The following is a 57,671-nucleotide window of genomic DNA, read 5'->3' on the forward strand; positions in this document are numbered from 1 at the left end:
CGAGGAACCGTTCGAAGAGCAACCGGTGCCGGACCGCGTCGACGTTGGTGATCCGCAGCGCGTAGCAGACCGCCGAGTTGGCCGCCGAGCCCCGGCCCTGGCAGTAGATGTCCTGCCGGCGGCAGAACTCGACGATGTCGTGCACCACCAGGAAGTAGCCGGGGAAACCCAGCTCGTCGATCATCTTCAGCTCGTGGTCGAGCTGCTCGTACGCCCCCGGGTGCGCCTCGCGCGGGCCGTACCGCTCCCGGGCACCGGCCATGGTCAGCTCGCGCAGCCAGCTCATCTCGGTGTGCCCGGCCGGGACCGGCCAGTCGGGCAGCCGGGGCGCCACGAGCTGGAGGTCGAAGGCGAGTTCGGCGCCGAACTCCGCAGCCCGGGCCACCGCCCCCGGCCAGGCCGCGAACCGGGCCGCCATCTCGGCGCCGCTGCGCAGGTGGGCGGTGGCGGCGGCGGGCAGCCAGCCGTCCATCTCGTCCAGACTGCGCCGGGCCCGTACCGCGGCCAGCGCGGTGGCCAGTCGCCGCCGGCCCGGGGTGGCGTAGTGCACGTTGCCGGTGGCCACGGTGGGCAGCCCGGCGGCGGCGGCCAGCGCGGCGAGCGCGTCGTTGTGGTCGGCGTCGTCGGGGTGACCGTGGTCGGTCAGCTCCACCGCCACCGTCTCCGCGCCGAACAGTGCGGTCAACCGGTCCAGCTCCCGGGCCGCCACGTCGACCCCCTCGGTGAGCAGCGCGGCGGGCACGTGCCCCTTGCGGCAGCCGGTGAGTACCAGCACGTGGTCGCGCAGCTCGGCGGCCACCTCGGCGAGGTCACCGTAGTCGGGGCGCCCCTTCTCCCCACCGCGTAGCTGGGCCCGGGCGATGGTCCGGGCCAGCCGGGCGTACCCCTCGGGGCCGTGGGCGAGCGCCAGCAGGTGCCGGCCGGCCGGGTCCGGTTCGCCGCCCTGCGGGCCGGGCAGCCCCAGGGAGAGTTCCGCGCCGACGACGGTGGGCAGCCGCAGCGCGCGGGCCGCCTCGGCGAACCGGACCACCCCGTAGAAACCGTCGTGGTCGGTGACCGCCAGTGCGGTCAGCCCCAGCCGGGCCGCCTCCTCGGCCAGTTCCTCCGGGTGGCTGGCCCCGTCGAGGAAGCTGAAGTTGCTGTGCGCGTGCAGCTCCGCGTAGGGCACGGTCCCGTCGGGTGCCGGCAGGACCGGCGGCCGGTAGGGCTCCCGGCTGCGACTGAAGGCCGGCGCGTCCCCGCCGTCGGCGTCGACCGCTAGCGGGTCGACCACCCGCAGGTGCCCGGCGCCGCCGCGCCGCTGCCGGCCGGAGAGCGTCTCCTCCAGCTCCGACCAGGACTGCCGGGGATTGTGGAAGCTCATCGCCGCCCACCGCTACTCATAGCTGGCCTCGACCGTCCACCGTCCCCCGCCCAGGGCGAGCAGCAGGGCCGCACCGTCGGCGAGGCAGACCTGGAACCGGACCTGCCGGCGGGCCTGCGCCGGATCCCACCAACGCTCGTCCACCGGCCACGGGCCGGCCCAGCCGACGATCTCCCGGGCCGGGCCGTCGGCGATGACGAGGCGGGCCGGGGCGGCGGTGACCGCCAGGCGGGCACTGACCCCGACCACCGCGCCGGTGGCGTCGTAGACCGTCGCCGGCAGCGGGACGGGCAGCACCACCGCCGGGGCGGGGGTCGGCAGCCGGCCCGGCCACGGCGGGGCGGCCGGGCGGGGCGGACGGCGCTCGTCCCCCCAGGGCACCAGGTGGACCTGGTCGGCCGGGGACCGCCCGCCACCGAGCACCGGGGTGAGGACCGCCTCGGGACCGAGGATCCCCTGCACCCGGCTGAACGCCCGGTGCGCCCGGTCCCGCTCGTCGCCGGCCTCCCCCCACAGCCCGGGTTGCAGCCCGACCTGGGCGAGCACCCCGTCGGGGACCAGTCGCAGCCGGATGATCCCGGAGGTCGGCCGGGCCACGGCCGGAGCGGTCGCACCCGGCCGGCTGGCACCACCGCGCAGCCAGCCGTCGAGCTGCCAGCGGACCCGGTCGGCGATGGCCGCCGGGGTGAGCAGCCCGTCGTGCCGCCAGACACGGTGCAGTTCCTGACCGTGCGCGGTCACCGCCTCGATGCCCAGTCGGGTGCAGGCCAGCCCGTGCCCGGCCAGCCCTTCGTGCAGCCGCTCGGCCAGGGACCGGGCGGCGAAGGCGGCCACGTCGACCCGGTCCAGCGGCTCGTCGTAGGTCTCGGTCACCGCCAGGTCCGGTGGTGGGCGGCGGACCGCGAGCGGCCGGTGATCCCGGCCGGCGGCCAACCGGTGGGCGAGCGCCGCGTCGAACCCGAACCGGGCCAGCACGTCCCCGCCGGGCAGGGCCGCGAACTCGCCGAGGGTACGGATGCCGAGCCGGCGCAGCAGATCGGTCAGGGCCGGCCGACCGAGCGCGGTGACCGGCAGCCCGGCCAGGAAACGTGGGGTGTCCCCGGGCGGCACGATCCGGCCGGTGCGGGCGGCCAGCCCGGCGGCGAACACCCCGTCGGCGATGCCGACCTGACTCTCCACCGCGCAGCTCTGGGCCACCTGCTCGACGATCCGTTCGGCCGCCGCCGCCTCCCCGCCGAAGTAGCGGGCCGGGCCCCGGACCGGCAGCGCGCAGGCACCCGGTCGGAGCACCTCCACCCCGGCGGCCACCTCCTCGACGGCGGCGAGCACCGGCTCGAACGCCCGGGCGTCCCGACCAGGATCGTGATCGACCACCCGCAGCCCGGGGCAGCGGCTCTGCGCCTCCCGTTTACGGAGGCCACGACGGATCCCGTCGGCACGGGCCGAGATGGAGCAGGCAACCACCCGGTTGGCGTGCAGCACGGCGACCGGTCCGGTGGCCGGCACCCCGTCGACGATCTCGGCGGCCACCACCGGCCAGTCCGGGCACCAGAGCAGCAGGGTGCGGACAGCCCTGGTCACCGCGCCCCCTTCCTGGTGCCGCGTCGGCTCCCCCGCCAACGACCGGACCAGAATAGAACACACGTTCGATCACGTGCGCAGCGGAAACCGGTATTGACCTGTGGAAACCGTCGCCGCCGTGATCCGCCCTTGATCGTTTGCAGCTCAGCTGCACTTCGGTCGGCGTGTCACACCACTCAACGACAAACGATCAAGATTTCCCCGATCACGGACACTCCGCCACAGCATCAGGCGACTCGGCAGCCCGCGCAGTGCCCGGCATCGGCTGCGTGGAACTGCGCGACGCCCCCAGACCGGAGCAGGACCTACGGGCCTGGCAGGACCAACTCCTCGCGGACTACGACTACTAGGCAAGCCGAGGCATCCCCATGAACCACCACCCCTCGCTGGAGCAGGGGTGCGTCGTCATCGGGATCAGCGAACCCGACCGCGACGGGCCGATCATCAAGGCCAAGTATCCGAACGCGATCTTCTGCATCGAATGGGCCGAGGCTCCCGGAGTGATCGACCTGGCAGGGGCACCCACTCCGTAGATCGACCGGCGCCACCGGTACGCGATCCGCCCACGGCGACACCGGCCGCCGCGCCCGATGTCACGCCGCGCTGACCACCGGCGCGGCCTCCCGGGCCCCACCGTCCTCCGCCGGCAGCCACAGGTCCACCCTGACCCGGGGCCGGTGCGAGGCGACCACGGTCACCCGGCACCGGCGCAGCCGACCGCCCCCCTGGGCCAGCCCGTACCACTGCCGCCGGACCACGGAGATACGCAGGTCACTGCCCTCCCAGGCGGGGCCGAGGGTGAGCACGGTACAGCCCGACCGGCGGGCCCGGGCGGTCAACTGCCGGGCCAGCCCGCCCGGCACCTGCTCGGGCCGGTGCACCAGTACCGCGTCCATCCCGGTGGTCAGCGCCGACACCACGTCGGTCCAGGCGGCGCCGGGCTGCGGCACCAGCCCCAGGGTCTCCGGACGCACCCCGTACGCGGCGGCGGCGACACAGCCGAACGCCGGCACCCCGACCACCGCGCACCAGCCACCGGCCGAGGAGACCCCGGCGAGCAGGACCATGGAGAGCGAGTACCGCGCGGCCTCCCCCTCGATGGCCACCAGCGCGCCACGCCGGACCCGGGAACCAAGCAGCCGGCGGATCGGCGGGATCATCGGCAACTGGTCACCGACCGCCTCCCGGGGATCGGTGTCGCCCAGCATGGCGCGCAGCCGAGCGAAATCAGCCACGGGGGCGCAACCTCCGCACGGTGACTCAGGCGGCGGCGAGACCGCCCAGGGTCGGCTGGTACGCCTTCCCGAGCGCGGTCTCCACCACCGTCACGAACTCCTCGGCCGCGCGGAGCAGGTCGTCGGCCTCCCGGGTGGTGACCACCCGGGGGATGCCGGCCTCGGCGGCGGCCCGTTTGCCCGCGCTGGCCGCGAAGAAGGTGGCCCACTCGTCCAACTCGGGCGCGACGACCACGAGCAGGGCCCAGACACTGGTGATCCGGTTACGGCGGGTCGGCGCGGGACGGGCCCGGGCGGCAAGCACCGCAGCGGCGGCACGGAGCGCGGCGAGGTGGGCGGCGGCGTACCGCAGGCCGTCGGGGCGGGTACGCGCGGCCTCGGTCAGCCCCTGCCGGGCCACCGCGAGGAGCTGGGCGGGGGTGCGGTGCGGCAGCACGTGCGCCGGCACCGTGGGTGGCTGGGCCGGGTTGGTCGGCATGACTGTCTCCTCCGCGTCACCGGGTCGACCGCGTCGCACCCACCTGTGGGGCGGTGCCGACGCGTGGCGGGTGCGGAGGAAGGCGCACCACTGTGGGGGGCCGGCCGGGTGTGGACGCTTCCCCACACCACACCCGGCCGGCCGTGCCGGCGGGTTCGTCGTCCGCTGCCCGGGGGTCGTGGGCAGCGGACGACGACCTGCCTGATGGCCCCGGACTCGCGACTGTCCGGAACCCTGTGCGGCCCGCGGAGCCGCACTCCGGGAGCCGGCGCCGCGAAACACCTCTCCCGGTAGTGGAACGGGCGTTCGATTAAATCGAACATCCGTTCTAACTGCCTTCGACAGTACACCCTGCCCCCGACGAAAATGCAACGCACGCCGCGCAGGTCGCGGAAACTGGTCGGCCCAGCAGCGGAAAGGCACCCGGACGGGCGACGGGACGGATCCGGTGGGTAACGACCGTACCGCTGGTCAGTCCTGACCGGGGCAGCGGTAGCCTCGTGCCGTGACAACGCCCCGCCCTGCCCTCGGTGTCGCCATGGTGGTCGGTTCGGGCGCGCTCTTCGCCATCAACGGCACGGTGTCCAAACTGGTACTCCGGGCCGGGATCAGCGCACCGCAACTCACCCTGCTCCGGGCGGTCGGAGCCGTCGTCGGCCTGCTCGCGCTGAGCCTGCTGCTGCACCCCGGTGCCCGCCGGCTCCGGGTCACCGCCGGCCAGCTCCCGCTGCTGATCGGGTACGGGCTGACCGGCTTCTTCCTGGTACCGATGCTCTACTTCGTGGCCATCTCCCGGCTGCCGGTCGGCATCGCCCTGCTGTTCGAGTACACCGCCCCACTGCTGGTCGCCCTCTGGGCCCGGTTCGGCCAGCAGCAGCGGGTCCGACCCCGGCTCTGGGGCGGTCTGCTGCTCAGCCTGGTCGGGCTCGGTTGCGTCGCCGAGGTCTGGGGCGACCTCAAGCTCAACGGCACGGGCGTGCTGGCCGGGCTGGGCGCGGCGGTCTTCCTGGCCCTGTACTACGTACTCGGCGCCCGGGGCGTCGAGCGCCGGGACACCCTCTCGCTCTGCACCTGGGCGTTCGGCGCGTCGGCCGTGGCCGGCCTGCTCACCCGGGCGGTCACCGCCGGTACCGGGGGCTGGGCACCGCTCGGTGACACCAGTGGCGGGGTACCGGTCGTCCTGCTCTGCGGCTACGTCGTCGTACTCGGCTCGATCGTGCCGTACCTGCTGGTCGCCGCCGCCCTGCGGCACCTGCCGGCGACCAGTGTCGGCATCATCGGCATGATCGAGCCGGTGATCGCGGCGGCGGTCGCCTGGGCCACGCTCGGCGCCGGTGAGGCGCTCAACCCCGCCCAACTGACCGGTGGCGCCCTGGTGCTGGTCGGGGTGGCACTGGCCGAGACCGCCCGGACCGCGACCCGGACGGCCGAAGCCGCCCCCGCCCCACCGGACGTGGTGGCCGCCAACGACCTGCCCCGCTGACCCGGCCCCGGTCAGGCCCCGCCGGGCATCCGGCCCCCGCCGGACAACCGCCGGGCACCCGGCCTCCACCGGACAACCGCCGGGCATCCGGTCCCCGCCGGACAATCGGCGGGCCGACTGAACACCACGGCGGTGGACCAGGAAAGATGGGCACATGCAGCCACACCCCAATGTACGGGCGGTGCAGGCCGCCCTGGACGACGCGGGCGCCCGGGACTCCTCCGGCGCGGCGAGCACGGTACGGCTCCTGCCCGAGGCGGTACACACCGCCGCTGCGGCGGCCGAGGCGCTCGGTGTCGGAATCGGTCAGATCGCCAACTCGCTGATCTTCGAGGCGGACGGGGCCCCACTGCTGGTCCTCACCTCCGGCGCGCACCGGGTGGACACCGCCGGCCTGGCCGCCCGGCTCGGCGTCAGCCGGCTGCGCCGGGCCACCCCGGAGTTCGTCCGGGAGCACACCGGGCAGCCCATCGGCGGGGTCGCCCCGCTCGGGCACCCGGCCCCGGTCCGCACCGTCGTCGACACCGCGCTGGCCGGGTACCCCGAGATCTGGGCCGCCGGCGGGGTACCCCGGGCGGTCTTCCCGATCACGTACGGCGAGCTGCTGCGGGTCACCGCCGGCACCCCGGCCGACGTGGCGTGACCGCCGTCCCCGAACTGGTCACCCTGCACGTCTGGCGGGTCACCCGGACCGCCCTGCCCCGGGCACTGGTCCGGATGGCCCTCGACCCGCGCCGGTTGCGCACCACCCCCGGCGTCCGGTTCGGCAAGCTGCTCGGCACCGGTACCGGTACCGGCTTCGGCCCCTCCGACGCCGACCCGACCCGCTGGGCCGCGCTCACCGTCTGGGACTCCGCCGGGGCGGCGGCGGGCTTCGACGACACCCCGGTGGCCCGGTCCTGGGCCCGGATCGCCCGCGCCACGGTCCGGCTGGACCTGCGGCCGGTGACCAGCCGGGGCGAATGGTCCGGGGTGCGCCCGTTCGGCGATCCGCCCGGTGGGCGGGGCGACGGTCCGGTGCTGGCCCTGACCCGGGCCCGGCTGCGGGCCCGCCGGGCGGCGACGTTCTGGCGGGCGGTACCCCCGGTGGCCGCCGCGCTACACCAGGCTCCCGGGCTGCTGGTCCGGTTCGGCGTCGGCGAGGCGCCGCTGGGTTGGCAGGGCACGGTCAGCGTGTGGCGTGACCCGGCGGACCTGGTCGACTTCGCGTACCGTCACCCCGAGCACCGCGCCGCGATCACCCGCACCCCCACCGAGCGGTGGTACGCCGAGGAACTCTTCGCGCGGTTCGAGGTGCACGGGGTGCACGGCGACCGGACGGTGCTCGGCTGGGCCACGGACGATCCGGATCGACAGTGAGGAACGACAGGTGGGGATGAGGCTGGTGCCATGGTCGCCGGACGATCTGGTCCGGCGACTGGACGACGTGGTGGCCGTCTACGGGGAGGCCATGGGCTACCGCGCCGACCTGCTGGAGGCCCGGCGCGGCTACATCGCCACCCACGTACGCCGTCCCGGTTTCCGCGCGGTCGCCACCCTGACCACCGCCGGGCACCTGGCCGGTTTCGGTTACGGCTACCACTCCGAACCGGGCCAGTGGTGGCACGACCAGGTGCACCGCGCCCTGGAGCCGGCCACCCGCCGGGCCTGGCTCACCGACTGCTTCGAGGTGGTGGAGCTGCACGTCCGGCCCCCCATGCAGGGGCACCGCCTGGGTGCCCGGCAACTACGGGCCCTGCTGACCATGGCCGAGGGGCAACGTACCCTGCTCTCCACACCGGAGGCCGACGAACAGCGCTCCCGGGCCTGGCGGCTCTACCGCCGCTTCGGCTTCGTCGACGTGCTGCGGCACTTCCGGTTCCCCGGGGACGAACGGGACTTCGCCGTCCTCGGCCGGGACCTGCCGCTGCCCCCGCCGACACCTCCGGCATGACCCCCCGGCGCCTGCTGCCCTGGCTGCTGCTCGGGGTACTCGTCCTGGCGCAGATCGGTTACCCGCTGACCACCGGCACCACCCGGGCCCGGTTGACGGTGGCCACCGTCATCCTCGGCTACCTGCTGTCGGTCAGCCACGCGCTGCTCAGCCGGGGTCCCCGGGCCGCGGCGGCACTGGTCGCCGTGGCCACCGGCGGCGGGCTGGCGATCGAGGCGCTCGGGGTGGCGACCGGCTTCCCGTTCGGCAGCTACGACTACTCCGGCGAACTGGGGCCGAAGCTGTTCGGTGTACCCCTGGTGATCCCGCTGGCCTGGACCTGGATGGCCTGGCCGGCCTGGCTGGCCGCAGTCCGGCTGGCTCCGCGCACGAGCGCGAGGAGCGAGCCGGGTTTGCGAGCCCCGCAGTCGCGGGCCAGCCAGCACAGCGTGGGGCGGATCACGCTGGCCGCCACCGGACTGGCCGCCTGGGACCTCTTCCTCGACCCGCAGATGGTCGCCGAGGGGTACTGGGTGTGGCTGCGGCAGACCCCGGCGCTGCCCGGCCTGACCGGCATCCCGGTCAGCAACTACCTCGGCTGGCTGCTCTTCGCGGTCCTGCTGATGACGCTGCTGCGCCCGCTCGGCGGTCCGACCGTCGGCGACCCCGACCCCGCCGACCCCCCGATGTACACGCTCTACCTGTGGACGTACTTCTCCAGCATCCTGGCGCACGCGGTCTTCCTCCGGCTGCCTGCCTCGGCGCTGTGGGGCGCCGTGGCGATGTCGGTGGCCGCGGTGCCGCTGGCGGTCACCCTGCTGCGGGGGCGGCAGCAGCGGCTCCGGGTGAGCACCCCACGGTGACCTGGCTGCTCGCGCTCGCCGTCGCGGCGCTCACCGCGCACACGTACGTCAACGCGGGCTGGTGGCTGCGCCGGCCGCCGGCCGCCCCGGCACCGGTCACCGAACCGGTCGCGGTGCTGCTGCCGCTGCGCGACGAGGCCACCCGGGTCACGCCGTGCCTGCGGTCGCTGCTGGCCCAGCAGGGCGTACCAGGGCTGCGCATCGTGGTGCTCGACGACGATTCCACCGACGGCACCGCCGAGGTGGTCCGCGCCGTGGTGGCCGGTGACCCCCGGGTCACCCTGCACGCCGGGGTCCCGCTGGCCGACGGCTGGCTCGGCAAGCCGCACGCCTGTCGGCAACTGGCCCGGCACGCCGACCCGGCCGCCCGGGTGCTGGTCTTCGTCGACGCGGACGTGGTGCTCGCCCCGCACGCGGTGGCCGCCGCAGTGGCCACGTTGCGCACCTCCGGGGCGACCCTGCTCTCGGCGTACCCGGAGATCCTGGTCTCCTCGGTGGCCGACCGGCTGGTCCAGCCGCTGTTGCAGTGGCTCTGGCTGACCTTCCTGCCGCTACGGGCGATGGAACGCTCGCCCCGGCCGCCGCTGGCCGCCGCCGGTGGGCAGTTCCTCCTCGTCGACCGGGCCGGCTACGAAGCCGCCGGTGGGCACGGCGCGGTCCGCGACAAGGTTCTGGAGGACATCGAACTGGCCCGGGCGGTGAAACGCTCCGGTCGGCGGATCGCCCTGGCCGACGGCTCCCGGCTGGCCCGGTGCCGGATGTACGACTCGTGGCCGGAGTTGCGCGACGGCTACACCAAGTCGCTCTGGGCCTCGTTCGGCTCGCCGGTGGCCGCAGCCGCCGTACTCACCCTGCTGCTGCTCCTCTACGTCGTTCCGCTGCCGCTGGCGGTGGCCGCCACGCTGGCCGGTACCCCGACGGTGGCGGCTGCCGCGCTGGCGGCGTACCTGCTCGGGGTGGCCGGCCGGGTGGTCAGCGCCCGCGCCACCGGGGGCCGCTGGTGGCCCGACGCGCTGGCCCACCCGGTGTCGGTCGTGGTCCTGGGTTGGCTGACCGTACGGTCGTACCATCTGCGGAAGCGGCACCGCCTGTCCTGGCGTGGTCGCCCGGTCGGCTGACCCCCCGACTTGAGGTAACACCGGCTAGGGAGGCTCGCATGGCTCGCGTCGTGGTCGTCGGCGCCGGGGTGGGTGGCCTGGCCACCGCCGCCCGGCTGGCCGTGACGGGGCATGAGGTCACCGTCTTCGAACGTGCCGAGGTGGTCGGCGGCAAACTGGGCCGGTACACCCGGGAGACCCCGGCCGGGGCGTTCCACTTCGACACCGGCCCCGGTCTGCTCACCCTGCCGGAGGTCTTCGCCGACCTGTTCGAGGCCACCGGCGCCAAAATCGACGAGTATCTGGACCTGGTGCCGCTGGACCCGATCGTCCGGCACGTCTTCCCCGGCGACGGCCCGGTCCTCGACTCCTGCGCCGACCCGGTGGCGTTCGCCGACCGGATCGGCACGGCGTTCGGCGCCGAGGCGGCGGCCGACTGGGGGCGGCTGTGGCGCCGGGCCGGCCGGGTCTGGGACGCCTCGTGGCGGGACATCTTACGGACCGGCATCGACTCCCCCCGCGAGCTGGCGAAACTGGCCTGGCGGCTGGGTGACCTGGCCGCCATCGGGCCCGGCCAGACCCTGCGCGGGCTGGGGCGGCGTACCCTGCGCGACCCCCGGCTGCGGATGCTGCTCGACCGGTACGCCACCTACACCGGGGCCGATCCCCGGCGGGCGCCGGCCGCCCTGGTCGCGATTCCCTACGCCGAGCTGACCTTCGGCGGCTGGTACCTGCGCGGCGGGCTGGGCACCCTGGCCGACGCACTGCTGTCCCGCTGCCTCGACCTGGGTGTGGTGGTGCAGACCGGCACCACGGTCACCCGGATCGACGCCGCCGGTGGCCGGGTGCACGGGGTGCGTCTCGCCGGGGCCGCCGCGCCCGTCCCGGCCGACGTGGTGGTGGCGAACGTCGACGCGCTGACCGTCTACCGGGATCTGCTGCCCAGCCCGCGCCGGCTGGCCGGGCTGGCCGACCGGAGCCTGGCCGGGTTCGTGCTGCTGCTCGGGGTGGCCGGGGACTCCGGGCTGGCCCACCACAACGTCTTCTTCCCCGGCGACCACGACGCCGAGTTCGACGCGGTGTTCGGCGCTCCGGGCCGGGGGGTACCGGCCCGGCCGGCGCCCGACCCGACCGTCTTCGTCACCGTGGCCGACGACCCGATGGTCCGTCCGGCCGGGCACGAGGCGTGGTTCGTGCTGGTCAACGCCGCCCGCCAGGGACGTTCGATGTCGGCGGTCGACTGGCGGCGCCCCGGTCTGGCCGACGCGTACGCCGACCGGATCCTGGACGTACTCGCCGAGCGGGGCGTCGATGTCCGGGACCGGCTGGTGTTCCGCGAGGTCCGTACCCCGGCCGACCTGGCCGACGGCACCGCCGCACCGGGTGGCGCGATCTACGGCACCGCCGGTGGTCTGCTCCGGCCGGCGAACCGCGCCCCCGCACACGGGGTGTTCCTGGTCGGCGGTTCGACCCACCCCGGTGGCGGCCTGCCGATGGTCACCCTGTCCGCGCAGATCGTCGCCGACCGGATCGGCCCCGCCTGGTAGTGGTACCGGCCGGCATCGTCGACTGTTGTCCGGGCCCGGGGCCCGGACCGCCGCCGGCCGGCCCGGCCGGCGTCAGCCGGCGTCGACGAGTACCCGCCGCACCGCGGCGAGCAGTTGCCCCAGACCGAACCCGGCCAGCAGTACCCACACCGCCGTCGCCATCGTGATGGTGCCGGCCGCCAGATCCGTCCGGATGAACCCGGTCAGCCCGGCGAGCAGCAGCCCGACCAGGGCGACCACCACCCGGGTCGGCCGCTCCCCGACGGTGACCGCGCCGATCTCCCGCATCCCCGCCGACACCGACCGGGCCCGCACGTACTCGTGCAGCCAGGAGAGCGCGCCGGCCGCGACCACCAGTGCCCCGGGCGCCCCCAGCAGCCAGAACGCGGCCAGCCAGGCCGCCTCACCGACCCGGTCGGCGACCGAGTCGTAGACGTACCCGAGCCGGCTGGTACGCCCAGTCACCACCGCCACCGCGCCGTCCACGCTGTCCGCGACGGCGGCCAGCAGCACGATCCCGGCGGCGAGGAGCGGGCCGTCCTGCCCCCGTGGCGCGACCACCGGTACCGCGATGCAGATCAGCATCCCGGCCACGGTGACCGCGGTCGGGCTGACCCGGAGCCGACCGAGCAGGTAGCCCAGGTGGTAGGCCAGCCGGAGCCAGCCACGGACCACCGGGGTGGCCGCGCGCGGGTCGAACCCGCCGTGCAGCCGCGCCCAGACGGTGGCGTACTCGTCCCATTTCAGCTGTGTGCCCACCACGGCTCAACCGTAGGAGGGCGGCAGGGGTGTCGCGTACCGACCCGTCACACCCGCGCGCCGGCCTGGAGGTGCTGCCAGACCTCCCGGGTGGCGGTGGAACGGTTGAGGGTGATGAAGTGGATCCCCGGAACCCCTTCGTCGAGCAGCCGCCGGCACATCTCGCTGGCCTGCTCGATGCCGAGCTGACGGACCGCCTCCGGGTCGTCGGCGACCCGGGCGAACCGCTCGGCCAGCCGGGGCGGGAACGGCGCGCCGGAGAGCTGCGCGGACCGTTCGATGGTGCGCATCTGGGTCACCGGCATCACCCCGGCCAGGATCGGGGTGTCACCGCCGGCAGCGGCCACCCGGTCCCGCAGCCGCAGGTAGTCGTCGGCGTCGAAGAACATCTGGGTGATGGCGAAGTCCGCACCCGCCCGGCACTTCCGGACGAAGTGGGCGGTGTCCGTGGCGATGTCCGCCGAGCGGGGATGCTTGTAGGGGAAGGCGGCCACCCCGACGCTGAAGTCACCCGACTCCCGGACCAGCCGGACCAGTTCCTCCGCGTAGAGCACACCCTCCGGGTGCCGTACCCACTCCCCCATCGGGTTGCCCGGCGGGTCACCCCGGACCACCAGCACGTTGCGTACCCCCACCCCGGCGAGCCGGCCGATCACGTTGCGCAGCTCGGCGACCGAGTGGTTGACGGCGGTGAGGTGCGCCATCGGCAGCAGGGTGGTCTCGGTGGCGACCCGCTCGGTCACCGCGACGGTGGTGTCCCGGGTCGACCCACCCGCGCCGTAGGTGATCGAGACGAACGAGGGCCGCAGCGACTCCAGCTCCCGGATGGCCTGCCAGAGCAGCCGCTCCCCCTGCTCGGTCTTTGGCGGGAAGAACTCGAAGGAGAAGGTGGGGGCGGACGACCGGATCACCTCGCCGATCGACGGCTGCTGGTTGGGAAGGACCGAGGGAAGACCGAGCGCCACTCCGCGACTCTACCGGCCCGGACCGGCCGTTTCCGACAGCTTCCCACCCAGTGACCGGCAGCGCGCGGACTGTCGTACCCCCAGGGTTCACTGATGGCGGCACGGGTGGGCCGGACGGCGGGCCCCGGGGTCACCGTGCGGGGGCATGTCCGCGAACTGGCCGAGAAGACCGGCATCGCGGATCCACCCACGTCGGCGGTCCCGCGCGGACCGTCGGCCCCGTCCGCCCGGAGGCACCATGACGTCCCCCACTCCGCCCGCCCTCGGCGCACTGCTGGCCGGGCTGCGGCAGGCCCGGGGCTGGAGTCAGCTCCGGCTCGCCGCCGAGCTCTGCACCGCGTCCGGAGTGCCCACGTTGACCCGGCACGAGGTCTCCCGCTGGGAACGGCAGCGCCGGACCCCGGGGGACTTCTGGCTCGGCTGGCTCGCGGTGGTGCTCGGCGTCCCGGTGGCGCACCTGGCCGGCGCCCGGGCCGGCGCGGGCCCGGATCCGGGACGCCGGCACGGCGGCTCCCGCCGGCCGCCGGCCCCGCCGCACCGTCCGCTCCCCGTCGGGTACGCCGCCCGCCCCACCGCCCGGCGCCGGAGCCGACCGGGCCCGGTACCGCGTCGGCTCCGCCAGCCGGTCCGGCGGCCATAATCAGGCATGCCTGCGCCGAGACCCGACGGACCGCTCCGCGTCGCGGTCGCCCAGCCGCCCTGCGTGCCGTACGACCTCGCGGCGAACGCCGCGACCCATGCGGCGACGGTCCGCACCGCCGGTGCCCGGGTGGTGGTCTTCCCGGAGCTCTCCCTCACCGGGTACGAGCTGGACGCCCCGACGGTCGACCCGGGCGATCCCCGGTTGGCGCCCCTCGTCGCCGCCTGCGCCGAAACCGGCTCGGTGGCGCTGGCCGGGCACACATCGCCATGCTGGCCGTCACCGGTGCGGGGGTCACCGTCGCCTACCGCAAGCTGTGGTTGGGCAGCAGCGAGGCGGGCCGGTTCAGTCCGGGTGACCGGCCGGCCGTGCTCGACGTGGACGGCTGGCGGCTCGGGCTGGCCATCTGCCGGGACACGGGAATCGCGCAGCACGTCGCCGACACCACCGCCCTCGGTATCCATGTCTACGTCGCCGGCACCCTGATGTTCCCCGAGGAGGCGGGGATCCAGGACGAGCGCGCCCGGGGTACCGCCACCGGCCACCGGATCTGGGTCGCCGTGGCAAGCTTCGCCGGACCGACCGGGGACGGGTACACCCGCAGCGCAGGCCGGTCGGGCATCTGGGCGCCGGACGGCAGGGAGCTCGCCCAGGCCGGCCCGGGTGCCGGGGAGGTCGTCAGCGCCGTCCTCGATCACGTGACGGCCGAATGACCGGCGGTGACACCCCGGGACGACCCCGGTGTCCCGGGCGGGGCCGACCCGGCGGCCGGCCACCGACCCGCTAGCGTCTTAGCGGTGACCCAAGCTGCTCCCGTCTCCCCGGTCGACCGTGCCGGGCTGCGCCACCGTGTCGACACCGCGCTGACCGAATTCCTGGCCGCCCGGCGCCGCTGGCTGGCTGACGTGGACGACACCCTGATACCGGTCGCCGAGGCGGTGGAGGCGTTCGTGCTGCGCGGCGGCAAACGGCTGCGGCCCGCGTTCGGGTACTGGGGTTACCGGGGTGCCGGGGGCGTCGACTCGGACCGGGTGGTGGCTGCCCTGGCCGCGCTGGAGCTGGTCCAGGCCAGCGCGTTGATCCACGACGACCTGATGGACCGGTCGGAGACCCGCCGGGGTGAGCCGGCGGTGCACCGGCGTTTCGCCGAGCAGCACCGTGACGCCGGCTGGCACGGGAGTGCGCAGGGCTTCGGCGACGCCGCCGCGGTGCTCCTCGGTGACCTCTGCCTGGTCTGGTCGGACGAGTTGCTGCACTCCGCCGGCCTGGATCCGGTCACGGTGGCCCGGGCCCGGCCGGTCTTCGACGAGATGCGGGCCGAGGTGACCGTCGGCCAGTACCTGGACGTGGTGACCCAGGCCACCGGGCACACCTCGGTGGAGCAGGCCAGCAAGGTGGCCCGCTACAAGTCGGCCAAGTACACCGTCGAACGGCCGCTGCTGCTCGGCGCCGCGCTCGCCGGGGCGGCCCGAGACGTGCAGGCCGCCTACTCGGCGTACGGGCTGCCGCTGGGCGAGGCGTTCCAGCTCCGCGACGACGTGCTGGGGGTCTTCGGTGACCCGGGGCAGACCGGCAAGCCGGCCGGCGACGACCTGCGGGAGGGCAAGCGGACCTACCTGGTGGCGGCGGCCCTGGAGGCGGCCGACGACCCGGGCCGGGAACTGCTCGGCCGGCACCTCGGTGACCAGGCCCTCGACCCGGCGGGGGTCGACCGGCTCCGCGAGCTGATCGTGGCGACCGGGGCACTGGACCGGACGGAGGCGCGGATCACCGCGCTCACCGGGACCGCACTGGCCGCCCTGACCGGGGTGGAGCTGGTCACCGAGGCCCGGCAGGCGCTGGTCGACCTGGCGGTCGCCGCCACCCGCCGTCGCGACTGAGACACCCCGCCCGCGCTCCGGCGGTGCCGGTCCGCCGGCCCCGTGGCCGGGTCCAGCCGTACCGGCGGGCCCGGTCGGGCCGTTGCGACCCGACCGGGTGCCGACCCGGGCTCAGAAGCCGAGCGCCTGGGCCCGACGCTTGACCTCGCGGGCCCGGTCACCGCCGAGCGCCCCGGCCGGGGTACCGGGCAGCGTGTCGTCCGGCTCGTAGAGCCAGCGCAGCGCCGCCTCGTCGTCGTAGCCCGCGTCCCGCAGCAGGGTGAGTACGCCGGGCAGGTGTTTCTGCACGTTCTGGTTGGCGACCAGCTCGGCCGGGACGCGACGGATGCCGTCCCGGCGGGCCGCGAGCAGTTCGCCCTCCCGGATCATCTGGTGCACCTTGCTGATCGACACGTCGAGCCGCTCGGCGACGTCGGGCAGGGTCAGCCAGCCGGCCGGGTCGGCGGGGCCGGGCAGGTCCGGGCTGGTGCGCTCCGGTCCGGTGCTGGCCGGACCGGCGGGTACGGATTCGGTCACCTGATCACCCTGCCACGCCGCCCGGCGACGGCTGACGGCACCCCGGGTGTGGCATCCTGTTCTGCCACCGCCTCCCGGACACATAGACTGCCTGCCGATGGACACACAGGTTGCCGACACGTTGCTGGGCTCGCTGATCGACGGGCGCTACCGCATCCGCGCGCGGGTCGCCCGGGGCGGAATGGCGACCGTGTACACGGCGACCGACGAGCGCCTCGAACGCACCGTCGCAGTCAAGATCATCCACCCGTCCCAGGCTCCGGACGTCCAGGCCCGGATGGGGAACTTCCTCGGACGGTTCACCGAGGAAGCCAAGACCATCGCCCGGCTGACCCACCCCAACGTGGTCGCCGTCTACGACCAGGGCACCCATGACGGCCTGCCCTACCTGGTCATGGAGTACGTCCGGGGCCGGACGTTGCGGGAGGTGCTCACCGAGCGCGGCCGACTCAACCCGGACGAGGCGCTGGCGATCACCGAGCAGATGCTCGCGGCGATCGCGGCGGCACACCGGGCCGGCCTGGTGCACCGTGATGTCAAGCCGGAGAACGTGCTGGTCGCCGAGGCGCCGACCGGCGGCATGACCAACCTGGTCGACAGCGTGGTCAAGGTCGCCGACTTCGGGCTGGCCCAGGCGGTCGAGGCGAGCGCCGACGCCGACGAGGGCAACCAGTTGCTGGCGACCGTGGCCTACGTCGCCCCGGAACTGGTCACCGACGGGCACGCCGATCCGCGTACCGATGTCTACTCGTCCGGAATCGTGCTGTTCGAGATGCTCGTCGGGCGGGTGCCGTACGACGGCGACCGGCCGATCGACGTCGCCTGGCAGCACGTCGACCGGGACGTGCCGGTGCCGTCGACCCTGGTGCCGGGGCTACCGGCCGCGCTGGACGAACTGGTGGCCCGGGCCACCCGCCGGGATCCCGGCGGCCGGCCGACCGACGCCGGTGCCCTGCTCGCCGAGGTGCAGGTCGTCCGGGAGGATCTCGGTAACACCAGCGCCAGCAGCACCACCCTGCTACCGAAGGTGGTCGCCCCGGCGGCCCAGCCGACCATGGTCGTCGCCGCGGTACAGCCCGTCGAGCGGCCGTCCTGGGCCCGGTTGCCGGAGCAGAAGGAGCGCACCCAGCCCCAGCCCCGGCGGCGGCGCGCCGCGGAGCAGCCCGCCCTCGGTGCCCGGTTGACCGAGCTGCGTACCCGGCTGCTCAGCGACCGGCGCGGACGCAACGCGGTCGCGGCGGCCGTGGTGGTGCTCGGGTTGCTGGTCGCGGTCGGTGGCTGGTGGTTCGGCATCGGCCGGTACACGGTGGCCCCGGAGCTGGTCAGCCTCACCAAGGCGCAGGCCGAGGCGCAGGCCGCCAAGGCCGGTCTCACCCTGGTCTACGCCGAGCCGCAGTACGACGAGAAGGCGGCCAAGGACACCGTCCTGCGTCAGGATCCGGCGTCGACCGCCCGGATCGTCAAGGGCGGCACGATCACCCTCACCCTCTCGCTCGGTCCGGAGGTGATCGCCGTCCCGGACGTGCTGGGTCAGACCTTCGAACTGGCCGAGGCGGCCCTGCTCGACGCGAAACTCGTGGTCGCCAGGGGCACCCAGCGCTACGACGACAACCTGCCGGCCGGCATGGTGCTGGAGGTCCAGCCGAAGGTCGGCACGGAGGTGAAGGCCGGCTCGAAGGTGACCGTCATCCTGAGCCGGGGCCGGGCGCCGATCACCGTGCCGAACCTGGTCGGCAAGAACATCAACGAGGCGCGGGCGGCGTTGCAGAAGCTCGGGCTGGTGCCGGTGGAGACGTACCAGGACTCCGACAAGCCGAAGGACCAGGTGCTCGGCCAGAGCCCGGCGGTCGGCTCCGGGGTGGTGAAGGGTACCGAGGTCAAGCTGGAGATCAGCAAGGGGCCACCGGCGGTCACCGTGCCCCGGGTCGTCGACCTGCCCTGCCAGCAGGCGAAGCAGCAACTGGAGGGCCTGGGCTTCCCGGTGAACGTACAGCTCAACCCGGGCGCCACCGTACGCTTCCAAAACCCGGGCGAGAACTCCCAGGTCCCCCCGGGTACCCAGGTGACGATCACATGTTTCTGACCTGTCGGGGAGCACGATGACCGAGACTGACTGCCGCCCGGTCGGCTCGCACACCCCCGCCTCCGGTGGGCTGGCCCGGGCTGCCCTGCCGTACGTCGACGCGGCCGGCTCCGAGGTGGTGCAGGTCTACGTCTCCAACTCCCGGGGCTGGGCGCTGCCCCCGGGCGACCCCGCCCAGGACATCCTGTTCCGGGACGGGTGCGCCGAGCGGGGCGTACCGGTCTTCATCCACGCCTCGCTCCTGGTCAACCTGGGTTCACCGACCCCGGCCACGGTCGAGCGGTCGACGGAGACCCTGGCCCACGCGCTGCGCCGGGGTGCGGCGATCGGTGCCCGGGGGGTGGTCTTCCACGCGGGCAGCGCGGTCGACGCCGGGCACGCCGAGGCGGCCATGCGGCAGGTACGCGAAAGCCTGCTCCCGCTGCTCGACGCGGCGGCGGCCAGCGGCGGGCCGAAGCTCCTGGTGGAGCCGAGCGCGGGTGGCGGCCGGTCGCTGGCCTCCCGGGTGGAACACCTCGGCCCCTACCTGGACGCGGTGGACCGGCACCCGTGGCTGGAGGTGTGCTTCGACACCTGTCACGCCTGGGCCGCCGGCCACGACCTGGCGGCGGCCGGCGGCATGTCGGCCACGCTGGACACCCTGCTGGCCACGGTGGGTCCGGGCCGGCTCACCCTGGTACACGCCAACGACTCGAAGGATCTGTGCGGGTCGACCCGGGACCGGCACGAGTCGATCGGTAAGGGCAACCTCGGCGAGCCGGCGTTCGCCGAACTGATGACCCACCCGGTGACCGCCGGCGTGCCGGTGGTGGTGGAGACTCCGACCGAGAAGCATGTCGGCCACGCCGCCGACATCGCCGCCCTCAAGCGACTCCGCCCCTGACCCCGTCTCCCCGCCCGGCCCACCCCTACCCGGCTGTGCCGTACCCGGCTGTGCCGTACCCGGCTCCACGGGTTGATCATGAAGTTATTGTCTCGACACGCCGATAGCGGCGACAACAACTTCATGATCAACGCGAGTGGTCAGCGTCAACGCGAGTGGTCAGCGTCAACGCGAGTGGTCAGCGTCAACGCGAGTGGTCAGCGTCAACGCGAGTGGTCAGCGTCAACGCGAGTGGTCAGCGTCAACGCGAGTGGTCAGCGTCAACGCGAGTGGTCAGCGTCGATTCGGGTGGTCAGCATCAGGCCGGGTGGTCAGCGGCGCAGGATCGCGGTCAGTACCTCGATCGCCCGGTCCGTGCCGGCGTCGTCGACATCCAGGTGGGTGACCAACCGGACGGCACGCGGCCCCAGCACCGAGACCAGCACCCCCTCGGCCCGCGCGGCGGTGGCGAGCGTCGCCCCGTCGATCGGTGACTTCCGCAGGTCCAGGGGGACCAGGTTGGTCCGCACCGGCGTGGCGACCACCCCGAACGGGGCGAGCGCCTCGGCCAGCCGGGCAGCCCGGACGTGGTCCTCGGCCAGCCGGTCGATGTGGTGCCGCACGGCGTACAGACCGGCGGCGGCGAGGATGCCGGCCTGCCGCATGCCACCGCCCAGCCGCTTGCGGATCAACCGGGCCTCCGCGATGCGTTCCGCGCTGCCCAGCACCACGGAACCGACCGGGGCGCCGAGGCCCTTGGAGAGACAGACCGACATGGTGTCGAAAAGCCTGCCGTACTCGGCGAACGGCACGCCATCGGCGACGTGCGCATGCCAGATCCGGGCGCCGTCACAGTGCAGCGCGACCCCGGCGGCGTCCGCGATGCCGCGTAGCTGACGCAGGGTGGCCAGCGGGATCACCCCGCCCCCGCCCCGGTTGTGGGTCTGCTCGACGGCGATCGCCCGGGTCGCCACCGCCCAGTACCCGTCGGGCTGGATCATCGCCTGGACGGTCTCCGGGTCGAGGTCCGCCCCGGCCGCCGGCCAGGTACGCGTAGAGATTCCGCCGTACGCCGCAGCGGCGCCCACCTCGTAGGCGAGCACGTGCGCGTCGGCGTCGCAGAGCAGTTCCCCCGCCCGGGGTACCACCAGTTGCAGGGCGATCTGGTTGGCCATCGAACCGGTGGGAGCGAAGAGCGCCGCCTCGTGCCCGAACAGCGCCGCCACCTCGGCCTCCAGCGCCGCGACGGTCGGGTCCTCGCCGTAGACGTCGTCGCCGACCTCGGCGTCGACCATAGCCGCCCGCATGGCGGCGGTGGGCCGGGTGACGGTGTCCGAACGGAGGTCGACCGGTGGCTGCCCCCCGGCTGACCGCACCGGCTCAGCCACGGAGCATCTCCGCCACCAGGAAGGCCAGCTCCAGCGACTGCTGGGTGTTCAGCCGCGGGTCGCAGGCGGTCTCGTACCGGTCGGGCAGGTCGAGGTCGGCGATGCCCTGGGCGCCACCGAGGCACTCGGTGACGTCCTCGCCGGTCAGCTCGACGTGCAGACCACCGGGGTGGGTGTCCAGCCCCCGGTGCACCTCGAAGTAGCCGAGCACCTCGTCGACGATCCGGTCGAAGTGCCGGGTCTTGTAGCCGTTGGACGACTCGTGGGTGTTGCCGTGCATCGGGTCGCACTGCCACACCACCTTGGCTCCGGCGGCGGTGACCTTGGCAACGATCGGTGGCAACGCGTCGCGTACCCGGTGGTTGCCCATCCGGCTGATCAGGGTGAGCCGGCCGGGGATGTTCTCCGGGTTGAGCTTCTCGCAGAGTTCGAGCGCCTCGTCCGGGGTGGTGGTGGGGCCGAGCTTGACGCCGATCGGGTTGGCGATCCGGGAGATGAAGTCGATGTGCGCGCCGTCGATCTGCCGGGTGCGTTCACCGATCCAGAGGAAGTGCCCGGAGAGGCCGTACGCCCGGTTGCCGGAGACCCGGGTGAGCGCCCGGTCGTACTCCAGGGCCAGCGCCTCGTGCGAGCAGTAGAGGGTGACCGCGCGCAACGCCTCGTCGTCGGTCATCCCGCAGGCCCGGATGAACGCCATGGCTCGGTCTATCTCCCGGGCGATCGCCTCGTACCGCTCACCGGCCGGGGAGTTGCGCACGAAGCCCTTGTTCCAGTCGTGCACGGCGTGCAGGTCGGCCAGCCCGCCGGCCAGGTACGCCCGGAGCATGTTCATCGCGGCGGCCGAGTTGGCGTACGCCCGGATCATGCGCTGCGGGTCGGCGACCCGGGCCTCGGGCACCGCCTCCAGCGAGTTGATCATGTCGCCGCGGTACGCCGGCAGCCCACGCGCGTCGGTCGGCAGGGAGCGGGGCTTGGTGTACTGGCCGGCGACCCGGGCCACCTTGACCACCGGCAGCGAGGCCCCGTAGGTGAGCACGATCGCCATCTGGAGCAGGGTGCGGGCGTTGGCCAGCAGATGACTCTCGGTGTTGTCGGCGAAGGTCTCCGCACAGTCGCCGCCCTGGAGCAGGAACGCCTTGCCCTCGCAGACCAGGGCCAGCCGCTGGCGCAGCTCGTCGACCTCGTAGGGCGCGACGACGCTCGGCACGGTGTCGAGCACCTTGCAGACCTCGGCGACGACCGCCGGGTCCGGCCAGGGCGGGGTCTGGGCGCGGGGCAGCTCCCGCCACCGGTCCAGGCCGAGGGCGGCGTCCTCGGCGGAGTCGGCGGTGGGGCGGCTGGTCTTCAGGCCGGGGTTGTCCACTCCGGGGTAGCTGAGCTGGTGCCACTCTTGGCGCATGGCAGAAAGCGTACGGCGACGACGCGCGGAGCCGACCGTCGAGGTGGGTCGTTCCGGTCAGTGGGAGTACCGTCGACGCCCGGTCACCCGGTGCTGCTCGGGGTCGGCGCGGCGGCCGTCCCGACGGTCTCGCCGGAGATGCACCACTGCCCGGCGCTACGGGTGACGGTGAAGAGCAGCCCACTGCTGCGGGGCTTGCCGGCAACCGTCACGGTCACCGTGGCGGCCACCTGCTGCCCCCGCTCGGTGTCCCGGACCTCGGTGACGGCAGCGTCACCGACCGTGAAGTGGGTCGCGAAGTCGCCGTTCGGGCCGGTGGCCGCCGCGTCGAACGCCTCGTGCATGGGATCGCAGAGCTGGGCGCGACCGGCGGCCGGATCCTTGGCCTTCATCGCGTCGAGGTACGCCTGGACCCGCTCGCGGGCCCGGGTGGCCGCCTCCTCCACGGTGGGCCGGTCGTCGGCCGGCTCGTCCGCCGGGTCACCCCCGCCGAGGCCGCAACCGGCCAGGCCCACCGGCAGCGCCACCAGCACGGTGGCCAGGGCCACACGACGGATGCGGGGCACGCCCATCGGACCACTCCCTACTCAGCTGTCGGTACCGGTTCGGCCGAGTCTGACACATTGACCCACTCGCATTGATGTAAGGAAGGGCCCCTTCTTATCGCTTTCGGTATAGGAAGGGTCCCTTCTTAACGGGCGCGGATGCCACGCGGAGGGGGCCGGGCAGGTGCCCGGCCCCCTCCGTGGGATGTCCGTCGGTTGCGGCGCCGGCCCGGTCCGTCCCGTCAGCGGACCGGGCCGGCGTCGGCCCGTCAACGCCCCGGCCTCAGCCGAGACCACCCCGGATGGCGGTGATGAGTTCACCGTTACCGGTGTCTCCGGAGAGCTCCCAGAAGAACGCACCGCCGAGACCCTGGTTCTTGGCGTACGTCATCTTGCCGCCGATGGTCGCCGGGGTGTCGTAGCTCCACCAGTTGTTGCCGCAGAGGGCGTACGCGGTACCGGCGATGGTGCTGGTCGCCGGGCACTTGGTCTTGAGCACCTTGTAGTCCTCGATACCGGCCTCGTAGGTGCCCGGAGCCGCACCGGTGGCGCTGCCACCCGGCGCCGCCTGGGTGACCCCGGTCCAGCCCCGGCCGTAGAAGCCGATGCCGAGCAGGAGCTTGCTCGACGGGATTCCCTTGGCCTTCAGCTTCTGGATCGCCGCGTCGGACCAGAAGCCCTGCTGCGGGATACCGGCGTACGAGGTGAGCGGCGAGTGCGGAGCGGTCGGCCCCTGCGCGTTGAACGCACCGAAGTAGTCGTACGTCATCGGCATGAGCCAGTCGAGGTTGCCCGCCGCGCCGGCGTAGTCCGTGGCGTCGATCTTGCCGCCGCTGCTGCCGTCCGCGGTGATGGCGGCGGTGACCAGGTTGCCGGTGCCGAACTTGGCCCGCAGCGCCGCGATGACGTTCTTGAACGCGTTCGGGCCGCTGGAGTCGCAGGTGAGGCCGCAGGCGTTCGGGTACTCCCAGTCGACGTCGATGCCGTCGAAGACGTCCGCCCAGCGCGGGTCCTCGACCAGGCGGTAGCAGGAGTCGGCGAAGGCGGTCGGGTTCTGGGCCGCCTGGGTGAAGCCACCGGACCAGGTCCAGCCGCCGAACGACCAGATCACCTTCAGGTGCGGGTACATCCGCTTCAGCTTGCGGAGCTGGTTGAAGCTCCCCCGCAGCGGCTGGTCCCAGGTGTCCGCGACGCCGTCCACGCTGTCCGCGGCGGTGTACGCCTTCTCGTAGTCGGCGTAGCTGTCCCCGATGGTGCACCGCCCACCGGTGGTGTTACCGAAGGCGTAAAGGATGTGGGTGAGCTTGGCGGCCGAGCCGCTGGTGTGGATGTTCTTGACGTGGTAGTTCCGGCCGTAGACGCCCCACTCGGCGAAGTAGCCGACCACCTTCTTGCCACCCGGGTTGGGCGGCGGCGTGGTCGTCGGGGTGGGGGTGGGGGTGGGCGACGTGGTCGGGGTCGGCGAGAGGGTCGGGGTCGGCGGAGTGGTGGGCGTGGTACCGCCGCCGCAGGGCGCGCCGTTGATGGTGCAGTTCAACGGCGCGGCGTACGGGCCGGTGCCGTTGTAACCCCAGCTGAAGGAGGCGCCGGGAGCGAGCGGGCCGGCCCAGCTCTTCTTCACCGCGACGTAGTGGTTGCCGCTGCTGGTGACGTCGGCGTCCCAGAAGCTGCTGATCGTGGTGCCGGCGGGCAGGTCGAACTCGATGCGCCAGGTGCTCACCGAGGCGTCCGAGCTGTTGGTCACGGTCACATTGGCACCGTGCCCGGTACCCCAGTCCTGGGTCTTGGTGAAGGTCGCGGTAACGCTTCCGGCGCCGAGAGCCGAGGTCATCGGCACCGCGGCCATGGCCACCACGGCCACGGCACCGGCCCAGAAGGCCCGGCGGATCGATCTCTTCATGCGGCGTCTCCCTAATAGTTAGGAAACCTTCCAAAAAGTTAGTGAGACGCTACTCACGGGGTCATCAGTTCGTCAAGATGTCCATCTATCGATTCTTCGCCGATCCAAGATCGGCTCTGGCCTGCGAGGGGACCCGATCACCCGTCCGGACAAGGGTGGCGTGCGACCCGGAACCCGCCGCCTCCGGCGGGTAACCTCGCCCGCATGAGCATCTTCGACACCGAGATCGGCGCGCTGACCGGCGGCTCGGCCAACCTGGCCGCGTACCGTGGGCGCGCCCTGCTGGTCGTCAACGTCGCCTCGAAGTGCGGCCTGACCCCGCAGTACGCCGGACTACAGGCGCTCGCCGACAGGTACGCCGACCGCGGGCTGGTCGTGCTCGGGGTGCCCTGCAACCAGTTCGCCGGGCAGGAACCGGGCAGCGCCGACGAGATCGCCGACTTCTGCCAGGTGAACTACGGGGTGACCTTCCCGCTGACGGAGAAGGTGGAGGTCAACGGGCCCGGCCGGCATCCGCTCTACGCCGCGCTGGTCTCCACTCCGGACGCCGACGGGCACACCGGCGACATCCGGTGGAACTTCGAGAAGTTCCTGGTGGCACCGGACGGCGAGGTGGTGGCCCGGTTCGCGCCCACGGTCGAGCCAAACTCGACCGAACTGCGGACGACGATCGAGCGGGTACTGCCGGCCAGCTAGGAGCGGCCCGGCCAGGTAGGAGCGGTCTAGCCAGCGGACCCGGGTGTCCTACCGCCCGGCCGGGGTGCCCGACTCCAGGGCGGCCCGGATCGGCGCCAACTCGGCGATCAGGGCCGCCGAGCCGTCCGACTCGTCCCAGAGCTCCCGCAGCTCGGAGTCGGCGCCGAGGATCCGGTCGAGGGCCTGGACGGCGAGCGCCGGCACGTGCCCCGGCAGGTCGAGGTGCCCGCCCGAGGTGACGAAATCCGGGGCGTACGCCGAGTCGACCGGCGGACCGCCGGGCAGCTGACCGGCTACGATGGCGGCCGCCGCGACCGCCTTCGACGCCGGCCACGAGTCGAGGTAGTCCCGCTCGTCGACGACCTCCCGCAGGATCCGCTCGACCATCGCCGCTCGCGCCGCCGGCTCCGCGTCGTCGAGCGCACCGCACCAGTCCGCCGCCACGTCGTTGTCGAACGGTCCCGCAGCCCAGGTACCCACGGTCGGACCCGCCTTTCACCCGGATGATCGTGTGCCGCAGACCGTAGCGCACCCGTCCGACACGCCGGGCCGGCACCGGGGTGACCCGGCGCCGGGCAGGTCAACGGCCCGACCAGCGCCGGCCAGCACGGGCGCAGGTCGGCGGTGGACACGAGCAACCTCACCGAGCGCATCAAACAGGTGGGTCGGATCGAACCGCTGTCGAGCTGCTCCGTTCGTGCTGGCGCCGCTACCGCTGTCGCGGGCTTGACCACCACCGGCCGGCCACGGCTCCGACCGGGTACGACGTCAGGTTTGACCGTCGCCTCCCGACGCCCCTGCACGGAGCCGACCGGAACCTCGCGCCGCCGCCGGAGCCTGTCGCCATCCCTGGCCCGGTGGCACGCCGGCCCTGACTCCACGGCGCCCGGTGGCACGCCGGCCCTGACTCCACGGCGCCCGGTGGCACGCCGGCCCTGACTCCACGGCGCCCGGTGGCACGCCGGCCCTGACGCCCGGGTCGGGCGGTGTCCGGACGCCGCAGCAGGTGCGGATGTCCACGGGCGCGCTAGCGCAGACGGAGCAGCTCGAAAGGCCCGCCGTCCCCCACATCGCCCTCCCACCGGCCGTCGTCGGGCACCTCCCAAAAGCCCAGGTGGCGGACGATGCGGCAGGTGGTGAGGTGCGGACGGCGGGACCACCGCCGAGCGGTGCCACGTCGGCGAGGCTCCACAGCCGTACGACCGGCGGCCCCACCGCGCGGCGCGCACGGTGGGGCCCGGTGGACGGATCAGGCGCCCTGACGGATCAGGCACCCTGACGGATCAGACGTAATGGACAGGCGGAGCGGATCAGCCTGCGGCCGAGCGGAAGACCGGGTAGTACCCGCCGGACTGGCCGGCCGCCGTCGGGTGGTACGAGATGCCCAGGTTGAGGTAGTTCAGGGCGTGCAGCCACTTCTCACCGTAGCTGCAAAGCTGGTGCCCCACGAAGATCGACCGCACGTCGGCGAACTTGAAGCCCTTGGCGACCGCGGCGCTGCGGGTGATGTCGTCGACCAGGTTGATACCCTCGTTGATTTTGGCGCGCGAGGTGTCGCTGAGCCCGACGCAGAGCGTGTTGAGCTGGTAGAAGACCGGGTAGCCGAGGACCACCACGCGGGCGTTCGGCGCTCGGGTCTTGATTCCGTTGTAGACGTTCGAGAGCAGGCCGGGCAGCTGGTTGCGGGCCTTGACCATCGCCGCGTCGACCGCAGCGACACACTCGGTGGTGCCGTAGAGCACGCAGGTGGTCATGATGTTCGCGAAGCCGACGTCGTTGCCACCGACGCTGACGCTGACCAGGGTGGTGGTCGAGCTGAGCGCGGAGAGCTGGGTGTTGATGACGGTGGCCGTGGTGGCGCCCGAGCAGGCGACCGACCGGTAGGACGCGGGCCTGATGTTGGCCGCGTACAGCGCCGGATAGGCGTTGGTGCTGCGCTGACACGAGCCGCTCTCACTGGTGTAGCTTCCGGCGCCCACACCGGAGGAGTACGAGTCGCCGAGTGCGACGTAGTGGTCGGTGGCCGCTGCCTGGGCGGGAACCGCCAACGCGAGGGTGGCGCCGAGAGCCGCAGTCAGGCTCAGGGCGAGGCTTACGAGACGGGGTCTCCGCACGTCGCACTCCCGGGGGTTAGGAGGATGTGATCAGTGGGAGATAGATATCATTTAATAGTTGCAGATGGAAGGCTGTCGCTGTTTCTTTAGGGGTGCCAGGGGTCAAAACCTGACCCATCCGGACATCCCCGGTTCACCCTCCCTTGACGACGGACACCTTCTCGCGACACCGAACGTCGACTAGCATCGCCATCCATGAATATTGGGAGATCGGCGGGGACCCGCCGACGTCTGCTGCTGGCCTTCGCGCTGGCGCTCGTGGTCGGCGTACCCGTCGTGGCGGCATCCGCGTCGGCGGCCGCCGCCCTGACCGTGGCCCAGGCCCTCGGCGCCCAGGATGGACGGTCGGCGACGGTCACCGGGTACGTGGTCGGTCAACCGATCGCCTCGACCACGGTCATCAGATCGAACTTCACCGGCGACACCGCCATCGCGATCGCCGACTCGGCGGCCGAGACCAGCACCTCCCGGATGCTCTACGTCCAGGTGACCAGCGCCTACCGCAGCTCCTTCGGCCTGCTGACCAACCCTGGTCTGCTCGGCCGGTCGGTCACCGTCACGGGGATGCTCACCGCGTACTTCTCGCACGGCGGGTTGAAGGACCCGACGGCGATGACCCTGACCGGCACCACGCCCACCCCCACCCAGTCCCCCACCGCGAGCCCCAGCCCGACCGGCACCCCCGGCGGCGGGTACGACTCGACGTACTATGCCAGCGCGATCGGCAAGACCGGCACCAGCCTGCGCAGCGCCCTGCACAGCATCATCCGGACGCAGACGAAGCTGTCGTACGACCAGGTGTGGACGGCACTGAAGGACACCGACCAGGACCCGAACAACGCGAACAACGTCATCCTGCTCTACACCGGCCGGTCGCAGAGCAAGTCCAGCAACGGTGGCGGTGTCGACGACTGGAACCGGGAGCACGTCTGGGCCAAGTCGCACGGTGACTTCGGCACCACGACCGGCCCGGGCACCGACGTCCACCACCTGCGCCCGACCGACGTCACGGTCAACTCCACCCGGGGCAACAAGGACTTCGACATCGGCGGCACCCAGGTCGCCGAGGCACCGGGCAACTACACCGACAGTGACTCCTTCGAACCGCGCAACGCGGTCAAGGGCGACGTCGCCCGAATGATCATGTACATGGCGATCCGGTACGAGGGCAACGACGGCTGGCCGAACCTGGAGATGAACAACAACGTCAACAACGGCACGGCGCCGTACCACGGCCGAATGTCGGTGCTGTTGCAGTGGAACCAGATGGACCCGCCGGACGCCTTCGAGAAGCGCCGGAACCAGGTCATCTACGACCGCTGGCAGGGCAACCGCAACCCGTTCGTCGACCACCCGGAGTGGGCCGCCGCGATCTGGGGCTGAGCACCGGCCGGGGCCGAGTCCCGGTCGGAGCCGACCGAACCGGGGCCGACCGCCGCGCTGTCCCACCCCGGACCCGTACCCGGGGCGGGACAGCGTCCTGCGGCCACCCGTCAGGCCAGCGGAAACTCGTCGAACAGCACCACCGGGGAGTCCGGGGCGCGGGTGTCGAACCGGTAGGAGCGCACCACACCGGCTGCCGAGTCCAGCACGGAGAAGACCGTGATGTCGTTGCTGGCGACGTAGGGCAGCGGCCTGCCGGCGGCATCGGTGAGCGGGGCGATGGTCGGCACGACCGGGCTCAGCCCGCCCGGGTCACCCTGCCGGATGTGGTCGGGCTTGTCGGGCAGGTTGCGCGCCGCTCCCGAGGAGACGTCGTACGCGCCGTAGCTGTTGCCGACGTTCGACGTCTCCAACCAGTTCACCCCGGCCGCGTTGCGGAACCGGTTCCACAGGTGCGAGTGGCCGTTGTGCACCAGGTCCACCCCGGCCGACGAGAAGAGCGGCTCCAGATCGCGCAGGATGTGGTCGTCGGCGAGCGGGTACTCGTAGCTGACGGCGGTGACCGCGCCGGTGACCGGGTCCCGGGTGATCCGCTGGACCGGGTCGGTGAACGGGGGTGCCGAGTTGTCGCCGAGCCCGTGCCCCGGGTGGTGGTACATCACCACCCGGTACCTGGCCCGCCGCGCCTCGGCTGAGGCCAGCTCGCTCTCCAGCCACCGGTACTGCCGGGAGCCCCGCTTCACCGGCTCGAAGATGAACTGTCCGTAACCCCACCGGTCGGGGTCGGCCAGGTCGGCCTGCGCCTCCTGGAACTTGCCCCGCCCGGTCGGCGACGCCGACCGCCAGATCTGAGTCGCGAACAGGGTGACCAGGTGCACGTCCCCGATGGTCCGCGACCACCAGCGCGGGCCGCCGGCTGCGCTGCGCGGGTACGGGAACAGTTCCTCGTAGGTCGTCACGTCCCAGGACTGCTCGGCCAGCCAGGTCGCCTCGTCCACGCCCTGCGGCCGGTCACGCAGCCAGCGGGCGCGGGCCACCTCCACCGGGTGCGGATCGTTGAACTGGCTGTCCAGCCCGGCGGTGTCCGACCAGCGTCCCATCACCTCGTGGTTACCGATCGCCGGGAAGAGCGGCGTGTGCTGGAGCAGCGGGGCACCCCGGTAGGTCCGGCCGGCGATGGTCCGCCGGCCCCGCCCGGTCAGCCCGGCGAAGAACGCCAACCCGGTGGTGCTGTCGAACCACTCGCTGGCCCGGTCCGGCACGTTGACCAGGTCACCGGCGAAGAGCACGCCGTCCAGGCGTACCCCGACGGTCTCGGCGACCTTCTCCAGGTTGGCCGGGGTCATGGTCTTGAGCTGGTGGTCACTGGTGAGCAGCAGGCGTACCGGTGACCTGCGGGGTACCGCCGGAGCAAGGGTGTAGGCGGCGCTCACCGTGGCCCTCCCCCGGTGGTCCACCGAGACGACCCGGTACGGCGTCCGTCCGGCGCCCAGCCCGGTGACCCGGGCCAACTGCCGGTACACCGGCCGGTCCACCACGGCGCCGTAGGTACGGCCGGGTACCGCCGAGGCAGCGTCCTCCCGGGTCCGGCTCAGCCGGCGGGTCTCGGCCACCACCCGTCGCCAGCCCGGTCCGGAGCCGCGCTGGCCGGTGGCCGCGTCCAGGGCCGCCGGGTCGTCCATCCCGGTCACACCCGTACCGACCAGCACCACCTGGCCGGTGCCGGACTCCTCGGTGTGCCAGACCACGTACACGCTGGACGGTTGCGGATCCAGCAGGTAAGGCTCGCAGAGCAGCGGCCGGCCGCCCAGTCGCGGCGACGGTACCCCGGTGTCCACCTCGTCGTCGGGACCGGCGGCCGCAGGCTGCCCGGTCAAAGCGACGGTGGCGGTCGCCGCCGCGGTCCCGGCGAACACGCCGAGCACGGTTCGCCGGGAGACACTGGCGGACTGATCGTCCGCCGGATCAGTCGTGGAAAGTTCTGTCATGGCTGCGGAGTCAACCAAGTCCGGCTGGCGTCCTGCGCCCACCGAGGTGAACACCCGCCCGACTCCCGATGAAACCCCAGGTCATCGACGCATATGACATTCATCGCAGGGATCGGGGAATGTCAGGGCGTCAACCGGAGTTGGGGCGGGGCATGACAACTCTTGGACTGATCGGCAGCGGCAAGATCGGCGGCACGGTGGCCCGGCTGGCCGTGTCCGCCGGGTACGACGTGGTGTTGAGCAACTCCCGGGGACCGGAGACGCTGGCCGGGCTGGTCGACGAACTCGGTCCCCGGGCCCGCGCCGCCACCCCGGTGGAGGCCGCCGCAGCCGGTGATCTGGTGGTGGTGACCATCCCGCTGGCCGCCTACCGCAGCGTCCCGGTCGAGCCGCTCGCCGGCAAGATCGTCATCGACACCAACAACTACTACCCACAGCGCGACGGGCAGATCGCCGAACTGGACGACGAGTCGACCACCACCAGTGAGCTCCTCCAGCGGCACCTGCCGACGTCGAAGGTGGTCAAGGCGTTCAACAACATCTACTTCAAGCACCTGCTCGCGCTGCCCCGACCGGCGGGGGCCACGGACCGCAGCGCGCTGGCCATCGCCGGGGACGACCCGGCGGCCAAGGCCACGGTGACCACGTTCCTCGACGCGCTCGGCTACGACACCGTCGACGCCGGACCGCTCGCCGAGGGATGGCGGTTCCAGCGGGACACCGCCGCCTACGCGCACCTCTACTCGCGCAACCCCGACACCTGGGAGGGCGAGAAGCCGGTCGACGCGGCCACCGTCCGCGCCGCCTTGGCCGCCGCCCGCCGGTACGCCGACCTGCCCTGACCGGGCTGAGATGTAAGGCGGGGGCCCTTCCTATCGCTTTCGGTATAGGAAGGGCCCCCGCTTAACCAGCCAGGTATCCCCGCAACGCTGTGACGGCTTTCCGACAACAACTCGATACCGCCGGCACGATGATCAACCATGCAGGCTGCTACAAGATCACCCAGCCGATCGGTAGGAGCCCCTCCCCCGTGATCAACAGATACCCGGGCCGCTGCCAGACCTGTCAGCAACGCGTCGACGCCGGTGCCGGCCAGGCGCTCAAGGAAGACGGGCGCTGGAACACGTACCACCACGAGTGCGCCCCGGCGCGGATCGCACCGGCGCCTGGCGGCCACCCCGGTTGGCACGACCTGCCGCTGGTCGGCTTCGACGTCGAGGGCACCGACCCCGACCCGATGCGGACCCGGATCATCTCGGCCGCCCTGGTACACCGGGACGGGAGCCAGACGGACTGGCTGATCGACCCCGGGGTGCCGATCCCACCGGATGCGACCGACCGGCACGGCATCACCGACGAGCGGGTACGCGCCGACGGACGACCGGCCAGGGTGGCGCTCGCCGAGCTGCACGCCGCCGTGACCGGTCTGATCGCCGCCGGCACTCCGCTGGTCGCCTTCTGCGCGCCGTACGACGTGACCGCGCTGCACACCGAGCTGGCCCGGCACGGCCTGCCCCCGGTCGACTGGGGCCAGGCAGTCGTCATCGACCCGTCGGTCCTGCACCGGCAGGTGGAGCCGTACTGGTCCGGCCGGCGCCAGCTCGCCGACCTCTGCGCGTACTACCAGGTGAAGCTGACCAACGCCCACGAGGCGGCCAGCGACGCCCGTGCCGCCGCCGAGTTGGCGGCGGCCATCGCGGCGCGCCACGAGCGGATCGCCGGCATGCCGCTGGACGTGCTGCACAAGGCGCAGATCGACTGGTACGCGGAGCAGTCCCGCGACCTCCGGGCGTACTTCGACCGGCAGGGCCGGACCGAGACGGTCAGCCTGGAGTGGCCGCTGGAGACCCTGCCGCGTACCTGATCTGGTCGCGCCAGGGCCGACCGGATTCACCGGGGCGCCAGGTCGGTGACGGTCCACCGACCTGGCGCCCCGGTGCCGGTCAGGAGGTGGCGGCCAGTTCCGAACGGCGGGCCGGGCCGGTACGCCGGGCCAGTAGGCTGTCCAGCGCCCAGCGGCCGGGGCCGACGACGGCGATGAGCAGGAACGACCAGCAGAACAGGGTGGCCAGTTCACCGCCGTTGTTCATCGGCAGCAGCGAGCTCGGCTGGTGTACCACGAAGTAGGCGTAGGCCATCGAGCCGGAGCAGATGACGGCGGCGATCCGGGTACCGAGTCCGACCAGGACCAGCAGGCCCCCGACGAACTGGATCACAGCCGCCCACCAGCCCGGCCAGACGCCGAACTCGATGGCCTGCCCGCTGCCCCGGTTACCGCCGAAGACTCCGAAGAGCGAGGCCGCACCGTGCAGCACGAACAACAACCCCACGACCACCCGGAACAGGGTGATCACCGGGTCGGCGAGTCGGTTCGCAGTCACAGGAGGCACCTTTCCCTGGCTGACGACAGCCAGAACTGATGAGGAGAAGGCGGTGCCCGGTGCCATCAGCCCTTCCTGCATCCACCCCGGCAGATCCGTCGCCATGCCCGGTCGATAGAACGACGGCAGGATCGAGGTAAACTCTTTGACACCGCAAGCATTCCGCCACACCGGATATGACTTACTGATCGGGAGATGTCAATGGAAGCGGCGTTGACACTTCCCGCACCCACCGGTAGCGCCGGAACCATCCGCAGTGCCCCGTGCGCAGCGGCCGGGCCGGGCGGACCTCGACAGTGATCCCGCCAGGGCTCGTGGCGCATCCCGACCACGCGGCGACGCTATGCCAGTTTTGGTCGTTGTCACGCCAGGCGTAGGCGTACCAGGGCGTGGGAACCGGCCGTCCTGTCGGACGCCCCGCAGACCAGAGTCGCGGCGGGGCAGCGTCACGGGTATGCACAGGTGGACGCCAGCAGGGCCGGCTGCGGACGCCAGGTGTTAATAAGGGGCCCCTGCTCTACCGAAAGCGTTAAGCGGGGGCCCTTCCTTACACCTCAGTCGGCTTGGGCGGCCAGTTCGCGGGCGCGGTCGCGGGCCGCCTCCAGGGCGGCGAGCAGCGCGGCCCGGACGCCGTGGTTCTCCAGCTCACGGATGGCGGAGATGGTGGTACCGGCCGGCGAGGTGACCGCCTCGCGCAGCTTCACCGGGTGTTCGCCGGAGTCCCGCAGCATCACCGCCGAACCGATGGCGGTCTGCACGATCAGCTCGTGCGCGACCTGCCGGGGCAGACCGAGCAGGATGCCCGCGTCGATCATGGCCTCGACGAGCAGATAGAAGTAGGCCGGGCCGGACCCGGAGAGCGCGGTCACCGCGTCCTGCTGCGATTCCGGCACCCGGATGGTGGACCCGAGCGGCTTGAACATCTCCTCGGCCAGGGCCAGGTGCTCCCCGGTGGCGTGCGCCCCGGCGGAGATCGCGCTCATCGCCTGGTCGACCAGGGCGGGCGTGTTGGTCATCACCCGGACCACCGGGGTGCCCTCGGGCAGCCGCCGGGCGAAGAAGGTGGTCGGCAGACCGGCGCAGAGCGAGATGACCAGCTTGTCGGCGGGCACCTTGGGGCCGATCTCGTCGAGCAGCGCGCCGGCGTCCTGCGGCTTGACTGAGACGGCGAGCACCTGCGCCTCGTTGACGGCGGTGAGGTTGTCCACCACCCGTACCCCGTACCGGGTGGCCAGTTCCTCCGCGCGGGACTGCCGCCGCGCGGTCGCCAGCAGCTTCGCCGCCGGCCAGCCGGCCCGCAGCAGCCCGGAGAGCATCAGCTCACCGATCTTGCCGGCGCCGATCACCGCGACCGTGGGTGTACCCGGTGCCATCCCCGCCTGCCCTTCCCACGTGCCCGATCGTCTGGCCGTCCGACGTACCCGCCGGGCGCCCGCACCCGCCCCCGCAGTCCGCAACACCGGTCGGGCGCCACCATCGGGTGACGCCCGACCGCAGGCGGAAGCCGCCACGTCCGCGCCGGCGTGTCCCCGCCCGGAGCCGGGGGGAACACGCCGGAGGCGGGCGGCGTCAGCTACCGAAGAAGACCTCGGCCTCTTCGTAGCGCTCCAGCGGCACGGTCTTCAGCTCGCGGGTCGCCTCGGCGAGCGGCACCCGGACGATGTCCGTGCTCTGCATGGCGACCATCTTGCCCCAGTCACCCTCGTGCGCGGCGTCGATCGCCTGGAGCCCGAGCCGGGTGGCGAGCACCCGGTCGAAGGCGGTCGGGGTGCCACCGCGCTGGATGTGGCCGAGAACGACGGTCCGGGCCTCCTTGCCGGTCTTGGCCTCGAGCTGCTCGGCGAGCCACTGGCCGATGCCGCCGAGGCGGACGTGGCCGAAGGCGTCCAGCTCCTGGTTGTGCAGCACCATCTGACCGTCGAGCGGCTGGGCGCCCTCGGCGACCACCACGATCGGGGCGTACTGGTGCTGGAAGCGCTTCTCGACGTAGCCGGCCACCTGCTCGACGTCGAACTGCCGCTCCGGAAGCAGGATCACGTTGGCGCCACCGGCGAGACCGGCGTGCAGGGCGATCCAGCCGGCGTGCCGGCCCATCACCTCGACGACCAGGGTGCGGTGGTGGCTCTCCGCCGTGGTGTGCAGCCGGTCGATCGCCTCCATCGCGATGTTGACCGCGGTGTCGAACCCGAACGTGTAGTCGGTGGCGCCGAGGTCGTTGTCGATGGTCTTCGGCACGCCGACCACGTTGACACCCAGCTCGTGCAGCTTGGTGGCGACGCCGAGGGTGTCCTCGCCGCCGATCGCGATGAGCGCGTCCACGCCCTGCGCGGCCAGGTTGTCCTTGATCCGCTCGACGCCGTTCTCAATCTTGAACGGGTTGGTCCGCGAGGAGCCGAGGATGGTGCCACCGCGCGGCAGGATGCCCCGCACCTCCGCGATGCCCAGCGGCTTGCTCAGGCCCTCCAGCGGGCCCTTCCAGCCGTCCCGGAAACCTACGAACTCGTGACCGTAGCTGGCGACGCCCTTACGGACCACCGCCCGGATTACTGCGTTGAGACCTGGGCAGTCGCCACCGCCGGTGAGCACGCCGATACGCATGATCTGCTCATCCTCCTGGAGCTTCAGGTAAGCCCGTTCAAGCCCCAGGATAAGAGTCAGGTCAGACCGTCGGCGCCATTGCCGGCCCGGGGCGGGCCGTCACTGCGAACTGTAGTAGCCCTGCTCGGGCGACGACAGCGCGCCCCGGGGTAACGGCACCCGGTCCGTACCCGACTGTCCGGCTGTCCGGCCACCTCGGCCCGTCTGCCGGGTTCACCCGGTCGGCTCCGCCTCGCGTGCGTACCTGGTCGATGCTCGCCGCCCGGCGACATCCGGACAGATCGGTCAAAACGGCTCTAGCCGGCAGTTTTCCCTATAGATCGCCGGAAACGGGAGGCCGACCGGAACGGGCGCCCCGGTCAGCGGGTCATCGCGCGCCAGCGGGCGAGGTTGTGCCGGGCGTCGACCAGCGCGTCGTGCCGGTCGGCGGCAGCATCGGGCAACGGCGGACAACCCCGGTCGTCCCAGAGTTGCCGGAGGTCCTTGGTGAACCGGGGGATCTCCCGGGGCAGTGCCGGCATCGCTCCCCACAACTGGGCCAACGCGACGTGGTCGTACGCCGCGTACCAGGCCCAGAGCTCCAGCTTCTCGCCCGGCCGGTCACGGACCGGTTCCAGCAGGAACTCGTAGAGATCGTCGCGGATCCGCTCGCGGGAGCGCCAGGCCGGGTCGGCCGGCGAGGGAAGCCGGTTGAGCACGTTGCGGCGGACCCAGGGGACCGCGCGGGAGTCGTCGAACTGGGTGGAGACCGCATAGAACTCACGGCCGTACTCGTCGACGACACCGATGGAGACCAGGTCGACGATCCGACCGTCCTCGATGAACTCACAGTCGTAGAAATAGCGGTAAACCATCACCGCCATCCTGGTCCACGCCTGGGTGGACCGGTACGGCGGGGGCGCAAGTCCCCCCGCCGCGGCCGGCCGGTGTAGCCCCGATGCCCTCCACCGACCGGCCGCGGCCCCCCGCGACCTGAGACCCGCCGTGCCCCCGTACGGCCCCCACCCAGCAGCGGCTCTCCTGTTCAGAATGGCGGCTTCCGCAGCTCATGACTGTCACGGAAGTGATTTGAGGGGTGTACAGCACGCGACACGACCGTCATGATCTGATGTGTACCGCTACCGGCAGGTGACCGGTGTCAGTTCACCCCCGCGACGGCCGACGGCCGGCCGGGCGGCGGGATGTGGTTTTCAAACCGGGGAGGGGTTGGGCCGTGGAGGTTCGCCTGCCGGAGCCGGGAGATGCGCTCACGGGTGTCGAGATGTTCGCGGGTCTGGAGCCGGAGGTGCGCCAGCGGGTGATCGCCGCAGCGGTGCCCCGGACGTACCGGAAGGGCCAGTTGCTCTTCGTGGAGAACGACCCCGGCGAGTCCCTCATCGTGCTGCGCCGGGGCGCGGTGGCGGTGTTCCGGACGGCCCCGACCGGCGAACGCGCGGTGCTGTCGGTCGTCCGACCGCCCGATGTGCTCGGTGAGGTGTCGCTGCTCGACGCGTCCACCCGGTCCGCGTCCGCCGAGGCCATCGAGGACTGCACCGCGCTGGCGCTGTCCCGGGGCGCGTTCATGGAGCTGGTGCACTCCAACCCGCGCATCCTGGACGCGGTGATGCGGTCGCTCGGCGGGCTGATCCGCCGGCTCACCGAGCAGAACGCCGACCATGTCTTCCTCGACCTGCCGGGTCGGGTGGCCAAGACCCTGGTCCGGCTCGCCGGGGAGAGCCAGGCGCCGATGATCACCATCGAGTTGAACCAGAGCCAGCTCGCGGAGATGGCGGGCGGCTCGCGGCAGAGCGTCAACCAGGCGATCGGCTCGTTCGCCAGCCGGGGCTGGCTGCGTACCGAGGGACGACGGATCGTGGTGACCGACGTGGCCGCCCTGCGCCGCCGGGCGGGCATGAACGACCGCTGACCCGGGAGCCCGGTCGACAGCGGCACCTGGTCTGCGGTCTGCGGCCGGTACCGCAGCGTACCCGCCCGGTCGGGCGCGCAGAGCCGGCCGTGGAACGCGTTCCGCAGCGGCGTCCGACCACCGGCGACGGAGGTCAGCCGGTTGCTGGCCGCCGACGGGCCGGCAACCGGAACGTGCGGTGAAAACAGAACGTCCCGCAGGCCGGGTGGTCTGCGGGACGGATGCTGTGGGTCGATCAGGGGGTGGTGCTGGTCGGCCCCGCCCAGTCGGTGCCGTCCTGGCCGCCGGTCGGGCCGGCCCAGTCGGTGCCCTCACCGACGATGCCCTGCGCCTGTAGCTGCGCGAGCGTCGCGGCGTCCACGTCGACCATCTCCCCGGCCGCGTGGTCGACCCCGTCAGCGTCGGTCCACTCCCCGTCCAGCCGAACGTAAACCATGGATGTGTCTCCCTACAGGTGATCATTCACTCGGTTGCCTGACTGTAGCTTCCGGCTGACACGATCAACCGGCCGAACGAGTGTCCGTTAGCCAACAGCCCGGTTCCCGACAGTGTGCGCTGATAGCGATACTCGGACCTGGTGACCGCCAGGTCGCCCGCATCCGATCCAATGGCATCCACCGGCGTCGCGTCGGCCCGCCGGTCCGCGAGAGCAGGAGGACGGCATTCGCGCTCCCTGTGCCCAGTGCGGTCGGAACCCCGCTCCCGACGACCGCTTCTGCGGCGGCTGCGGGACGGAGCTGGCCTCGGCCTGCCCGCACTGCGGCTACTCGCTCGCCGCTGACGCCGCCTTCTGCACCTCGTGCGGCAAGCCACGCACGGCGGGGGCCCCGCCGGCCGGGACGCCGCAGGAGGACCGGCGTCGGGTCAGCGTGCTCTTCGTCGACCTGATCGACTTCACGCCGTACGTGGAACGGGCCGACCCGGAGCTGGTCCGGGGCATGCAGACCGGCTTCTTCTCTGCCGCCCGCCGGGTCGTCGGGCAGTACGGCGGGGTGGTGGAGAAGTACATCGGGGACGCGGTGATGGCGTTGTTCGGTGCACCGGTGGCCACCGAGACCGACGCGTTGCGCTGTGTCCGGGCGGGTCTGGAGCTGCAACGGGTGCTGACCCGGTTCGCGCCGACCGGGGCCGACCAGCTCCGCTTCCGGGTCGGGGTGGCCACCGGGGAGGCGCTGGTGGACGTGGCCGCCGCCCGGGACGGTGGGCAGGCGATCGTCGCCGGTGACGTGGTGAACACCGCCTCCCGGATGCAGTCGGTGGCGCCGCCCGGCGGGGTGCTGGTGTGCGGCAACACGTACGCCCTGACGAAGAACGCGATCCGCTACGACGAGCAGCCGCCGGTGACCCTGCGCGGGCGCTCGTCGCCGACCGAGGTGTGGCTGGCCCGGGAGCCGGTGCAGGCCCAGTACCCGGACCGGGAGTCCGACGCGACCCCGCTGATCGACCGGGAACACGAGCTGGGGTTGCTGGTCAACGCCCTGCACCGGACGATCCGGGAGCAGGTGCCGCAGGTGGTGACCCTGTTCGGCCGGGCCGGGATCGGCAAGTCCCGGCTGGTCCGGGAGCTGTACCGGCACACCGAGCGGCTGGTGGACGACCCGTTGACCTGGCGTACCGGCCGGTGCCCGCCGTTCGGGGAGAACGTCACGTTCGCGGCGCTGGCCGACATCGTCAAGGCCGAGGCGGGCATCCTGGACACCGACCCGGCCAGCGTGGCGGTGGACCGGCTGGCGGCGGCGGTGGGTGGGCTGGTGGGTCCGGCCGAGGCGGACCGGCTGGTGGACACGATGCGCCCGCTGATCGGGTTGCCCGGTACGCCGTTGCCGCCGGAGGAGACCGAGTCGGCGTGGCGGCGGTTCCTGGTGGCGCTGGCCGCCCGGCGTCCCACCGTGCTGGTCTTCGAGGACCTGCACTGGGCCGACGAGGCGATGCTGCGCTTCGTCGAGCTGCTCGGGGCCTCCGCCCGGGACGTGCCGCTGCTGGTGCTCTGCACCGCACGGCCCGAGCTGGTGGACCGGGACCCGAGCTGGGCGGGGACGATGACCGGCTCGTTGACCATCACCCTGCCGCCGTTGCGCAACACCGGCATCGCCTCGCTCTACCAGCACATGTTCGGTGCGACGGCGTTCCCGTCGGAGATGCTGGCGCCCCTGGTCGAGGTGGCCGACGGCAACCCGCTCTACGCGCACGAGTACGTGCGGATGCTGATCGAGCAGGGTGCGCTGCGCCAGTCGGGGCGGGGCTGGTCGCTGGAGAAGCAGAGCGACCTGCCGATGCCGGACAGCGTGCACGCGGTCATCGCCAACCGGGTCGACCTGCTCGACGCCTCCGACCGTACCGTCCTGCTGGCCGCGTCGGTGGTGGGGATGCAGTTCTGGCCGGGGGCGGTGGCCGCCGCGCTGGGCCGCCCGGTCGAGTCGGTGGAGCGGGCGCTGCGCCGGCTGGAGCAGCGCGACTTCGTCCACGAGCAGCGCTCCTCGGTGATGGCCGGGCAGCCGGAGTACCGGTTCCGGCACATCCTGGTCCGGGACGTCTGCTACCAGCGGCTGCCGCGTACCGAGCGGGTGGCCCGGCACGAGCGGACCGCCGACTGGCTCGACGCGCTGTCCCGGGGGCGGGACACCGACCTGGCCGAGGTGCTGGCGCACCACCGCTGGGCGGCCCACGAGATCGCCCGCACCCTCGGGGTGGACACCGACCAGTACGCCCCGGCGGCCCGGGAGGCGCTGCACCGGGCGGCCCGGCGGGCGTACGCGCTGCACGCCCTGGACGCGGCGGCCAGCCACGCCGGTCGGGCGCTGTCCCTGGCCGACGACGTCGACGACCCGCTGGGCCGGTTGCAGCTGGAACTGCTGAGCACGGAGATCTCGTTCCACCGGGACGGGCCCGCCTTCCTCTCCGGAGGCGGCACCGGACAGTTGACCGCGCTGGCCGACCGGCTGCTGGCGCACGGCGACCAGGCCTGCGCGGCCCGGGCCTGGACGCTGCTCGGCCAGGCCGCCTGGTTGCGGGCCGACCGGGACACCGCGCTGGCCTGCCTGGACCGGGCGGTGAAGCTCTTCGACGGCCTGCCGGACACCCAGCCGAAGGCCGACGCGTACGCGGAGCTGGGCCGGCTGCACATGCTCAACTACGAACGGGACCCGGCGATCGCGGCGGCCGGTACGGCGGGCGCCATCGCCCAGCGGCTCGGGCTGGTGGAGACCCAGACCAACGCCCGGATCACCGTCGCGGCGGCCCGCTACCAGGCCGGCGACCGTGGCGGCCTGGACGAGCTGCACGCGGCCACCGAGTTCTGCCGGATCCACCAGCTCTTCGCGCTGCCCCGGGCGGTGCAGAACCTCGCCTACGCGCTGCGCGAGGAGGGCGACTGGATCCGCTCCCGCGAGCTGCTCGGCACGGTCGAGGGCGGTACCGCGCTGACCACCGGTTACTCCAACGAGGCGATGCGCGCCTACTTCGACGGGGACTTCGGTCGGCTGCTGACCGCCGCCGACGCGTTCGTGGACACGCCGAGCGGTCGCTGGGACATGCAGGTCCGGGGACTGCGGGCCTGTCTGCGGGTACTGCGCGACGAGCCGGTACCGGGGGTCGCAGGTGAGCCAGGCGACGGGCGCGACGACGTGACCGAGGCGCTGGAGACCGCCCGACGCAGCGGTTTCCACCGGGTGCACTGGACCATGGTGGGGCTGGCCGCGTTCTGCCGGGCGTTGCAGGGCCGGTACGCCGAGGCCGACGAACTCCTCGACGAGCTGGCCACCTCCTGGTCCGGGGTACCCGCCCTGGCCAGCGGCGAGTGGGTCAGCGCAGCCGCGTACGCCGCCGCCCTGACCGGCCGGGACGCGGCCGTGCGGGTGCGCGGCATGCTGGACCGGGTCGGACACCGCACCATCTGGGCCGACGCGGCGATGCAGACGGTGACCGCGGCGCTGGCCGGAGCCGACGGCGACCACGACCGGGCCGCCCAGCTGCACGCCGCCGCCGCCAAGCTGTACGCACACATCCCGGACACCACCGACCAACTGCTGGCGCTGGCCCTGGCCGCCGGTGAGCTGGCCCGGGCCGGTGCGGTGACCGCCGCCGCGCAGGCGGTGGCCGAGGTACGCGCCTTCGCCGACCGCAACCGGGCACCGGGGCTGCTGCTCCTGGCGAGGGCCGCCGGCTGAGGCCGGCCGGCGGCGCCCCGCGACGGTCAGGCGGCGAGCCGACCGGCGGAGACCGCCGGGGCCTGCTCCTCGGCCTGCTGGTTCTTGACCTTCTGGGCGTACATGTCGACGTACTCGCGGCCGGAGAGTTCCATCAGCTCGTACATGATCTCGTCGGTGACCGCCCGCTCCACGAACCGGTCGGCGGCGAGACCGGCGTAGCGGGAGAAGTCCAGCGGGGCGCCGAACCGGATCCGGACCCGCTTGATCTTCGGGATCAGCTTGCCGGGCGGCTGGATCTCGTCGGCGTTGAGCATCACCACCGGGATGACCGGGGCACCGCTGACCAGGGCCAGCCGGGCCACGCCGGTCTTGCCCCGGTAGAGCCGGCCGTCCGGGGATCGGGTGCCCTCCGGGTAGATGCCGGCGAGGTTGCCGGCCCGGAGCACCTCGAGCTGCGTGTCGAGGGCGGCCTGCGCGGCCCGGCCCCCGGAGCGGTCGACCGGGATCGTCCCGGTACCGACGAAGAACTGTCTGGTCAGCCAGCCCTTGAGCCCGCGGCCGGTGAAGTACTCGGCTTTGGCAACGAATGTCACTTTTCGCTTGACGATCAACGGCATGAAGATCGAATCCGAGAAGGACAGGTGGTTGCTGGCCAGGATGGCGGCGCCCGAGTCGGGAACGTGCTCCCTCCCCTCGACCTGAGGTCGGAAGATCAGCCTCAGCCAGGGGCCGAGGATGATGTACTTCATCAGCCAGTACAGCACCGGTGTCCTTCCCGAGAGATGCCCGCGTTCCCGCCGGCCGGCGGTCCGGGCCAGGTCACGAGCCGGTGGACCGACGACCCGACGCGGACGGACGGGCGGAACTGTCGGCAATGAGCCTACGAACCGGGTACGCCGCGCCACAACGCACTCCCGGAACCGGCCACCGTCGTGTCACGATTCATGCACGGCGTACGGGTGACGTCCGGTCGCCCCCACGCCGGCCGCGTGGTGCCACGTCGCGGCGACCGGGTCGGGGTGGGGGCGCGCGTGCGCCGGGTGAGGAGGAAGTCCGGTGTCAGCGGGTGGGGCACGCCGGGGTCGGCGGGACAACGGGCTCGACGCGACGGAGTACGCCGTCGCCGGTGACGTGGACCCCCGGGTCGGTGAACACCTGCTGGACGTCCTCGCCGCCGGCGGGATCGCCGCCTATCTCCAACCGTCGGCCGACCTGAACCCGGTGACCCGCACCACCACCGTCCCGGCCCGGCCGGTGGACCGGCTCTACGTCGACCGGTCGCACCTGACCACCGCCCGGGACTACCTCAGCCAGCTCGCCGACGGCGACCGGCCGGAGCAGCCGGCACCCCCCGCCGAACCGGACATCGACGCCGAGTGGGCCCGGATCATCGCCGGGTACCACACCGCCCCGACGGGTGGGACCGTGCCGTGGCCGACCGCCGAGGACATCACCCCGGACAGCCCCCGCGCCGCCACCGACCCGTCGCCGACCGGGCGCGGCGGCAGCGACGAGGGCGGCGCCACCACCACGGGCGTACGCCGGCTGCCGTTCGCCGCCGACATCTCCGGCGTCTCGGTCACCCGGGACCGGTCCGACGGCTCGCTGCTGGACGGGCTGGACACCTTCGGCGCCGACCTGCCCGACGACTCGGACGAGGGCTACACCCCGCCGCCGCCACCGCCACTGCCGCAGGTCTCCAAGTACGCGGTGGCCGGCGTACTGGCGATCACCGTGGGCTTCGCGCTCTTCGTCTTTCCCGAGCTGCTGCCGGTGGACCGGGCGGTGGCCACCCTGCTCGGCTTCACCGGCATCCTGTCCGGCTTCGTCACGCTGGTGTGGCGGCTGCGTCCCGGGGACGAGGAGGACGACGACGACCCGGACAACGGCGCGGTGGTCTGATCCGGACAACCGTGTCCACCGACCGCATCGCGGGACGGGATCCCGCCCCACCCCGTTGGTAACACTGGTGTAACTTACCGTCAGTAGGAATACGGCTGCACGTCACTCCCCTCCCGGACTGCCCGGTTTCCTCGTTGCTGGGTGGTCCCCGCTTGCGGATCGAGATGCCCGGGATGCGACAGAGTTCTCTCGTGGTGGTTGCCAACCGCCTGCCCATCGACGACAGCGTGGCGCCGGACGGCGCCTGCGAATGGCGCCGCAGCCCCGGTGGGCTGGTCAGTGCGCTCCACCCGCTCCTCCGACAGACCCCCGCCACCTGGGTCGGCTGGGCCGGGGGCACCGGCCCGGCACCCGCCCTCGCCGACGTGGACGGCGTACGGATGCACACCGTGCCGTTGACCGCCGAGGATGTCAGGGACCACTACGAGGGCTTCGCCAATGCCACCCTCTGGCCGCTCTACCACGACGCGGTCGAGCAGCCCGTCTACCACCGGCGCTGGTGGGAGGCGTACCAGCGGGTCAACCAGCGGTTCGCCGAGGCCGCCGCCGAGGCGGCCGAGCCGGGCGCGGTGGTCTGGGTGCAGGACTACCACCTGCAACTGGTCCCCGGCCTGCTCCGGGAACTGCGGCCGGACCTGCGGATCGGGTTCTTCCTGCACGTGCCCTTCCCGCCGCCGGAGCTGTTCATGCAACTCCCCCGCCGGGCCGAACTGCTGCGCGGGATGCTCGGCGCCGACCTGGTCGGGTTCCAGCGGGCCCAGGCCGCGCACAACTTCGCCCAACTGGTCGCCCACGTGCTCGACGTGCCGGCCGACGACCGCCGGATCAGCCTGGACGGGCGGGAGGTCCGGATCGGCGCGTTCCCGGTCTCCATCGACACCGCCGAGATGGCCGCCCTGGCCACCCGGCCGGACGTGGTGGCCCGGGCCGCCCGGCTGCGGCGCGACCTGGGCAACCCGGCCCACGTGATCCTCAGCGTCGACCGGATGGACTACACCAAGGGCATCGAGCAGCGGCTCAAGGCGTACAGCGAGCTGATCGCCGACGGGCACGTCAAGGTACGCGACACGGTGCTGGTGCAGGTGGCGGTGCCGAGCCGGGAACGGGTCGGCCAGTACCAGGTGCTCCGCGACCGGGTCGAGCGGGAGGTCGGCCGGATCAACGGGGAGTTCGGCCGGGTGGGCGAACCGGCCATCCACTACCTGACCCAGCCCTTCGACCGGGCCGAGTTGGCCGCGCTCTACCGGATGGCCGACATCATGGCGGTCACCCCGCTGCGCGACGGGATGAACCTGGTCGCCAAGGAGTACGTCGCGGCCCGGGTGGACGACACCGGGGCGCTGCTGCTCAGCGAGTTCGCCGGATCCGCCGCCGAACTGCCGGAGGCGTTCCTGGTCAACCCGCACGACCTGGACGGGTTGAAACTGATCCTGATGGAGGCGCTCCAGGCCGACCGGACCGACCTGACCGGACGGATGCGGGCGATGCGGGCCCATCTGAGCCGGCACGACATCCACTCCTGGGCCCGGTCCTACCTGGCCGCCCTGGACTCCTCCGGTTCGCTGCTCAACCGGGTGGTCAGTCCGGGCTGAACCGACCGTCGGTCCGGGCCGAACCGGCTCCCCTGCCTCCCCGGTCACCACCACCCCGCCGGGATCGACCCGCCCGGGATTGACCCGCCCGGGGTTGACCTGCCCGGGGTTGATCATGAAGTTGTTGTCACTCTGATCGGCGTGTCGCGACAACAACTTCATGATCAACCCGGCGGGGTGGTGGTGGTGGTGACCGTGGCGGCCGGGCCGCACGCAGGCCCGGCTCGGGACGGCTCGGCTCGGGACAGCTCGGCTCGGGGACGGTCAGGACGGGCCGGTACCGGTCGGATCGTCCTTCGTCAGCCAGTCCAGGATCGCGTCGAGCGGCTCCTGCCACCGCGCGTCGAGCATCAGGTCGTGGCCCATACCGGGGAAGAGCAGCGGCGCGCCACCGTACCGGCGGGCGGCGCGGGCAAGCGCGGACGGGGTGACCACCCGGTCGTCCGGGCTGCCGAGCACCAGCACCGGCGGGCGCCCCACGGCCGGTTCCGGCTCCCCGTGCGTCAGCAACTGCCACTGGGCACGCCGGGCCGCCCTACCGAGCCGACCGACGTACCCCCGGGCGGTGGCCTCGGGCAGCTCACGGCTGAACAACTGGCGCCGGCTCAGGCGCAACGGTCCACCGAACACCGCCGGCAGGGTGCCGACCGGGTTGCGGCGCAACGCCGTGCCGAACGCACCCCAGCCGCCGAGCACCGGCGCGACCAACACGCCGGCCCGCGCCGGGTAGCGGGCCAGGGCGTGCGACACCACGAGCGCCCCCGCGCCGTGCCCGATCAGCACCGCCTGCCGGGGCAGGCCCGCCGCCACCTGGACCACGTCGTGCAGGTACGCCCGCAGCGTCGCGTCCGGCGCCGGCTCACTGGCGCCGTGCCCGCGCAGGCTGACCGCGTACGCCGGGAAGCCCCGGGATGCGGCGTGCGCCAGCCAGTGCTCCTCGAAGGCCCACGCCCCGTGCCCGAAGCCGGGCACGAAGAGCAGCGGCGACCGCCCCTCGTCGACCTCACCGACGGCGCTGAGCACCTCCCGGCGGGCCGGACGGACCGGATCCGCCCAGTCCCGCGACCGGATGATCCGCAGCCCTTCCCGGGTGGTCATTCTGCCGTCCTCTCGTTCGCGACTGCGGGGCTCGCAAGCTCTACTCGCATTCCGGCGCCAACGCGTTCCACGCGACTGGCCCCGGAACGCTCGCTCCTCGCGCTCACTGGGGACTCGCCTCCAGTTCGTCCAGGGCGCGCTGCACGGCGCGCAGGTAGTCGACGTGTCCGACCTCGAACCAGTGCCGGCTACTGTCCTTGACCCGGCCGGAGTACCGCTCCCCGGCTGCGGCGTCGACCTTCGCGGCGAATGCGGCGGCCCGTTGCGGGACGTCCTGCCGCAGCCGCAGCAGCCGAGCGATCAGTACCGACTGCCAGTGCGTGATCGGGAAGATCCCGGAGTCGGGTTGCACCAGCCCGACGACGGCGAGCGTCGGGTACCGCCGGGGGAAGGCGTTGAGGTGCAGGGTGGGCCGACCGGACCCGTCGTCGCCGAGGATGCCCGGGGCGAGGAACTCGAAGCGCGGCAGGTAGCCGGTGGCGAAGATGACCAGATCAGGTTCGATCTCCCGGCCGTCGGTCAGCTCGACGCCGTACGCGTGGAACCGGGCCACGTCCGGCAGCGGGTTGATCCGGCCGTGCCCGACGTAGTAGACGAGCTGGCTGTTGGCGATCGGGTGGGTCTCGTAGACCTTGTGGTCCGGTTTCGGCAGCCCGAACCGGGTGAGGTCGCCGACGGTGAACCGGAGCAGCCGCTGGAAGAGCCACTGCCGCAGCCAGAGCGGCAGCCGCATCGCCAGCGCCCGGTCGTTGACCTGGTCGGCGGGGCGGCCCAGCACGTACTTGGGCGCGTACCAGTAGCCGCGCCGGGTGGAGTGCCAGCAGGTCCGCGCCTGCTGGGCGGCCTCGACGGCGATGTCACAACCGGTGTTGCCCGCGCCGACCACCAGCACCCGCCGGTCGCGCAACTGCTTGGCGTCCTTGTAGGACGAGGCGTGCATGACCTCGCCACGGAAGTTCTCCAGCCCCTCGTACGAGGGCAGCTTCGGTGACCAGTTGTGCCCGTTGGCCACCACCACGGCCGCGTACCGGGAGGTGCGTTCCGCGCCGTACCCGCCGGTGCTGCGGGTGGTGACGTCCCAGCGCTGCCCGGCAGCCGGCTCGACCCGGACCACCTCGGTACCGAACCAGATGTGCGGGCGCAGGTCGAAATGGTCGGCGTACCGCTCGAAGTAGGTCAGCAGTTGGCTGTGGTGCGGGTAGTCCGGCCAGTCGTCCGGCATCGGGAAGTCCGGGAACTGGGTGAACGGCTTGGACGAGATCAGGTGGGTGCTGGCGTAGACCGGGCTGCGGTCGTGCCGCCAGTTCCAGGCCCCGCCGACCCCGGTCTCCCGCTCGTAGCAGTCGACGCCGAAGCCGTACTCCTTGAGGTTCTTGACGGTGGTGAGGCCGCTCGCTCCGGCGCCGATGACGCAGACCGTGTCGCCCCGGTCGTGGATCGGCCGGCCGTCCGGGGTCAGGGAGAGCGTCCCATCCGGGTCGTAGCTGCTCTGGTCGGTGGAGGTGGGCACCGAGAAATCTCCTTATGCGCGGCAGGAGTGCCGGTTGCCGCCGAATCCTCTCCATTCCGGCACCCGTTGTCCAGCCCGCGCGGCGACGGTTCGTGGTCGTCGCGCCGCCGGACGCTCCTACTCCGTGGTCGGCAGCAGCAGGTCGACCAGGACCGGGAAGTGGTCGCTGGCCCGCCGGGTCTGCGGGGTGTCCAGCACGTCGTAGTCGACGACGGTCATCCGCGGGTCGACGAAGATACCGTCGATCCGGGTGCGCGGGTCGCCGCAGGAGTAGGTGAACCGGTCGGCCCGGTCGGCGGCGACCGCGGTGTCGGTCAACCCGTCGGCGACGGTCCGCCAGGCCGCACCGGCGGAGTTCTCGTTGAGATCGGCACCGACCACCAGCGGCAGCCGTACCGCGTCCAACTCCTGCTTGAACAGCACCGCCTGGCTGGGGCGTTCGGCCGGGTCGGTGGAGAGGTGGGAGCCGGCCACCACGAACCGCGCGCCGTGCACCGCGCACTCGGCGTACGCCGCGCCGCGCAGGTGCCGGCCGGGGGTGAGCGGGAACCGCTGGCACCAGGTCCGGTCGACCCGGACCCGCAGGTTGGTCAGGAGCAGGTTGCCCAGGGCCGGCAGGCCGCCGGCCGCCACCACCATGCCGAGCGACTCGGCCAGCCAGGCAGACTTCTGCCGCCACCGGAACCGGCGCGGCCCCTCCTGCACGATGACCACGTCCGGGGCCGCCGCGCGGACCACGGCGGCCAGCGCGGCGGTGTCGTCGCGCTGGCCGTGCACGTTGTAGGAGAGCACCCGCAGCGGAACCCCGTCGTTGCGCGACCCGTCCGGCACGGTCACAACCGCCGGGCCAGGTCGGCCGCGCCGATCACCCCGGCGGTGTTGCCCAGCTCGGCGGGGAGGATCTCGGCCACCGGCAGTCGGCCCCGGGCGGCCAGCGCGTCGGCGTACGACCGTCGGGTCGGCCCGAGCAGCAGGTCACCCGCGTCGACCACGCCACCGCCGACCACCAGCACCTGCGGGTCGAGGATCTGCGCCATGTCCGCCAGGCTGGTCCCCAGCCAGCGCCCGATCTGGGCGAACGCCTCGGCGGCGACCGGGTCACCGGCCCGCGCGGCAGCGGTGATCATCAGCCCGGAGATCGCCTCCGCCTCGCCACCGGCCAGCTCCAGCAGGGCCGCGGCCCGGTTCGGTTCCTGCCGGGCGCCGGCCCGCGCGAAGCGGACCAGGGCGTTGCCGCTGGCGTACTGCTCGATACAGCCCAGCCGGCCGCAGCCGCACTGGTGACCGTCCGGGACGGTCAGCATGTGACCCAGTTCGGCGGCGATGCCGTGGGCGCCCCGGACCAGTTCACCCCCGAGGACGATGCCGCCGCCGACACCGGTGCCGATGGTGAACATGACCATCGAGTCCTCGGCGTCGCGGGCCGCGCCGTACCGGAACTCGGCCCAGGCGGCGACGTTGGCGTCGTTCTCCACGATCACCGGCAGCCCGACGGCGGTGCTGACGTACGCCCGCAGCGGCTCGTCGCGCCAGGCGAGGTTGGGCGCGAAGAGCACCGTGGACCGGGTCGCATCGATCCAACCGGCCGCTCCGATGCCCACCGCGTCGACGTTGCGGCCGGCGACCAGCTCGGTGACGACCTCGATGATCACGTCTCGGGTCTTACCGACGTCGTCGGCGGGAGTGTTCCGGCGGGTCTGCGCGACCACGACACCGGTGGCGTCGACGACACCGCCGGCCACCTTCGTGCCACCGACGTCGACTCCGATGGTCAGCGTCACCGCTGCCGCTCCCCTCTGCTGTGCTGTCCCGCCACCGTCACCGGCCGCGCGGCCGTCGGGGGTTCGGGCAGGTGTTCTCTCAGGCCTCGTCGCCTGATCGGTCGTCGGGCACCTCACCGGGCGCCCGCGATGCGGGCACGACGGGCGACCGGGTCTCGGCCCGGTCGTTCCGTCCGGTGGTGCCGGCCCCGGTGCCGGCCGGGGCGGTCGCGCCCGCCCTGCGGGTCGCGGCGGCCCAGACCTCCGGCTCGGGTGCCGGCTGAGAATCATGCCTGGTACGGGTGGCCTCGCGCCATACCTTGTCGGCGTCGGCTCCGGCTGGGGCGGGCCGGGCCGGGGTGCCCGCGTCCGGCCCGGTCGACGCCGTCGGGCCGTGGCCTGTGGCGTCCGGTCCGGCCTCGGTGGCCGTACCGTTCGACGGCGTGCCCGGGTCACCGGCGCCGGTTCCCGCGCTGGCGAACGCCCGGAGCAGGCTCGCCACGCCGGCGGCCAGGTCACCGGCCCCGGTGGCGAGCCGTTCGGCGAACTCGGGACTCGGGTCGCGCAGAGCGGCAATACCCCGACATACCGGACAGACGCAGCACTCGGGTGAACCGGTGGCGAAGCCTCCTTCGGTGGCACCGGCGGGGCGATCGGTGTGACTCAGGACACCGGACACCATCTCACCGAGCGGACCCCACCCGCCCGGACCGGAGGCCGCCGCGGCGAGCCGTGCGGCGCCCAGAACGGTGGCGACCAGTCGTTCTGCCTCTTCCCGGGCCGAACCCGGACCAACGCCACCCATGATCGGCTCCTCTACCGTGGCGACAGCGGCGGGCACCGCGTCACTGCGTCGCACCTGTGGTCTCTACCCGGTGCTTGAGCTGCTTCAACGCCGCGTCCATGATCATTTTCTCGGCCTTGCGGCGGAACATGCCGAGCATCCCCACGGACAGTTCCACCGCCAGGGTGTACGTGACCGTGGAGGTACCGTCCGGATTGCCGACGATGTCGTACGACCCCTGCTGCGACTTCTGCATCTTCGACGGGGCGGCCAGGTGCCACTCGATCCGGGAGATGTCCTCGGCGTAGGAATAGACTAGGACGTACTCGTCGGCCAGTACCCCTGCGTCGAGGGTGAACCGGACCTGACTGGCATACCCGTCCTCGTACTCCTCGATCACCTCGGCCCGGCGGACCGCCTCGGCCCACTCCGGATAGCTCGCGAAGTCGCAGATGACCGCCGCCACCCGGTCCGGGGCAGCGGCGATGACGATCGACTGGGTGGAGGTGTCCGCCATGGGGGGCAGGCTACCCGACCGGGCGCCCGTTACCCGTCGAGGTGGCGCCACCGTCACCCGCGGCCCCGGACGCTTGGGACGGTGTCCGCGACGACCTCGGTCAGGTGCCGGCCCGGCCGGGTGCGCTCCGGACCGCCCGACCGGAGCCCGCAAGGGCGCACAGGTGGCCTGGTTGCGCCACCCAGCAGCACCGACAGGTAGGTTTCGACAGAGCTGGACCCGTCATGCGACGACCGGCCTGGCCACTGCGAGCACGAGGGAGTGCAGGTGCGCGAGTTCTCCGTCCCCCCGGTCGTCACCGTCGGCGACGCGGCAAACCTCACCGACCCGGTGTGGGACAACGCCCGGGTCGCCCCGGACGCGGTGCAGTTCGTCCGGCCCGCCCCGGCCGGCTCCCCCGGCCCCGCCTGGGTGGACGTGACCTGCCGGCAGTTCCGCGACGAGGTGCTGACGGTGGCCCGGGGCCTGGTCGCCGCCGGTGTGGAGCCGGGCATGCGGGTCGGGCTGATGAGCAAGACCCGGTACGAGTGGACGCTGCTGGACTACGCGATCTGGGCCGCCGGGGCGGTGACCGTACCCATCTACGAGACCTCCAGCGCGGAGCAGACCGCCTGGATCCTCGCCGACTCGGGCGCGGTGGCCTGCGTGGTGGAGACCAATGCGCACGCGCTGATCCTGGCCGGTCTCCGGGACCAGCTCCCCGAGCTGACCCGGGTGTGGCAGATCGACCTGGGTGACCTGGACGAACTGGTGGCCGGGGGCGCCTCGGTGGACCCGGCCGAGATCGAGCAGCGGCGGGCGGCGGTCCGCGCCGACGACATCGCCACGATCATCTACACCAGCGGCACCACCGGCCGCCCCAAGGGCTGCGTGCTGACCCACCGCAACATGTACGCGGACATCGCCAACGCCGTACCGGTGCTGCCCAACCTGTTCAACCCGGGCGCCTCCACCCTGCTGTTCCTGCCGCTGGCGCACGCCTTCGCCCGGCTGATCCAGGTCGGCGTGGTGCAGGCCCGGGCCACCATGGCGCACTGCGCCAACGTCAAGGACCTGGTCGGCGAACTCCAGCAGTTCCGTCCCACGTTCGTGCTCTCCGTACCCCGGGTGTTCGAGAAGGTCCACAACGGCGCCCGGCAGAAGGCGCAGGCCGAGGGGAAGGGCGCCATCTTCGACCGGGCCGAGCGGGTGGCCGTGGCCTGGAGCGAGGCGCTGGACACCCCGGGCGGCCCCGGCCTGCGGCTGCGGGTGCAGCACGCGATCTTCGACCGGCTGGTCTACCGCAAGCTGCGCAACGCGCTCGGTGGCCGCTGCCGGGACGTCATCTCGGGCGGCGCCCCGCTCGGCGCCCGCCTCGGGCACTTCTTCCGGGGCATCGGGGTGACCATCCTGGAGGGGTACGGGTTGACCGAGACGTCGCCGGCCGCCGCCGCCAACCTGGTCGGGGCCACCCGGATCGGCACCGTCGGCCGGCCCCTGCCCGGGGTCAGCATCCGGATCGCCGACGACGGCGAGATCCTGATCGCCGGTGAGCTGATCTTCCAGGGGTACTGGCGCAACCCGCAGGCCACCGCCGAGGTGCTCGGCGACGACGGCTGGTTCCACAGCGGCGACCTCGGCCAGTTGGACGCCGACGGCTTCCTCAGCATCACCGGCCGCAAGAAGGAGATCATCGTGACGGCCGCCGGCAAGAACGTCGCCCCGGCCGTGCTGGAGGACCGGATCCGGGCCCACCCGTTGGTCAGCCAGTGCGTGGTGGTCGGTGACCGGCAGCCGTTCATCGCCGCCCTGGTGACCATCGACGAGGAGGCGTGGCCCAGGTGGCGCGCCGAGGCGGGGTACCCGGAGGGCACCAGCGTGGCCGACCTGCGCCACGACGAGAAGCTACGGGCCGAGATCCAGACCGCGATCGACGACGCCAACCAGGCGGTCTCCAAGGCCGAGGCGATCAAGGTCTTCCGGATCCTGCCGCAGGACTTCACCGAGACCACCGGCGAACTGACCCCCTCGTTGAAGGTCAAGCGGAACGTGGTGCAGAAGACCTACGCGGCGGAAATCGCCGACATCTATCAGAGCTGACTACGATCCGTCACGTGCCCGCCTCGACACCCGCCCGACCCCGCCCGCACCCACTCGCGGCAGCCGCCCGCGTGGTCATGCTCGCGCTGGTCGCCGTCCTCACCCTGATCGCCACCCGGGACATCGGCCAGCTCTGGTGGATCGCGCTGCTCGCGGTGGCCGGCCTGCCGGCGCTGCTGGCCCCCAACCACCGGGTGCTCGCCCCGATCGGCCGGTTCGCCGAGGTGGTGATCGTCTGCCTGGCCGCCAGCCAGGTCGCCGCCGTGACCACCCTGCGCGGTCTCGGCGCGTCCGCCATCCTGCCGTACCTGGCCGTGCCGCTGACCGTGGCCGCGTGGCAGCGCCGGCACCGCGAGGGGGCCGCCCTGCTGGCGGTCGCCGCCGCCACCCTGCTCGGCGCCGGCGCCTTCACCGAGACCACCGACGGTGGGCCCCAGCTCGGCCAGATCGGGTACCTGGCGGTCTGCCTCCAGTGGCTGATCCTGGCCTCGATCGGGCTGTTCGCCACCGGCACCCTGCAACGGATGATGCAGGTCCGCAGCGAGGGCAAGCCCCAGCCGTACGCCGAGGCGACCCGGCTGCTCACCCAGTTGCGCAGCGTGGCCCGGCAACTGCCCGGCGCCACCCTCGATCCGGGTGGCATCTCCGAGCACCTGCTGGAGGAGCTGCGTACGGTGGCCCGCGCCGACCGGGCCGCGGTGCTCTCGGCCAGCGGCGGCGGCCGGCTGGTCGTGCTGGCGCAGGTCGGGGTGGACCGGGTCGACTGGGAGACCACCCTGGACGCGGACTCGGCGATCGCCGACGCGTGGGCCAGCCAGCAGCCGCAGACCGCGCACCGCTCGCAGGCCCGCTCACACCGGGGTGGTGAGGTCTCCGCGCTGGTCGTGCCCCTGGTCGCCGGGGTCCGTACGGTCGGTCTGGTCACCCTGGAGGCGGACTCCGCCAACGCCTACCCGGCGCCGGTGGTGTCCCGGGTGACCGCGCTGACCCGGCCGGCCGCGCTGCGGCTGGAGGCGGCGCTGCTCTTCGACGAGGTGCGCTCGCTGGCCACCAACGAGGAACGGCAGCGGCTGGCCCGGGAGATCCACGACGGGGTCGCCCAGGAGCTGGTCATGGTCGGCTACGGCATCGACAATGCCCTGGCCACTGTGCACGAGGACGCCAAGGAGACCGAGGAGTCGCTGCGGACGCTGCGCGCCGAGGTGACCCGGGTGATCACCGAGCTGCGGCTGAGCCTGTTCGAGCTGCGCAGCGAGGTGGACCGGCATGGTGGGCTGGCCGCCGCGATCGCCGAGTACGCGCGTACTGTTGGTGCCTCCGGCGGGCTGCGGGTGCACCTGTCCCTGGACGAGTCCACCGCCCGGCTGCCCGCCGCAACCGAGGCGGAGCTGCTGCGCATCGCGCAGGAGGCGGTGACCAACGCCCGCAAGCACGCCGGGGCCACGAACCTCTGGGTCACCTGTGAGGTGGACCCGCCGTACGCCCAGATCGAAGTGTCGGATGACGGTCAGGGCATCGCTGACCAGCGTCCGGACGGGCGGTACGGTCTTGCGATCATGGCGGAGAGGGCGGAACGTATCCGGGGCCGACTGGAGATCCGACCGCGTCAACCAAGCGGCACGACCGTGGCGGTGGTACTCGGCACCTCGCCCCGGCGCGATAACGTGCGCGATAGCGGCACCGCAGCAGAAGGGGAGTAACCCGAGGATGACCACAAGTCCCATGCCGGCCACCCGTACCAAGGTCCTGCTCGTCGACGATCACGACCTGATCCGCAAGGGCCTGCGCCACGCCTTCGAGCGGGACCGGCAGTTCGAGGTCGTCGGCGAGGCCGCCACGGCGGCCGAGGGGGTGCGCCAGGCCGGTGCCCTCCAGCCCGATGTGGTGATCATGGATCTGCGACTACCCGACGGCAGCGGTCTCGAAGCGACCCGGGCGCTGCGCAAGTCCAGCGCCTCCATGGGCATCGTGGTGCTGACCATGTACGCCGGGGACGACCAGCTCTTCGGCGCGTTGGAGGCCGGGGCGAGCGCGTTCGTGCCGAAGACCGCGCCGGCCGACGAGGTCGTCGCCGCCGCCCGGCACGCCGCCTCCTCCCCCAGCGCGTTCACCGCGGCCGACCTGGCCGAGGCGATGAAGCGCCGGCTCGCCCCCTCGGGTCCGCAGCTCTCCCCACGGGAGAGCCAGGTGCTCCGGCTGCTGGCCGACGGCATGAGCGTCGCGGGGATCGCCAAGCAGCTCTTCGTCAGCGAGTCGACCGCCAAGACGCACATCTCCAAGCTCTACGAGAAGCTGGGTGCGGCCAACCGGGCGCAGGCGCTGATGACGGCGCTGCGGCTTGGCCTGCTCGAAGCGCCGGACGCACCCAAGTTCTGACCGGTCGCCGGGAGGGGGTCGGCTCTCCCGGCGACATCGCGCCGAGACAACCCCCTCCCGGCGGTCCGGATGACCGGACCGCCGGTGGGTCGGTGACGTGACAACCGCCACGCCCCACAGGCGTGGCGGCAGGCGGTCGTCACCCGCCCGACGACCCGGCAGGTCAGAGCGGGCGCGGTCCGGATCCGACGCCCACCGCCCTCTGGAGCGCGCCGGACGGAAGCGGCAGAATACCCGGATGGCCCACGCGGGCGATGATCCATCGCATCGGCACAGAGGGGTTGGCATGGTGCAGCGGCCGGACTGGGCACCGGAGAGCATCGACATCGAGCGGCCGAGCGTGGCCCGGATGTACGACTACTACCTCGGCGGATCACACAACTTCGCGGTCGACCGGGCCGCCGCCCAGGCGATGATCGCCGCAGTGCCCGAAGCGCCGTTGATGGCCCAGGCCAACCGGGCCTTCCTCCGCCGGGCCGTGCAGTTCCTGCTCGACTCCGGGGTACGCCAGTTCCTGGACATCGGTTCCGGCATCCCGACGGTCGGCAACGTGCACGAGATCGCCACCCGCAGCGCACCGGACGCGCGGGTGGTCTACGTGGACACCGATTCGGTGGCGGTCGCGCACAGCCGGGAGATCCTGCGCGGCAACCCGTCGGCCACGGTCGTCCAGGAGGATCTGCGCCGCCCGGCGGCGATCCTGACCCATCCGGAGGTCCGCCGGCTGCTCGACTTCACCGAGCCGATCGCGGTGATGATCGTCGCGGTGCTGCACTTCGTACCGGACTCCGACGACCCCGCCGGGATCCTCGGCACGCTGCGTCGGGCGTTGCCGCCGGGCAGTTACCTGGTGCTCTCCCAGACCAGCTCGGACGGCCGGGAGACCGACGAGGAGACCCGGGAGGCCGAGCGGGTGTACCGCAACACCGACAACCCGCTGACGGTACGCAGCCGCACCGCCCTGACCGCCCTCTTCGAGGGGTTCGAACTGGTCGATCCCGGGGTGGTGTGGGTACCCGAGTGGCGGCCGGACTCCCCGGACAGCGCCGAACACGCCGCACAGTCGGCCTTCATCGGCGGCGTCGGGCGGCTCGGTGGCTGACGGGGAGGGACCGGGCCGGGCCGGGGACTTCGCCCGGGCCTGGGCCAAGGCGGTGACCGGCACCAGCTACCTGCCCATGACACAGGCCCAGTTGGAGGCGCTGCTGCAGCGGCTCACCCTGCGGTTGGCCGGGGCGTTACGGGCCGAGCCGTTCGATCTGCGGATCGGGTACCAGGTCGGCGCCGACCTGGTGGCCGCACACATCGCCTCCGCGGAGGGCCTCGGCCACACCATCGAGGTGATCCACCTGCGGCTGCTGCGGGACCTGGGGCTGGTCGAGTCCGACGTGCAGGACCGGATGGCCCGGCTGCTGGCGAGCGTGGCAACCGGGTACGCCCGGGCACTGCGCGACCGCACGCTGGACGAACAGGAATCAATCCGGCGGGCCGGGATGCTGGCCCGCGCGGAGGCGGAGCGGGCCCTGCGGGAGAGCGAGGCGCGGTTCCGGTACCAGGCCACCCACGACCCGCTCACCGACCTGCCGAACCGGACCCTGTTCACCGAGCGGCTGACCGGTGCGATCCGGGACCCGCAGCGGGACCGGGTGGGTCTGTGCTTCATGGATCTGGACCGGTTCAAGGTGGTCAACGACACCCTCGGCCACCAGGTCGGTGACCAACTGCTCGCCTCGGTGGCCGACCGGTTGCGGCGCAGCGTCGGCGAGCACCTGGTGGCCCGGCTCGGCGGCGACGAGTTCGTCATCCTGGTGGAGGGCACGGAGTGCACCGACGACGTGGTCAAGGTCGCCGACGCGGCGTTGGCCGCCGTCGGTGAGTCCGCGCTGGTCGACGGGCACGAGCTGACCGTCTCGGCGAGCATCGGCATCGTGGAGCGCCCGGTGGTCGGGACCACCCCCGGCGACCTGATGCGCGCCGCCGACATCACCCTGCACTGGGCGAAGGGCGCGGGTGGGGCGCAGTGGGCGCTGTTCGACCCGGAGCGCAACGAACGGGAGATGACCCGGTACGCCCTCTCCGCGGCCATCCCGGCCGCGTTGGAGCGGGGCGAGTTCTACCTGGACTACCAGCCGCTCACCTCGCTGGCCGACGGGGGTGTGCTCGGGGTGGAGGCACTGGTCCGGTGGCGCCATCCGCAGCTGGGGGTGCTCCGACCGGACAGCTTCATCGGGCTGGCCGAGGAGACCGGGCTGATCGTCGAGTTGGGCGGCTGGGTGCTGGCCGAGGCGTGCCGGGAGGCCGGACGGTGGTCGGAGGTGACCCCGTCGGCGCCGTTCATCAGCG

General features: G+C 72.7%; 51 protein-coding genes and 1 pseudogene (2 of these 52 cut by a window edge). 26 read left to right on the plus strand and 26 right to left on the minus strand.

Annotated features, from left to right (window positions below; genetic code table 11):
- Together V6U90_RS00270 and V6U90_RS00275 are read right to left on the minus strand one after the other, a co-directional pair.
- Positions 1 to 1,363, minus strand: the 5' end (the start) of a protein-coding gene (locus tag V6U90_RS00270; protein WP_334430403.1) for an error-prone DNA polymerase. The gene continues 1,994 nt to the left of window position 1, outside the view; the window shows 1,363 of its 3,357 coding nt (coding positions 1-1,363); its start codon is at positions 1,361 to 1,363; the stop codon falls past the left edge of the window.
- Between the two features lie 12 nt (positions 1,364 to 1,375).
- Positions 1,376 to 2,944 (minus strand): DNA polymerase Y family protein, encoded by a 1,569-nt coding sequence (locus V6U90_RS00275; protein ID WP_334430404.1) that lies wholly within the window; start codon positions 2,942 to 2,944, stop codon positions 1,376 to 1,378.
- 368 nt (positions 2,945 to 3,312) lie between these two features.
- On the opposite strand from V6U90_RS00275, the gene V6U90_RS00280 reads away from it, so the two are divergent.
- Complete coding sequence (locus V6U90_RS00280) at positions 3,313 to 3,477, plus strand: hypothetical protein (protein ID WP_334430405.1); 165 nt, start codon at positions 3,313 to 3,315, stop codon at positions 3,475 to 3,477.
- Between the two features lie 60 nt (positions 3,478 to 3,537).
- Here the strand turns inward: V6U90_RS00280 and V6U90_RS00285 are convergent, their stop codons facing one another.
- The gene (locus V6U90_RS00285; protein ID WP_334430407.1) at positions 3,538 to 4,179 is read right to left on the minus strand and encodes a hypothetical protein; all 642 of its coding nucleotides are present in this window, start codon (positions 4,177 to 4,179) and stop codon (positions 3,538 to 3,540) included.
- 25 nt (positions 4,180 to 4,204) lie between these two features.
- Positions 4,205 to 4,657, minus strand: a complete 453-nt coding sequence (locus V6U90_RS00290) for an SAV_6107 family HEPN domain-containing protein (RefSeq protein WP_334430409.1) — start codon at positions 4,655 to 4,657, stop codon at positions 4,205 to 4,207.
- Positions 4,658 to 5,162: 505 nt separating this feature from the next.
- Between V6U90_RS00290 and V6U90_RS00295 the strand changes: the two genes are divergently transcribed.
- From V6U90_RS00295 to V6U90_RS00325, 7 genes are all read left to right on the plus strand, one after another.
- On the plus strand, positions 5,163 to 6,140 hold the full coding sequence (locus V6U90_RS00295) for an EamA family transporter (protein WP_334430411.1): 978 nt from the start codon (positions 5,163 to 5,165) through the stop codon (positions 6,138 to 6,140).
- Positions 6,141 to 6,294: 154 nt separating this feature from the next.
- Positions 6,295 to 6,783, plus strand: a complete 489-nt coding sequence (locus tag V6U90_RS00300; protein ID WP_334430413.1) for a YbaK/EbsC family protein — start codon at positions 6,295 to 6,297, stop codon at positions 6,781 to 6,783.
- Complete coding sequence (locus V6U90_RS00305) at positions 6,780 to 7,499, plus strand: monooxygenase (RefSeq protein ID WP_334430414.1); 720 nt, start codon at positions 6,780 to 6,782, stop codon at positions 7,497 to 7,499. The genes V6U90_RS00300 and V6U90_RS00305 overlap by 4 nt, the downstream gene beginning before the upstream one ends.
- A gap of 16 nt (positions 7,500 to 7,515) precedes the next feature.
- A complete protein-coding gene (locus tag V6U90_RS00310) occupies positions 7,516 to 8,073 on the plus strand; it encodes a GNAT family N-acetyltransferase (RefSeq protein WP_334430415.1) in 558 nt (185 codons plus the stop codon).
- Positions 8,070 to 8,915, plus strand: coding sequence for a carotenoid biosynthesis protein (locus tag V6U90_RS00315; protein ID WP_334430417.1), 846 nt, complete (start codon positions 8,070 to 8,072; stop codon positions 8,913 to 8,915). Before V6U90_RS00310 ends, V6U90_RS00315 begins: the two co-directional genes overlap by 4 nt.
- Complete coding sequence (locus tag V6U90_RS00320; RefSeq protein ID WP_334430418.1) at positions 8,912 to 10,033, plus strand: glycosyltransferase; 1,122 nt, start codon at positions 8,912 to 8,914, stop codon at positions 10,031 to 10,033. The genes V6U90_RS00315 and V6U90_RS00320 overlap by 4 nt, the downstream gene beginning before the upstream one ends.
- A 38-nt stretch (positions 10,034 to 10,071) precedes the next feature.
- A complete protein-coding gene (locus tag V6U90_RS00325; RefSeq protein ID WP_334430420.1) occupies positions 10,072 to 11,559 on the plus strand; it encodes a phytoene desaturase family protein in 1,488 nt (495 codons plus the stop codon).
- Between the two features lie 72 nt (positions 11,560 to 11,631).
- Here the strand turns inward: V6U90_RS00325 and V6U90_RS00330 are convergent, their stop codons facing one another.
- Positions 11,632 to 12,321, minus strand: coding sequence for a CDP-alcohol phosphatidyltransferase family protein (locus V6U90_RS00330; protein ID WP_334430422.1), 690 nt, complete (start codon positions 12,319 to 12,321; stop codon positions 11,632 to 11,634).
- Positions 12,322 to 12,365: 44 nt separating this feature from the next.
- On the minus strand, positions 12,366 to 13,283 hold the full coding sequence (gene metF / locus V6U90_RS00335; RefSeq protein WP_334430424.1) for a methylenetetrahydrofolate reductase [NAD(P)H]: 918 nt from the start codon (positions 13,281 to 13,283) through the stop codon (positions 12,366 to 12,368).
- 238 nt (positions 13,284 to 13,521) lie between these two features.
- Here metF and V6U90_RS00340 point away from each other — a divergent pair, with 238 nt between their 5' ends.
- The 3 genes and pseudogenes from V6U90_RS00340 to V6U90_RS00350 all read left to right on the plus strand — a co-directional run bounded on the left by V6U90_RS00340 (position 13,522) and on the right by V6U90_RS00350 (position 15,803).
- Positions 13,522 to 13,923 (plus strand): helix-turn-helix domain-containing protein, encoded by a 402-nt coding sequence (locus V6U90_RS00340; protein ID WP_334430426.1) that lies wholly within the window; start codon positions 13,522 to 13,524, stop codon positions 13,921 to 13,923.
- 6 nt (positions 13,924 to 13,929) lie between these two features.
- Positions 13,930 to 14,636: pseudogene (locus tag V6U90_RS00345) on the plus strand (carbon-nitrogen hydrolase family protein).
- An 84-nt stretch (positions 14,637 to 14,720) separates the two neighbouring features.
- Entirely contained in the window at positions 14,721 to 15,803 is a 1,083-nt protein-coding gene (locus V6U90_RS00350) for a polyprenyl synthetase family protein (RefSeq protein ID WP_334430428.1), read from the plus strand.
- 111 nt (positions 15,804 to 15,914) lie between these two features.
- Here V6U90_RS00350 and V6U90_RS00355 read toward each other — a convergent pair whose 3' ends face one another.
- Positions 15,915 to 16,319 (minus strand): Rv2175c family DNA-binding protein, encoded by a 405-nt coding sequence (locus tag V6U90_RS00355; protein WP_442933490.1) that lies wholly within the window; start codon positions 16,317 to 16,319, stop codon positions 15,915 to 15,917.
- A 97-nt stretch (positions 16,320 to 16,416) separates the two neighbouring features.
- On the opposite strand from V6U90_RS00355, the gene pknB reads away from it, so the two are divergent.
- Both pknB and V6U90_RS00365 read left to right on the plus strand, forming a co-directional pair.
- The gene (gene pknB, locus V6U90_RS00360; protein ID WP_334430430.1) at positions 16,417 to 18,402 is read left to right on the plus strand and encodes a Stk1 family PASTA domain-containing Ser/Thr kinase; all 1,986 of its coding nucleotides are present in this window, start codon (positions 16,417 to 16,419) and stop codon (positions 18,400 to 18,402) included.
- Between the two features lie 16 nt (positions 18,403 to 18,418).
- A complete protein-coding gene (locus V6U90_RS00365; protein WP_334430432.1) occupies positions 18,419 to 19,285 on the plus strand; it encodes a deoxyribonuclease IV in 867 nt (288 codons plus the stop codon).
- A 311-nt stretch (positions 19,286 to 19,596) separates the two neighbouring features.
- Here the strand turns inward: V6U90_RS00365 and V6U90_RS00370 are convergent, their stop codons facing one another.
- The 4 genes from V6U90_RS00370 to V6U90_RS00385 all read right to left on the minus strand — a co-directional run bounded on the left by V6U90_RS00370 (position 19,597) and on the right by V6U90_RS00385 (position 24,496).
- A complete protein-coding gene (locus V6U90_RS00370) occupies positions 19,597 to 20,652 on the minus strand; it encodes a threonine aldolase family protein (protein WP_334430434.1) in 1,056 nt (351 codons plus the stop codon).
- Positions 20,645 to 22,051: a class II 3-deoxy-7-phosphoheptulonate synthase gene (locus V6U90_RS00375; RefSeq protein WP_334430436.1), complete on the minus strand. Its 1,407-nt coding sequence runs from the start codon at positions 22,049 to 22,051 to the stop codon at positions 20,645 to 20,647. Before V6U90_RS00375 ends, V6U90_RS00370 begins: the two co-directional genes overlap by 8 nt.
- A gap of 83 nt (positions 22,052 to 22,134) precedes the next feature.
- Positions 22,135 to 22,623, minus strand: a complete 489-nt coding sequence (locus V6U90_RS00380) for a hypothetical protein (protein WP_334430438.1) — start codon at positions 22,621 to 22,623, stop codon at positions 22,135 to 22,137.
- 256 nt (positions 22,624 to 22,879) lie between these two features.
- Entirely contained in the window at positions 22,880 to 24,496 is a 1,617-nt protein-coding gene (locus V6U90_RS00385; RefSeq protein ID WP_334430439.1) for a glycosyl hydrolase family 18 protein, read from the minus strand.
- A gap of 204 nt (positions 24,497 to 24,700) precedes the next feature.
- On the opposite strand from V6U90_RS00385, the gene V6U90_RS00390 reads away from it, so the two are divergent.
- On the plus strand, positions 24,701 to 25,192 hold the full coding sequence (locus tag V6U90_RS00390) for a glutathione peroxidase (RefSeq protein ID WP_334430440.1): 492 nt from the start codon (positions 24,701 to 24,703) through the stop codon (positions 25,190 to 25,192).
- A gap of 48 nt (positions 25,193 to 25,240) precedes the next feature.
- On the opposite strand, the gene V6U90_RS00395 is transcribed toward V6U90_RS00390, so the two are convergent.
- A complete protein-coding gene (locus tag V6U90_RS00395) occupies positions 25,241 to 25,672 on the minus strand; it encodes a DUF4259 domain-containing protein (protein ID WP_334430442.1) in 432 nt (143 codons plus the stop codon).
- Between the two features lie 830 nt (positions 25,673 to 26,502).
- Entirely contained in the window at positions 26,503 to 27,306 is an 804-nt protein-coding gene (locus V6U90_RS00400) for an SGNH/GDSL hydrolase family protein (RefSeq protein WP_334430443.1), read from the minus strand.
- 195 nt (positions 27,307 to 27,501) lie between these two features.
- Here V6U90_RS00400 and V6U90_RS00405 point away from each other — a divergent pair, with 195 nt between their 5' ends.
- Positions 27,502 to 28,689, plus strand: a complete 1,188-nt coding sequence (locus tag V6U90_RS00405) for an endonuclease (RefSeq protein WP_334430444.1) — start codon at positions 27,502 to 27,504, stop codon at positions 28,687 to 28,689.
- A gap of 110 nt (positions 28,690 to 28,799) precedes the next feature.
- Here the strand turns inward: V6U90_RS00405 and V6U90_RS00410 are convergent, their stop codons facing one another.
- Positions 28,800 to 30,605: a metallophosphoesterase family protein gene (locus tag V6U90_RS00410; RefSeq protein ID WP_334430445.1), complete on the minus strand. Its 1,806-nt coding sequence runs from the start codon at positions 30,603 to 30,605 to the stop codon at positions 28,800 to 28,802.
- Positions 30,606 to 30,829: 224 nt separating this feature from the next.
- Between V6U90_RS00410 and V6U90_RS00415 the strand changes: the two genes are divergently transcribed.
- The gene (locus V6U90_RS00415; protein ID WP_334430447.1) at positions 30,830 to 31,519 is read left to right on the plus strand and encodes an NADPH-dependent F420 reductase; all 690 of its coding nucleotides are present in this window, start codon (positions 30,830 to 30,832) and stop codon (positions 31,517 to 31,519) included.
- 188 nt (positions 31,520 to 31,707) lie between these two features.
- Positions 31,708 to 32,541, plus strand: coding sequence for an exonuclease domain-containing protein (locus tag V6U90_RS00420; RefSeq protein ID WP_334430448.1), 834 nt, complete (start codon positions 31,708 to 31,710; stop codon positions 32,539 to 32,541).
- Positions 32,542 to 32,620: 79 nt separating this feature from the next.
- Here the strand turns inward: V6U90_RS00420 and V6U90_RS00425 are convergent, their stop codons facing one another.
- The 4 genes from V6U90_RS00425 to V6U90_RS00440 all read right to left on the minus strand — a co-directional run bounded on the left by V6U90_RS00425 (position 32,621) and on the right by V6U90_RS00440 (position 36,510).
- Entirely contained in the window at positions 32,621 to 33,058 is a 438-nt protein-coding gene (locus tag V6U90_RS00425; RefSeq protein ID WP_334430449.1) for a DoxX family protein, read from the minus strand.
- A gap of 554 nt (positions 33,059 to 33,612) precedes the next feature.
- Positions 33,613 to 34,431, minus strand: a complete 819-nt coding sequence (gene proC / locus V6U90_RS00430) for a pyrroline-5-carboxylate reductase (RefSeq protein WP_334430450.1) — start codon at positions 34,429 to 34,431, stop codon at positions 33,613 to 33,615.
- Between the two features lie 196 nt (positions 34,432 to 34,627).
- On the minus strand, positions 34,628 to 35,656 hold the full coding sequence (locus tag V6U90_RS00435) for a 6-phosphofructokinase (RefSeq protein ID WP_334430451.1): 1,029 nt from the start codon (positions 35,654 to 35,656) through the stop codon (positions 34,628 to 34,630).
- Positions 35,657 to 36,015: 359 nt separating this feature from the next.
- Entirely contained in the window at positions 36,016 to 36,510 is a 495-nt protein-coding gene (locus tag V6U90_RS00440; protein WP_334430452.1) for a polyadenylate-specific 3'-exoribonuclease AS, read from the minus strand.
- 359 nt (positions 36,511 to 36,869) lie between these two features.
- Between V6U90_RS00440 and V6U90_RS00445 the strand changes: the two genes are divergently transcribed.
- Positions 36,870 to 37,562, plus strand: coding sequence for a Crp/Fnr family transcriptional regulator (locus tag V6U90_RS00445; RefSeq protein WP_334430454.1), 693 nt, complete (start codon positions 36,870 to 36,872; stop codon positions 37,560 to 37,562).
- A gap of 235 nt (positions 37,563 to 37,797) precedes the next feature.
- Here the strand turns inward: V6U90_RS00445 and V6U90_RS00450 are convergent, their stop codons facing one another.
- A complete protein-coding gene (locus V6U90_RS00450) occupies positions 37,798 to 37,998 on the minus strand; it encodes a hypothetical protein (protein WP_208817181.1) in 201 nt (66 codons plus the stop codon).
- Between the two features lie 226 nt (positions 37,999 to 38,224).
- Here V6U90_RS00450 and V6U90_RS00455 point away from each other — a divergent pair, with 226 nt between their 5' ends.
- Complete coding sequence (locus V6U90_RS00455; RefSeq protein WP_334430851.1) at positions 38,225 to 41,728, plus strand: adenylate/guanylate cyclase domain-containing protein; 3,504 nt, start codon at positions 38,225 to 38,227, stop codon at positions 41,726 to 41,728.
- A gap of 26 nt (positions 41,729 to 41,754) precedes the next feature.
- Here the strand turns inward: V6U90_RS00455 and V6U90_RS00460 are convergent, their stop codons facing one another.
- Complete coding sequence (locus V6U90_RS00460; RefSeq protein ID WP_334430455.1) at positions 41,755 to 42,474, minus strand: lysophospholipid acyltransferase family protein; 720 nt, start codon at positions 42,472 to 42,474, stop codon at positions 41,755 to 41,757.
- A 292-nt stretch (positions 42,475 to 42,766) separates the two neighbouring features.
- Between V6U90_RS00460 and V6U90_RS00465 the strand changes: the two genes are divergently transcribed.
- Both V6U90_RS00465 and V6U90_RS00470 read left to right on the plus strand, forming a co-directional pair.
- The gene (locus tag V6U90_RS00465) at positions 42,767 to 43,612 is read left to right on the plus strand and encodes a DUF308 domain-containing protein (RefSeq protein WP_334430456.1); all 846 of its coding nucleotides are present in this window, start codon (positions 42,767 to 42,769) and stop codon (positions 43,610 to 43,612) included.
- A gap of 173 nt (positions 43,613 to 43,785) precedes the next feature.
- Positions 43,786 to 45,204, plus strand: coding sequence for an alpha,alpha-trehalose-phosphate synthase (UDP-forming) (locus tag V6U90_RS00470; protein WP_334430457.1), 1,419 nt, complete (start codon positions 43,786 to 43,788; stop codon positions 45,202 to 45,204).
- 264 nt (positions 45,205 to 45,468) lie between these two features.
- Here V6U90_RS00470 and V6U90_RS00475 read toward each other — a convergent pair whose 3' ends face one another.
- From V6U90_RS00475 to V6U90_RS00500, 6 genes are all read right to left on the minus strand, one after another.
- Positions 45,469 to 46,302: an alpha/beta hydrolase gene (locus V6U90_RS00475; RefSeq protein ID WP_334430458.1), complete on the minus strand. Its 834-nt coding sequence runs from the start codon at positions 46,300 to 46,302 to the stop codon at positions 45,469 to 45,471.
- Between the two features lie 103 nt (positions 46,303 to 46,405).
- Entirely contained in the window at positions 46,406 to 47,812 is a 1,407-nt protein-coding gene (locus tag V6U90_RS00480) for a flavin-containing monooxygenase (RefSeq protein ID WP_334430460.1), read from the minus strand.
- 117 nt (positions 47,813 to 47,929) lie between these two features.
- Entirely contained in the window at positions 47,930 to 48,643 is a 714-nt protein-coding gene (locus V6U90_RS00485; RefSeq protein ID WP_334430461.1) for an endonuclease/exonuclease/phosphatase family protein, read from the minus strand.
- Between the two features lie 2 nt (positions 48,644 to 48,645).
- Complete coding sequence (locus V6U90_RS00490; RefSeq protein ID WP_334430463.1) at positions 48,646 to 49,593, minus strand: ROK family glucokinase; 948 nt, start codon at positions 49,591 to 49,593, stop codon at positions 48,646 to 48,648.
- Positions 49,594 to 49,672: 79 nt separating this feature from the next.
- On the minus strand, positions 49,673 to 50,377 hold the full coding sequence (locus V6U90_RS00495) for a hypothetical protein (protein WP_334430852.1): 705 nt from the start codon (positions 50,375 to 50,377) through the stop codon (positions 49,673 to 49,675).
- A 40-nt stretch (positions 50,378 to 50,417) separates the two neighbouring features.
- Positions 50,418 to 50,873, minus strand: coding sequence for an SRPBCC family protein (locus V6U90_RS00500; protein WP_334430465.1), 456 nt, complete (start codon positions 50,871 to 50,873; stop codon positions 50,418 to 50,420).
- 267 nt (positions 50,874 to 51,140) lie between these two features.
- Between V6U90_RS00500 and V6U90_RS00505 the strand changes: the two genes are divergently transcribed.
- The 5 genes from V6U90_RS00505 to V6U90_RS00525 form a co-directional block, all read left to right on the plus strand.
- Positions 51,141 to 52,952, plus strand: coding sequence for an AMP-dependent synthetase/ligase (locus V6U90_RS00505; protein WP_334430467.1), 1,812 nt, complete (start codon positions 51,141 to 51,143; stop codon positions 52,950 to 52,952).
- A 14-nt stretch (positions 52,953 to 52,966) separates the two neighbouring features.
- Positions 52,967 to 54,652 carry a sensor histidine kinase gene (locus tag V6U90_RS00510; protein WP_334430468.1) on the plus strand — a complete coding sequence of 562 codons (1,686 nt, stop codon included), beginning with the start codon at positions 52,967 to 52,969 and terminating at the stop codon, positions 54,650 to 54,652.
- A gap of 7 nt (positions 54,653 to 54,659) precedes the next feature.
- Positions 54,660 to 55,328, plus strand: coding sequence for a response regulator transcription factor (locus V6U90_RS00515; protein ID WP_208816554.1), 669 nt, complete (start codon positions 54,660 to 54,662; stop codon positions 55,326 to 55,328).
- A gap of 289 nt (positions 55,329 to 55,617) precedes the next feature.
- Positions 55,618 to 56,430 (plus strand): SAM-dependent methyltransferase, encoded by an 813-nt coding sequence (locus V6U90_RS00520; RefSeq protein ID WP_334430853.1) that lies wholly within the window; start codon positions 55,618 to 55,620, stop codon positions 56,428 to 56,430.
- A 76-nt stretch (positions 56,431 to 56,506) separates the two neighbouring features.
- Positions 56,507 to 57,671 carry the 5' portion of a putative bifunctional diguanylate cyclase/phosphodiesterase gene (locus V6U90_RS00525; protein WP_334430854.1) on the plus strand. It continues 497 nt past the right edge of the window, so only the first 1,165 of its 1,662 coding nucleotides appear in the window; it begins with the start codon at positions 56,507 to 56,509; its stop codon lies off the right edge, out of view.

The sequence above is a fragment of the Micromonospora sp. CPCC 206060 genome, assembly GCF_036906895.1.
Lineage (GTDB): Bacteria > Actinomycetota > Actinomycetes > Mycobacteriales > Micromonosporaceae > Micromonospora.

What these genes read in the sequence shown, in the direction of transcription:
- V6U90_RS00280 (WP_334430405.1), top strand. Translation starts at nt 3,313, where the DNA reads ATGAACCACCACCCCTCGCTGGAGCAGGGGTGCGTCGTCATCGGGATC.
- V6U90_RS00450 (WP_208817181.1), bottom strand. Translation starts at nt 37,998, where the DNA reads ATGGTTTACGTTCGGCTGGACGGGGAGTGGACCGACGCTGACGGGGTC.
- V6U90_RS00440 (WP_334430452.1), bottom strand. Translation starts at nt 36,510, where the DNA reads ATGGTTTACCGCTATTTCTACGACTGTGAGTTCATCGAGGACGGTCGG.
- V6U90_RS00470 (WP_334430457.1), top strand. Translation starts at nt 43,786, where the DNA reads ATGCGACAGAGTTCTCTCGTGGTGGTTGCCAACCGCCTGCCCATCGAC.
- V6U90_RS00315 (WP_334430417.1), top strand. Translation starts at nt 8,070, where the DNA reads ATGACCCCCCGGCGCCTGCTGCCCTGGCTGCTGCTCGGGGTACTCGTC.
- V6U90_RS00325 (WP_334430420.1), top strand. Translation starts at nt 10,072, where the DNA reads ATGGCTCGCGTCGTGGTCGTCGGCGCCGGGGTGGGTGGCCTGGCCACC.
- V6U90_RS00515 (WP_208816554.1), top strand. Translation starts at nt 54,660, where the DNA reads ATGACCACAAGTCCCATGCCGGCCACCCGTACCAAGGTCCTGCTCGTC.
- V6U90_RS00495 (WP_334430852.1), bottom strand. Translation starts at nt 50,377, where the DNA reads ATGGGTGGCGTTGGTCCGGGTTCGGCCCGGGAAGAGGCAGAACGACTG.
- V6U90_RS00415 (WP_334430447.1), top strand. Translation starts at nt 30,830, where the DNA reads ATGACAACTCTTGGACTGATCGGCAGCGGCAAGATCGGCGGCACGGTG.
- V6U90_RS00435 (WP_334430451.1), bottom strand. Translation starts at nt 35,656, where the DNA reads ATGCGTATCGGCGTGCTCACCGGCGGTGGCGACTGCCCAGGTCTCAAC.
- V6U90_RS00340 (WP_334430426.1), top strand. Translation starts at nt 13,522, where the DNA reads ATGACGTCCCCCACTCCGCCCGCCCTCGGCGCACTGCTGGCCGGGCTG.
- proC (WP_334430450.1), bottom strand. Translation starts at nt 34,431, where the DNA reads ATGGCACCGGGTACACCCACGGTCGCGGTGATCGGCGCCGGCAAGATC.
- V6U90_RS00310 (WP_334430415.1), top strand. Translation starts at nt 7,516, where the DNA reads ATGAGGCTGGTGCCATGGTCGCCGGACGATCTGGTCCGGCGACTGGAC.
- V6U90_RS00475 (WP_334430458.1), bottom strand. Translation starts at nt 46,302, where the DNA reads ATGACCACCCGGGAAGGGCTGCGGATCATCCGGTCGCGGGACTGGGCG.
- V6U90_RS00385 (WP_334430439.1), bottom strand. Translation starts at nt 24,496, where the DNA reads ATGAAGAGATCGATCCGCCGGGCCTTCTGGGCCGGTGCCGTGGCCGTG.
- V6U90_RS00300 (WP_334430413.1), top strand. Translation starts at nt 6,295, where the DNA reads ATGCAGCCACACCCCAATGTACGGGCGGTGCAGGCCGCCCTGGACGAC.
- V6U90_RS00380 (WP_334430438.1), bottom strand. Translation starts at nt 22,623, where the DNA reads ATGGGCGTGCCCCGCATCCGTCGTGTGGCCCTGGCCACCGTGCTGGTG.
- V6U90_RS00290 (WP_334430409.1), bottom strand. Translation starts at nt 4,657, where the DNA reads ATGCCGACCAACCCGGCCCAGCCACCCACGGTGCCGGCGCACGTGCTG.
- V6U90_RS00405 (WP_334430444.1), top strand. Translation starts at nt 27,502, where the DNA reads ATGAATATTGGGAGATCGGCGGGGACCCGCCGACGTCTGCTGCTGGCC.
- V6U90_RS00500 (WP_334430465.1), bottom strand. Translation starts at nt 50,873, where the DNA reads ATGGCGGACACCTCCACCCAGTCGATCGTCATCGCCGCTGCCCCGGAC.
- V6U90_RS00365 (WP_334430432.1), top strand. Translation starts at nt 18,419, where the DNA reads ATGACCGAGACTGACTGCCGCCCGGTCGGCTCGCACACCCCCGCCTCC.
- pknB (WP_334430430.1), top strand. Translation starts at nt 16,417, where the DNA reads ATGGACACACAGGTTGCCGACACGTTGCTGGGCTCGCTGATCGACGGG.
- V6U90_RS00375 (WP_334430436.1), bottom strand. Translation starts at nt 22,051, where the DNA reads ATGCGCCAAGAGTGGCACCAGCTCAGCTACCCCGGAGTGGACAACCCC.
- V6U90_RS00390 (WP_334430440.1), top strand. Translation starts at nt 24,701, where the DNA reads ATGAGCATCTTCGACACCGAGATCGGCGCGCTGACCGGCGGCTCGGCC.